This window comes from Acuticoccus sp. I52.16.1, from assembly GCF_022865125.1.
Lineage (GTDB): Bacteria > Pseudomonadota > Alphaproteobacteria > Rhizobiales > Amorphaceae > Acuticoccus.
In genome coordinates, this window is record NZ_CP094829.1 from 54,980 (window position 1) to 109,706 (window position 54,727).

Annotated in this window: 64 protein-coding genes and 2 pseudogenes (1 of these 66 only partly in view); 37 read left to right on the plus strand and 29 right to left on the minus strand. The window is 61.9% G+C overall.

Annotated elements, in window-relative coordinates; translation table 11 throughout:
* Positions 1–786 precede the first annotated feature (786 nt).
* The 21 genes from MRB58_RS23275 (at position 787) to MRB58_RS23370 (ending at position 15,551) form a co-directional block, all read left to right on the plus strand.
* Entirely contained in the window at positions 787–2,241 is a 1,455-nt protein-coding gene (locus MRB58_RS23275; RefSeq protein WP_244782196.1) for a TolC family protein, read from the plus strand.
* Complete coding sequence (locus tag MRB58_RS23280; RefSeq protein ID WP_244782197.1) at positions 2,238–3,629, plus strand: multicopper oxidase family protein; 1,392 nt, start codon at positions 2,238–2,240, stop codon at positions 3,627–3,629. Before MRB58_RS23275 ends, MRB58_RS23280 begins: the two co-directional genes overlap by 4 nt.
* Positions 3,630–3,652: 23 nt before the next feature.
* The gene (locus MRB58_RS23285) at positions 3,653–4,174 is read left to right on the plus strand and encodes a plastocyanin/azurin family copper-binding protein (protein WP_244782198.1); all 522 of its coding nucleotides are present in this window, start codon (positions 3,653–3,655) and stop codon (positions 4,172–4,174) included.
* Positions 4,175–4,200: 26 nt separating this feature from the next.
* A complete protein-coding gene (locus MRB58_RS23290; protein ID WP_244782199.1) occupies positions 4,201–4,482 on the plus strand; it encodes a copper-binding protein in 282 nt (93 codons plus the stop codon).
* Positions 4,483–4,570: 88 nt separating this feature from the next.
* Positions 4,571–5,605 (plus strand): hypothetical protein, encoded by a 1,035-nt coding sequence (locus tag MRB58_RS23295; protein ID WP_244782200.1) that lies wholly within the window; start codon positions 4,571–4,573, stop codon positions 5,603–5,605.
* Between the two features lie 40 nt (positions 5,606–5,645).
* Positions 5,646–6,077 (plus strand): hypothetical protein, encoded by a 432-nt coding sequence (locus MRB58_RS23300; RefSeq protein WP_244782201.1) that lies wholly within the window; start codon positions 5,646–5,648, stop codon positions 6,075–6,077.
* A 350-nt stretch (positions 6,078–6,427) separates the two neighbouring features.
* Positions 6,428–6,805 carry a transposase gene (locus MRB58_RS23305; protein ID WP_244782202.1) on the plus strand — a complete coding sequence of 126 codons (378 nt, stop codon included), beginning with the start codon at positions 6,428–6,430 and terminating at the stop codon, positions 6,803–6,805.
* On the plus strand, positions 6,802–7,149 hold the full coding sequence (gene tnpB, locus MRB58_RS23310) for an IS66 family insertion sequence element accessory protein TnpB (protein WP_244782203.1): 348 nt from the start codon (positions 6,802–6,804) through the stop codon (positions 7,147–7,149). Before MRB58_RS23305 ends, tnpB begins: the two co-directional genes overlap by 4 nt.
* 40 nt (positions 7,150–7,189) lie before the next feature.
* Positions 7,190–8,695: an IS66 family transposase gene (locus MRB58_RS23315; RefSeq protein WP_244782094.1), complete on the plus strand. Its 1,506-nt coding sequence runs from the start codon at positions 7,190–7,192 to the stop codon at positions 8,693–8,695.
* A gap of 184 nt (positions 8,696–8,879) precedes the next feature.
* Positions 8,880–9,224, plus strand: a complete 345-nt coding sequence (locus MRB58_RS23320) for a hypothetical protein (protein ID WP_244782095.1) — start codon at positions 8,880–8,882, stop codon at positions 9,222–9,224.
* 600 nt (positions 9,225–9,824) lie between these two features.
* Complete coding sequence (locus tag MRB58_RS23325) at positions 9,825–10,763, plus strand: sialidase family protein (protein ID WP_244782096.1); 939 nt, start codon at positions 9,825–9,827, stop codon at positions 10,761–10,763.
* A gap of 12 nt (positions 10,764–10,775) precedes the next feature.
* Positions 10,776–11,261 carry a DUF411 domain-containing protein gene (locus MRB58_RS23330; protein ID WP_244782097.1) on the plus strand — a complete coding sequence of 162 codons (486 nt, stop codon included), beginning with the start codon at positions 10,776–10,778 and terminating at the stop codon, positions 11,259–11,261.
* Positions 11,262–11,265: 4 nt separating this feature from the next.
* A complete protein-coding gene (locus tag MRB58_RS24870) occupies positions 11,266–11,397 on the plus strand; it encodes a hypothetical protein (protein ID WP_256461750.1) in 132 nt (43 codons plus the stop codon).
* Positions 11,394–11,888, plus strand: a complete 495-nt coding sequence (locus MRB58_RS23335; RefSeq protein WP_244782098.1) for a cytochrome c — start codon at positions 11,394–11,396, stop codon at positions 11,886–11,888. The genes MRB58_RS24870 and MRB58_RS23335 overlap by 4 nt, the downstream gene beginning before the upstream one ends.
* On the plus strand, positions 11,885–12,460 hold the full coding sequence (locus MRB58_RS23340) for a DsbE family thiol:disulfide interchange protein (protein ID WP_244782099.1): 576 nt from the start codon (positions 11,885–11,887) through the stop codon (positions 12,458–12,460). Before MRB58_RS23335 ends, MRB58_RS23340 begins: the two co-directional genes overlap by 4 nt.
* Positions 12,457–12,978, plus strand: coding sequence for a TlpA disulfide reductase family protein (locus MRB58_RS23345; RefSeq protein ID WP_244782100.1), 522 nt, complete (start codon positions 12,457–12,459; stop codon positions 12,976–12,978). Before MRB58_RS23340 ends, MRB58_RS23345 begins: the two co-directional genes overlap by 4 nt.
* Before the next feature lie 3 nt (positions 12,979–12,981).
* Positions 12,982–13,257, plus strand: coding sequence for a hypothetical protein (locus tag MRB58_RS23350; RefSeq protein WP_244782101.1), 276 nt, complete (start codon positions 12,982–12,984; stop codon positions 13,255–13,257).
* A 24-nt stretch (positions 13,258–13,281) separates the two neighbouring features.
* Positions 13,282–13,572, plus strand: a complete 291-nt coding sequence (locus tag MRB58_RS23355; RefSeq protein WP_244782102.1) for a hypothetical protein — start codon at positions 13,282–13,284, stop codon at positions 13,570–13,572.
* A 59-nt stretch (positions 13,573–13,631) separates the two neighbouring features.
* A complete protein-coding gene (locus MRB58_RS23360; protein WP_244782103.1) occupies positions 13,632–14,321 on the plus strand; it encodes an SCO family protein in 690 nt (229 codons plus the stop codon).
* Positions 14,291–14,821, plus strand: a complete 531-nt coding sequence (locus tag MRB58_RS23365; protein ID WP_371747311.1) for a hypothetical protein — start codon at positions 14,291–14,293, stop codon at positions 14,819–14,821. The genes MRB58_RS23360 and MRB58_RS23365 overlap by 31 nt, the downstream gene beginning before the upstream one ends.
* Positions 14,814–15,551 carry a cytochrome c biogenesis CcdA family protein gene (locus MRB58_RS23370; protein ID WP_244782104.1) on the plus strand — a complete coding sequence of 246 codons (738 nt, stop codon included), beginning with the start codon at positions 14,814–14,816 and terminating at the stop codon, positions 15,549–15,551. The genes MRB58_RS23365 and MRB58_RS23370 overlap by 8 nt, the downstream gene beginning before the upstream one ends.
* A 46-nt stretch (positions 15,552–15,597) precedes the next feature.
* On the opposite strand, the gene MRB58_RS23375 is transcribed toward MRB58_RS23370, so the two are convergent.
* A complete protein-coding gene (locus MRB58_RS23375) occupies positions 15,598–16,344 on the minus strand; it encodes a hypothetical protein (protein WP_371747312.1) in 747 nt (248 codons plus the stop codon).
* A 380-nt stretch (positions 16,345–16,724) separates the two neighbouring features.
* On the opposite strand from MRB58_RS23375, the gene MRB58_RS23380 reads away from it, so the two are divergent.
* The 5 genes and pseudogenes from MRB58_RS23380 to MRB58_RS23400 all read left to right on the plus strand — a co-directional run bounded on the left by MRB58_RS23380 (position 16,725) and on the right by MRB58_RS23400 (position 19,942).
* Positions 16,725–17,300 carry a hypothetical protein gene (locus MRB58_RS23380; RefSeq protein ID WP_244782105.1) on the plus strand — a complete coding sequence of 192 codons (576 nt, stop codon included), beginning with the start codon at positions 16,725–16,727 and terminating at the stop codon, positions 17,298–17,300.
* Entirely contained in the window at positions 17,300–17,608 is a 309-nt protein-coding gene (locus MRB58_RS23385; RefSeq protein WP_244782106.1) for a hypothetical protein, read from the plus strand. The genes MRB58_RS23380 and MRB58_RS23385 overlap by 1 nt, the downstream gene beginning before the upstream one ends.
* A gap of 521 nt (positions 17,609–18,129) precedes the next feature.
* Positions 18,130–19,038 (plus strand): ArdC family protein, encoded by a 909-nt coding sequence (locus tag MRB58_RS23390; protein WP_244782107.1) that lies wholly within the window; start codon positions 18,130–18,132, stop codon positions 19,036–19,038.
* Positions 19,039–19,314: 276 nt separating this feature from the next.
* A pseudogene (locus MRB58_RS23395) lies at positions 19,315–19,629 on the plus strand (type II toxin-antitoxin system RelE/ParE family toxin).
* On the plus strand, positions 19,613–19,942 hold the full coding sequence (locus MRB58_RS23400) for an addiction module antidote protein (RefSeq protein WP_244782108.1): 330 nt from the start codon (positions 19,613–19,615) through the stop codon (positions 19,940–19,942). Before MRB58_RS23395 ends, MRB58_RS23400 begins: the two are co-directional and overlap by 17 nt.
* 308 nt (positions 19,943–20,250) lie before the next feature.
* Here MRB58_RS23400 and MRB58_RS23405 read toward each other — a convergent pair whose 3' ends face one another.
* Both MRB58_RS23405 and MRB58_RS23410 read right to left on the minus strand, forming a co-directional pair.
* Positions 20,251–20,913 (minus strand): hypothetical protein, encoded by a 663-nt coding sequence (locus MRB58_RS23405; RefSeq protein ID WP_244782109.1) that lies wholly within the window; start codon positions 20,911–20,913, stop codon positions 20,251–20,253.
* Complete coding sequence (locus tag MRB58_RS23410; protein WP_244782110.1) at positions 20,913–21,617, minus strand: AAA family ATPase; 705 nt, start codon at positions 21,615–21,617, stop codon at positions 20,913–20,915. Before MRB58_RS23410 ends, MRB58_RS23405 begins: the two co-directional genes overlap by 1 nt.
* A 539-nt stretch (positions 21,618–22,156) precedes the next feature.
* Here MRB58_RS23410 and MRB58_RS23415 point away from each other — a divergent pair.
* The 3 genes from MRB58_RS23415 (at position 22,157) to virD4 (ending at position 26,489) form a co-directional block, all read left to right on the plus strand.
* A complete protein-coding gene (locus MRB58_RS23415; protein ID WP_244782111.1) occupies positions 22,157–22,633 on the plus strand; it encodes a DNA mobilization endonuclease VirD1/MobC family subunit in 477 nt (158 codons plus the stop codon).
* Positions 22,634–22,905: 272 nt separating this feature from the next.
* Positions 22,906–24,348 carry a relaxase/mobilization nuclease domain-containing protein gene (locus tag MRB58_RS23420; protein ID WP_244782112.1) on the plus strand — a complete coding sequence of 481 codons (1,443 nt, stop codon included), beginning with the start codon at positions 22,906–22,908 and terminating at the stop codon, positions 24,346–24,348.
* 11 nt (positions 24,349–24,359) lie between these two features.
* Positions 24,360–26,489: a type IV secretion system ATPase VirD4 gene (virD4, locus tag MRB58_RS23425; RefSeq protein ID WP_244782113.1), complete on the plus strand. Its 2,130-nt coding sequence runs from the start codon at positions 24,360–24,362 to the stop codon at positions 26,487–26,489.
* A 453-nt stretch (positions 26,490–26,942) separates the two neighbouring features.
* Here virD4 and MRB58_RS23430 read toward each other — a convergent pair whose 3' ends face one another.
* From MRB58_RS23430 to MRB58_RS23545, 24 genes and pseudogenes are all read right to left on the minus strand, one after another.
* Positions 26,943–27,452, minus strand: coding sequence for a hypothetical protein (locus tag MRB58_RS23430; RefSeq protein ID WP_244782114.1), 510 nt, complete (start codon positions 27,450–27,452; stop codon positions 26,943–26,945).
* A gap of 92 nt (positions 27,453–27,544) precedes the next feature.
* Positions 27,545–27,736 carry a hypothetical protein gene (locus MRB58_RS23435; RefSeq protein ID WP_244782115.1) on the minus strand — a complete coding sequence of 64 codons (192 nt, stop codon included), beginning with the start codon at positions 27,734–27,736 and terminating at the stop codon, positions 27,545–27,547.
* Complete coding sequence (locus MRB58_RS23440) at positions 27,736–27,936, minus strand: hypothetical protein (protein ID WP_244782116.1); 201 nt, start codon at positions 27,934–27,936, stop codon at positions 27,736–27,738. The genes MRB58_RS23435 and MRB58_RS23440 overlap by 1 nt, the downstream gene beginning before the upstream one ends.
* Before the next feature lie 446 nt (positions 27,937–28,382).
* Positions 28,383–28,799, minus strand: a complete 417-nt coding sequence (locus MRB58_RS23445) for a type II toxin-antitoxin system VapC family toxin (protein WP_244782117.1) — start codon at positions 28,797–28,799, stop codon at positions 28,383–28,385.
* Positions 28,796–29,080 (minus strand): hypothetical protein, encoded by a 285-nt coding sequence (locus tag MRB58_RS23450; RefSeq protein ID WP_244782118.1) that lies wholly within the window; start codon positions 29,078–29,080, stop codon positions 28,796–28,798. The genes MRB58_RS23445 and MRB58_RS23450 overlap by 4 nt, the downstream gene beginning before the upstream one ends.
* A 152-nt stretch (positions 29,081–29,232) precedes the next feature.
* Complete coding sequence (gene virB11, locus MRB58_RS23455) at positions 29,233–30,153, minus strand: P-type DNA transfer ATPase VirB11 (protein WP_244782119.1); 921 nt, start codon at positions 30,151–30,153, stop codon at positions 29,233–29,235.
* A gap of 83 nt (positions 30,154–30,236) precedes the next feature.
* Positions 30,237–31,553, minus strand: a complete 1,317-nt coding sequence (locus MRB58_RS23460; RefSeq protein WP_244782120.1) for a TrbI/VirB10 family protein — start codon at positions 31,551–31,553, stop codon at positions 30,237–30,239.
* Positions 31,550–32,317, minus strand: a complete 768-nt coding sequence (locus tag MRB58_RS23465; protein ID WP_244782121.1) for a TrbG/VirB9 family P-type conjugative transfer protein — start codon at positions 32,315–32,317, stop codon at positions 31,550–31,552. Before MRB58_RS23465 ends, MRB58_RS23460 begins: the two co-directional genes overlap by 4 nt.
* 2 nt (positions 32,318–32,319) lie before the next feature.
* Positions 32,320–32,994 (minus strand): virB8 family protein, encoded by a 675-nt coding sequence (locus MRB58_RS23470; RefSeq protein WP_244782122.1) that lies wholly within the window; start codon positions 32,992–32,994, stop codon positions 32,320–32,322.
* 101 nt (positions 32,995–33,095) lie between these two features.
* The gene (locus tag MRB58_RS23475; protein WP_244782123.1) at positions 33,096–34,286 is read right to left on the minus strand and encodes a type IV secretion system protein; all 1,191 of its coding nucleotides are present in this window, start codon (positions 34,284–34,286) and stop codon (positions 33,096–33,098) included.
* A gap of 28 nt (positions 34,287–34,314) precedes the next feature.
* Positions 34,315–34,740, minus strand: a complete 426-nt coding sequence (locus MRB58_RS23480; protein ID WP_244782124.1) for a hypothetical protein — start codon at positions 34,738–34,740, stop codon at positions 34,315–34,317.
* 5 nt (positions 34,741–34,745) lie between these two features.
* Entirely contained in the window at positions 34,746–35,447 is a 702-nt protein-coding gene (locus MRB58_RS23485) for a type IV secretion system protein (RefSeq protein ID WP_244782125.1), read from the minus strand.
* A 147-nt stretch (positions 35,448–35,594) separates the two neighbouring features.
* A complete protein-coding gene (locus MRB58_RS23490; protein ID WP_244782126.1) occupies positions 35,595–37,958 on the minus strand; it encodes a type IV secretion protein in 2,364 nt (787 codons plus the stop codon).
* The gene (locus MRB58_RS23495; protein ID WP_244782127.1) at positions 37,951–38,169 is read right to left on the minus strand and encodes a VirB3 family type IV secretion system protein; all 219 of its coding nucleotides are present in this window, start codon (positions 38,167–38,169) and stop codon (positions 37,951–37,953) included. The genes MRB58_RS23490 and MRB58_RS23495 overlap by 8 nt, the downstream gene beginning before the upstream one ends.
* A 53-nt stretch (positions 38,170–38,222) precedes the next feature.
* A complete protein-coding gene (locus MRB58_RS23500) occupies positions 38,223–38,513 on the minus strand; it encodes a TrbC/VirB2 family protein (protein ID WP_111352537.1) in 291 nt (96 codons plus the stop codon).
* A complete protein-coding gene (locus tag MRB58_RS23505; RefSeq protein WP_244782128.1) occupies positions 38,498–39,079 on the minus strand; it encodes a lytic transglycosylase domain-containing protein in 582 nt (193 codons plus the stop codon). The genes MRB58_RS23500 and MRB58_RS23505 overlap by 16 nt, the downstream gene beginning before the upstream one ends.
* 477 nt (positions 39,080–39,556) lie before the next feature.
* Complete coding sequence (locus tag MRB58_RS23510; protein ID WP_244782129.1) at positions 39,557–39,847, minus strand: hypothetical protein; 291 nt, start codon at positions 39,845–39,847, stop codon at positions 39,557–39,559.
* A gap of 286 nt (positions 39,848–40,133) precedes the next feature.
* Positions 40,134–40,349, minus strand: a pseudogene (locus MRB58_RS23515) (IS5/IS1182 family transposase); the annotation flags it as partial.
* 44 nt (positions 40,350–40,393) lie between these two features.
* Positions 40,394–41,059, minus strand: coding sequence for a heparan-alpha-glucosaminide N-acetyltransferase (locus MRB58_RS23520; protein WP_244782130.1), 666 nt, complete (start codon positions 41,057–41,059; stop codon positions 40,394–40,396).
* 160 nt (positions 41,060–41,219) lie between these two features.
* Positions 41,220–41,831, minus strand: coding sequence for a murein hydrolase activator EnvC (locus MRB58_RS23525; protein WP_244782131.1), 612 nt, complete (start codon positions 41,829–41,831; stop codon positions 41,220–41,222).
* A gap of 473 nt (positions 41,832–42,304) precedes the next feature.
* Positions 42,305–42,970, minus strand: coding sequence for a L,D-transpeptidase (locus tag MRB58_RS23530; protein WP_371747313.1), 666 nt, complete (start codon positions 42,968–42,970; stop codon positions 42,305–42,307).
* Between the two features lie 166 nt (positions 42,971–43,136).
* Positions 43,137–45,113, minus strand: a complete 1,977-nt coding sequence (locus MRB58_RS23535; RefSeq protein ID WP_244782132.1) for a M23 family metallopeptidase — start codon at positions 45,111–45,113, stop codon at positions 43,137–43,139.
* A complete protein-coding gene (locus tag MRB58_RS23540) occupies positions 45,113–45,475 on the minus strand; it encodes an STAS/SEC14 domain-containing protein (RefSeq protein WP_244782133.1) in 363 nt (120 codons plus the stop codon). Before MRB58_RS23540 ends, MRB58_RS23535 begins: the two co-directional genes overlap by 1 nt.
* A 207-nt stretch (positions 45,476–45,682) precedes the next feature.
* Complete coding sequence (locus MRB58_RS23545) at positions 45,683–46,111, minus strand: helix-turn-helix domain-containing protein (protein ID WP_244782134.1); 429 nt, start codon at positions 46,109–46,111, stop codon at positions 45,683–45,685.
* 147 nt (positions 46,112–46,258) lie between these two features.
* On the opposite strand from MRB58_RS23545, the gene MRB58_RS23550 reads away from it, so the two are divergent.
* Genes MRB58_RS23550 through lspA form a run of 6 tightly spaced genes read left to right on the plus strand, consistent with a single transcriptional unit; the run spans position 46,259 to position 49,606 of the window.
* Positions 46,259–46,879 carry an SCO family protein gene (locus tag MRB58_RS23550; RefSeq protein WP_244782135.1) on the plus strand — a complete coding sequence of 207 codons (621 nt, stop codon included), beginning with the start codon at positions 46,259–46,261 and terminating at the stop codon, positions 46,877–46,879.
* Entirely contained in the window at positions 46,876–47,301 is a 426-nt protein-coding gene (locus MRB58_RS23555; protein WP_244782136.1) for a disulfide bond formation protein B, read from the plus strand. The genes MRB58_RS23550 and MRB58_RS23555 overlap by 4 nt, the downstream gene beginning before the upstream one ends.
* On the plus strand, positions 47,298–47,960 hold the full coding sequence (locus MRB58_RS23560; protein ID WP_083551953.1) for a thioredoxin domain-containing protein: 663 nt from the start codon (positions 47,298–47,300) through the stop codon (positions 47,958–47,960). Before MRB58_RS23555 ends, MRB58_RS23560 begins: the two co-directional genes overlap by 4 nt.
* Positions 47,961–47,986: 26 nt before the next feature.
* Positions 47,987–48,454: a copper chaperone PCu(A)C gene (locus tag MRB58_RS23565; protein ID WP_371747321.1), complete on the plus strand. Its 468-nt coding sequence runs from the start codon at positions 47,987–47,989 to the stop codon at positions 48,452–48,454.
* Positions 48,454–49,077: an SCO family protein gene (locus MRB58_RS23570; RefSeq protein ID WP_244782137.1), complete on the plus strand. Its 624-nt coding sequence runs from the start codon at positions 48,454–48,456 to the stop codon at positions 49,075–49,077. Before MRB58_RS23565 ends, MRB58_RS23570 begins: the two co-directional genes overlap by 1 nt.
* A 25-nt stretch (positions 49,078–49,102) precedes the next feature.
* A complete protein-coding gene (lspA, locus tag MRB58_RS23575; RefSeq protein WP_244782138.1) occupies positions 49,103–49,606 on the plus strand; it encodes a signal peptidase II in 504 nt (167 codons plus the stop codon).
* 49 nt (positions 49,607–49,655) lie between these two features.
* On the opposite strand, the gene MRB58_RS23580 is transcribed toward lspA, so the two are convergent.
* Complete coding sequence (locus MRB58_RS23580; protein WP_083551956.1) at positions 49,656–50,912, minus strand: Nramp family divalent metal transporter; 1,257 nt, start codon at positions 50,910–50,912, stop codon at positions 49,656–49,658.
* Between the two features lie 219 nt (positions 50,913–51,131).
* Between MRB58_RS23580 and mntR the strand changes: the two genes are divergently transcribed.
* A complete protein-coding gene (mntR, locus tag MRB58_RS23585; RefSeq protein WP_083551957.1) occupies positions 51,132–51,569 on the plus strand; it encodes a manganese-binding transcriptional regulator MntR in 438 nt (145 codons plus the stop codon).
* Between the two features lie 174 nt (positions 51,570–51,743).
* Entirely contained in the window at positions 51,744–54,104 is a 2,361-nt protein-coding gene (locus MRB58_RS23590; protein ID WP_244782139.1) for a cation-translocating P-type ATPase, read from the plus strand.
* Positions 54,105–54,137: 33 nt separating this feature from the next.
* On the opposite strand, the gene MRB58_RS23595 is transcribed toward MRB58_RS23590, so the two are convergent.
* Positions 54,138–54,727: the 3' portion of a cytochrome c oxidase assembly protein gene (locus MRB58_RS23595; RefSeq protein ID WP_244782140.1), read on the minus strand. It continues 415 nt past the right edge of the window; only the last 590 of its 1,005 coding nucleotides appear in the window; its start codon lies off the right edge, out of view — the gene reads right to left on this strand; the stop codon is at positions 54,138–54,140.

Below are 54,727 nucleotides of genomic sequence, written 5' to 3' on the forward strand. Positions count from 1 at the left end.
AGCCGAGCTTCATCACTTTCCACAATCGATAATTGTGTGACTTTTTAGGCGCACGTGGAGCTGTGGCTTCGTAGCACACTTGTTGGTGCACAGGCCGAATGATATCAGGCCAAAGCGTATGTGGAGAAGGTTTTGGCTGTCGCTCGCTTCATATTTGTCGCGCTGATCGTGCTGGCCGTTGGAACGGCTGGTATTGGTCACACTGCGGCCTATGAAGGCGGGAGGACGGCCATCTCCGTAGATGGCTCCGACATTGATGCTCACAGCTCTCATTCAACCGAGGGAGGCGTCGCAAGCGACACCTCTGACGCAGGTGACTGCTCCGATGTGGGGCCCTGTGTCGGCTGCGCCACCCATTGCTCAGCAATGGCTGTTTTTGATCCATTGTCGATGACCACGAGCTTTCGTCCTGAGCGATTGTTAGTGATGCCACACGAACAATTGCTTGCGAGCGATACTGCGACGCTAGAACGTCCGCCTCGAACGATCTGACCGAGCTGCGTCCTTCTGTGGGCGCCGTCAGTCAATTGTCCGATCGCTCCATCTTGAATTGAATTCCATGAAACGCTTGCTCACGGGCGCGCTCGCCGCGTCAGTGGCTGGCTGCGCGGGTGCACCTTACACGGCTGCGCCCCCGCCGCCGGCTGCCGTGCCGACGCTTGCTTCGGTCTCGCTTCCTCAATCTTCCCCGACGGGCGGATATGTTCACCGCGTCCCGGTCGAACCGGATCCGCCGCGCTCTGTCACGCCCCCGGAAGAGGGGTTTGCACGGCCGAGGGTTGGGTCATGACCCGCTGGTCCCGTGCAGCGAGTGCTGTGACTCTCGCCGGGTTCCTTAGTGGCTGCGTTTCCGCGGCGGAGTTTCCCATCGATCGGGGATTTGCCGCCGTCAGCGCCGGCGCCGAGCCGGTCACGAAGTCCCGAAGTGTTTGGGCTACGAATGCGGTCCAGCAGGCACAGAACGAAGCCGAGGTGCACTCACTCGTGACAGACCGCACCATCGACGCCGATACGGCGGTGCGCGTCGCTCTTTTGAACAACCAGGATCTGCAGGCGGCTTATGCGGACCTTGGCCTCTCGGTAGCCGCGCTCTGGCAGGAGAGCTTGCCGGTCAATCCCCGTTTGTCGCTTGGGGTCAATACCACTACCGACATTCTGACCCAGGCCGTCGAAGGCGCCGTGATCGCCAATGTCCTGTCCTACGCCACACGCGGACGTCGTGTGGCCATCGCGGAAACACGCGTTCGCCAGGCGCAGCAACGCGCCATCGAAGCCACTTTGCGGCTCGCTCATGAGACCCGACGTGCTTACTACGAAGCGGCAGCGGCGTGGGGAGTTGTCATCGAGCTGAACCGTGCGCTTGTCGCGGCGGACGCCGCCGCAGAATTGGCGGCCGAGCTCGGTAAAACCGGCGCTTTCTCCAAAGTCGAGCAAGCACGTCAGCAGGCCTTCTACGCGGAACTCACCTCTGAGAAGGCCCGTGCAGTGATGGCAGCCCGACTTGCCAAGGAGGAGCTGACGCGTCGCCTTGGGCTTTGGGGTGCCCGGCTTTCCTACGAGGTTCCAAATGGCCTGCCGCCTCTGCCCCGTTCAGTCCCCGATCAATCCGCCATTGAACGGTTGGCGCTTCAAAACCGCGCCGACCTCAAGATCGCGAAGCTGGAGCTTGAAGCGCTGGCCCGCAGTTATGGCCTTACGAAAGCGACCCGGTTCGTCACCGACCTTGAGGTCGCCGCAGGGCTGGAGCTCGAGCGCGAAGAAGAGGTGGACGAAGGTGATACCACGGTTACGAATCGTCTGACGCCCCGGCTCGAAGCGGATTTCGCTATTCCAATCTTCGACACGGGAGAAGCACGCCTCAGAACGGCGGAGCTCAAAATCATGCGGGCGACAAACCTCCTTGCCGCCCGCGCCGTGGCCGTGCGCTCGGAGGCTCGAGCTGCACATACCGCGTACCGGGGTACCTACGACATCGCCAAGCACTACCGTGACGCTGTCGTTCCGCTGCGCAAGACCGTCGAGGACGAGGCCGTCCTGACCTACAACGGCATGATCACCAATACATTCGATCTGCTGGCCGATACCCGTGCGCGCATCGAGTCTGTGAGGGCTTCGCTCGAGGCACGGCGGGACTTCTTCCTCGCGGAGGTCGATGTCGCGGCGGCGATCTGGGGTGGTGGTGTTGCCGGTTCTGAACCCGCCGAAACCGAGGTTGCAGAAGCCGAAGGAGACGAAGAATGACCGATCGTTCGAGTGCCACCGGCATGTCAAGGCGCCAGATCCTGGGTGCAGGTGCTGCAGCCGGAGCTCTGGTATCCACCGCAGCATGGTCGCGCACGACCAACATGAGCTTGCCTGATGCGCCGCTGATGGAAAGTTCGGCCACGCAGACCCCGGTGAGACCGACTGCAGGACTGCCATACAATCCCGTCTGTACGCTGAACGGCTGGTCGCTTCCGTTCCGCATGAACGGCAACGTCAAGGAATTCCATCTCGTCGCCGAGCCGGTCGAGCGCGAGCTCTCCGACGGCACGATCGCGCATCTCTGGGGCTACAACGGCCAGTCGCCAGGACCGACTATCGAAGCGGTTGAAGGCGAGAGAGTCCGAATTTTCGTTACCAACCGGCTCCCGGAACACACGAGTGTCCACTGGCACGGCCTTATCCTGCCGTGTGGCATGGATGGTGTCACGGGATTGACCCAGCCCGGCATCCCGGCCGGCAAGACCTTCGTCTACGAGTTCGAACTGACGAAGTCAGGCACGCACATGTACCATCCGCACGGCGACGAGATGGTGCAGATGGCGATGGGCATGATGGGCTTCTTCGTCATCCATCCGAAAGACCCGGATTTCATGCGCGTCGACCGGGACTATGTGTTCCTGCTGTCGGCCTATGACATCGATCCGGGCAGTTACATGCCCCGCGTCATGGAGATGACCGACTTCAACCTGTGGGCCATCAACAGTCGCGTCTTTCCAGGCGTCGATCCGCTTGTGGCCGCGAAGGGGGACCGTGTCAGGGTCCGTGTGGGCAACCTGACGATGACCAACCATCCGATCCACATGCACGGATACCATTTCGAGGTGACGGGCACTGATGGCGGTTGGGTGCGGCCCGAGGCGCGCTGGCCGGAAGTGACGATCGACATCCCCGTGGGGGCGATGCGCGCCTATGAATTCGATGCGATCCACGAAGGCGACTGGGCACTGCACTGTCACAAGTCGCATCACACGATGAACGCGATGGGCCACGACGTCCCGACCTTCATCGGCGCTGACAAGACGAACGTCGCCAGAAAGATCCGCCTTATCCAGCCCGAATATATGCCGATGGGCACCAACGGCATGGCCGATATGGCCGAAATGGCGATGCCGATCCCGGACAACACCGAACCCATGATGGGGGGATGGGGCCCCTTTGGCTCGGTGGAGATGGGCGGCATGTTCACAGTGATGAAGGTTCGCGAAGGGCTCGCCGCGGACGACTATTCGGACCCCGGCTGGTTCGATCATCCCCCGGGTACCGTCGCTTACGAGTGGACGGGTTCACTGCCCGAGGTGGCCTCCATGGACGAGGCCGCCACGGTTCCGCCGCAACACGCCGAGCCCGTTCGGCGGGTTGACTGACCATCTCAACAGACGAGGACAAGATGAAGCTTTCTGCTGCTGCATGGCTCGCCGCCACGCTCATTATCACTCCGGCTACGGCATTCGCCGCTGGCAGTCACTCTGGTGGCCACGAGGATGGCCAATCCGCAAAGGCCGACGCTGATGATCATCACGGGGAGATGGCGATCGGCTCCCCCGGGAAAGCATCCGAGGTGGCTCGAACGATCCGCATCTCGATGAAGGAAACCGACAGCGGAGCGATGGTTTTCGAGCCAGCTTCCATCGACGTGAAGCGCGGCGAAACCATACGCTTTTCGATTACCAATGACGGGGTACTCGAGCATGAGTTCGTGATGGACGCTTCGCCGGAGATCGCCGAGCACAAAGATCTCATGCGGCGGTTTCCTGAGATGATGCACGACGATGAAAACGCAGTGCGTCTCGAGCCAGGCGATGATGGCGAAATTCTCTGGCGCTTTACCAATACTGGCAGCTTCGAATTCGCCTGCCTCATTCCCGGTCACTACGAGATGGGGATGCACGGTCCACTCACCGTCAATTAATCCCGCAACGTCTTAAGGACATCCTCATGAACAAACTTGCGCTCACTGCAGCATTGATCGGCAGCCTCGTCTTCACTCCAGTCGTTTTTGCGGCTCCGGTATCGAAGGGCGAGGTGACCAAAGTGGACACTCGTCGCAATCGCGTCACCGTCAAACACGGCCCGCTCGACAACCTCGAGATGCCGGCGATGACGATGGTCTTTGAGGTCTCTGACCCGGCGATGATGGATCGCTTAACCGTTGGTCGCGCCATTACATTCACCGCCGATCGCGTCGAAGGGAAGCTCACGATTGTTGAGATAGAGTAAACATCATCGGCGCCGCCAATTTGGCGGCGCCCTCTCTAAGCGTCGGTAGGCGTGCGTACGGCATTAGAATAGTAACGGAGTAAATTCTATGTCAGAGATTTCTGTGGACTCACGGCTATCTAAGGTTATATTGAAGAATAAGTATAGGTTCGAGCTTAAGCCTCTTCTTAAGGGCATGAATGCATTCACATTTTTCGCATACGTATTAAATATTACCTGGAGAATTCAGGCGCTCGCGTGTCTTTTTGGTTTATTCCTATTGATAATAACATATATTAATCTTGAACTAATAAAATTAACGATCAATTCGGTCATCGACTCCGGTCACTTCCCGATAATACTTCTTAAAAATGAAGTGTCACAATTAGAACTTCTAATAGTATCGCTGGCCGCATTAATGTTAGTTTATCTAATGCTTTCCGTAATTCGGTTCTTGGTAAATATTCTGCAGGGTATGATTTGTGAGCGAGTCCTGATTGCTTTGAGACGAAAAATCTACGCTTCACGGGCGCAAACAAACAGCAAAAAGAGTGGAAATGGGATTATCCCAGTCGTTTCACAGGAAATCGAGCCCCTCGGTGGATTTTCTGGTGAAATGATAATTCTGCCGCTAGTCCAGGTTGGAACATTCCTAACTGTGCTATTTTTTATTTTTTCGCAGAGTAATGTACTCGGTGTTGCAGTGGTTGCACTCATCCCTATCCAGGTTATTTGGTCGGCCTGGATGCAGAAGAAGCTAAACCGATTTTGGCGAGATCGTATTCGTTTGATGCGGATACTGGCCGTGAGAGCTACAAAATTATCGTCCGTTCCAACGGGCATGGAGCGTATATTTTCTAATATATACGCCAATAGGATAGCAATCTATAGGACAAAATACTTAATAAAATCGGCAAATTCATATTTAGTTGGAGTGTCATCTGTAGTAGTTATTGGGGTCGGTGGATATCTAGTGATGAGTGATGATTTGACAGTTGGAGTTATCGCCGTGACTCTCGGTGCTCATAAAGATTTGTCTGGAGCATTTCGTGAATTGTTACGTTATAGGCAGATGTGGTGTGACGTATCAGTCAGATACCTTGAACTGAAAAGGAGCGTAGGGGAAGTCTTCGCTGAAGCGTGATCTAACTGTTAGAGTGTATCAGGTACGTTGGGAGGCTCGGATGAGTGTAAGGTGGGGTCTGACTGTAGTCGCGGCATTATTCGTGGGAGGCGTTGCTCATGCCAACGGATCATTGCCCAATGCCGAGGTGGGCGACGGGATCAATATCACGAACGTAACTCTTGATCGCATCGTAGATGAGAATAAAATAAGAGCTTCATTTGTAGTAGAGAATTCTAGCTCGCAAGTTGTGAGGCTAAATAGTATAACGATAGGGGGTGGTGATGCGACCATTACAGTCGGTGGTGTTCCTCTAATTTCGTCTATGCCTGGCCTTTTGATGCGATATAATGATGAGCTTGACTTCTCGACGTCTCATTTGATGGCAACAGTTGAAGCGATTGATGTCGAGTTTGAAGAGCTGGATCATATTGTAGTCGAAATCGAAATTAATGGTGTTAAAAATCAGATAACAGTGCATCGCCGCCTCTGACTACGTGCTGTCGGTTGTCCGCATTCCGAATGCAAATCGGCAGAAGAGGGAAGTTTTGCGCTGACGGCGAGGCGTGACCTGCCACTGATCGTTCATCCAGCGACGACTTGAGTCTCGGCTGTTGATGCACCATTTTGACGCGGGTGAGCCATCGGAGCGTCGGTGCCGATTGCGGTGATGGTGGTCGCGAACCGTGCCGGAGTGGTGTAGCCCAATGCCGAGTGAGGCCTCTCGGTGGTGTAATGTAAGCGTACGGCGTGCTCGCCCTTGCGGTCGGGCTCGTGGTGGCGAGTCTGCTGACGCGTAGCGGGCGGTAAGTGTCCGCGTAGCAATAAGCGGACACGTCGGGAATGACCGGTCACATGACAGCGGTGCGGCGGCGCCGGCGGTACGAGGCCGCATTCAAGCGTAAGGTCGTGCGCGAGGCGAATGCGCCGGGAGCGTCGGTCGCCGCTGTGGCGCGGCGATACGGCCTCAACGCGAACATGGTGTTCATGTGGCGCCGGGATCCCCGTTTCGGGTCGCGCGCGGCGGAAGCCGTTTTTCTGCCGGTCGAGATCGGCACGAGCGGCACTGCGGCCCGCACCGATCAACCGCCCAGGGCGAGCGCTGTGCCGGACGGTGAGATCGTCATCAGGTTCGACTGCGGCGTCGAGGTGATGTGCCGCGGGGACGTTGACGAGGATGCTCTGGAGAGGGTGCTGCGGGCCGTGAGGCGTAGCGCATGATCCCGGTGCCCGCCTCGACACGGATCTGGCTCGCGGCGGGCGTGACGGACATGCGCAAAGGCTTCAACGGGCTCGCGATGCTGGCCGAGACGATCCTCAAGGAGGACCCGTTCAGCGGTCATCTGTTCGTATTCCGCGGCCGGCGCGGCGACCTGATCAAGGTGATCTGGTGGGACGGTCAGGGAGCGTGCCTGTTCTCCAAGCGGCTCGAGCGTGGGCACTTCGTGTGGCCGTCGCCCGCGGATGGACGCGTGGCGGTGACGAAGGCGCAGCTGGCAATGCTCCTGGAAGGCATCGACTGGCGCGCGCCGCAGCGCACCTGGCGCCCGCTGATCGCAGGATGAAGCCCGCCGGGTAAGGGAGCGAATCACGTAGGATTGGGCCATGCCGAGCACGCTGGCCGATCTTCCCGACGACGTCGACGCCCTGAAGGCGATCGTGGCGACGACGCGGGCGGAGCTCGCCTCGCGCGACCTCCTGATCGAGAAGCTCAAGCACCAGCTGAGCGGATTGAAGCGGCATCGCTTCGGCACGTCCGCCGAGGGGCTCGAGCAGCTCCAGATGACGCTGGAAGATATCGAGATCACGCACTCGGCCGAGGTCATTCCCGAGCCGTCGGCGAGCGAGCCAAAGGGCAAGCCCGTCCGCAAGCCGCTCCCCGGCCATCTGCCGCGCCGGAACGAGATCCTGTCGCCGGGCAAGGCGTGCGAGCGGTGCGGCGGCAGGCTGAAGCTGCTGGGCGAGGACGTCACCGAAGAGTTGGAGTACGTTCCCGGCCGCTTCGTCGTGAACCGGATCGTGCGGCCGCGCATGGCATGCGCGTGCTGCGAGGCGATCCTTCAGGCGCCGCTGCCGTCGCGCCCGATCGAGCGGGGCCGGCCGGGGCCCGGCCTCATCGCGCACGTCCTCACCGCCAAGTACGCCGATCACCTGCCGCTCTACCGCCAGAGTCAGATCTTCGAGCGCGACGGCCTCGATCTCACGCGATCTACGTTGGCCGGCTGGGTCGGTCAGGCAACGCGCCTTCTCGAGCCGCTTGCCGACGCGATCGGCCGGCACGTGCGCCAAGGCGCTGCGATCTTCGCCGACGACACGCCCGTGCGGGTTCTCTCGGCCGGTGCCGGCGGCAAGACGGCGACGGGCCGGGTGTGGGTCTACGCCCGTGATGAACGGCCTTGGGGCGGCGCAGCGCCGCCGGCGGCCTGGTACAGGTTCTCGCCGGACCGAAAAGGGATCCATCCCCGGACCCATCTCGCCGGGTTCAGCGGCTTCATGCACGCAGACGGCTATGCCGGGTTCAACGAGATCACGCGCACCGGCGCCGTGCGCGAGGTCGCCTGCCTCGCGCATATCCGGCGCAAGTTCGTCGACGTCGCCACCGCGCAGGGTTCGTCGGTGGCCGAAGAGACGCTGCGGCGCATTGCGGAGCTCTACGCGGTCGAAGAGAACATCCGAGGCAAGCCGCCCGACGAGCGAGCCAGGATCCGGCAGGTCGAGACGAGACCTCGCTTGGACGCCCTCGTTCTGTTCCTGACGATCACGCTGCAGCGGGTGTCCGGAAAATCCTCACTCGGGCAGGCTATCCGCTATGCGCTCACCCGGCTGCCGCGGCTCGAGCCGATCTTCGAAGACGGCAGGCTCGAGATCGACAACAACTCGGCCGAGCGGGCCATGCGCGGCATCGCCCTCGGCCGCAAGAATTATCTCTTCATGGGATCCGACGGAGGCGGCAACGCCGCAGCGATCGCCTACACTCTGATCGAGACCGCCAAGCTCAACGGCGTCGATCCGCAAGCCTGGCTCACCGACGTCCTCACGCGCATCGCCGACCATAAGATCACCAAGCTCGACGCGCTGATGCCCTGGCACTTCAACGCCTCAGCCCACTGACGGAAAAAGCAAGGTCGGGCACGCCGCACGCTTACGGTGTAATCGATGACCCACTCGGAGATGGCATTCCGGAACAACCTGAAACGGCAGTTCGTCGCTCGACCGGGATCGACGACAGTCATCCAGCATAACCCGGCCTCTAAGGGCCGTCGACAAACACGGCTCAAGCATTTACATAAGAGCCATGCAGAGCTTCGTCCGCATCCTCGTCGTCGCCTTGCTCGCCGTCTTTGCGGCGGGTTCGGTTGCGCATGTGGCGAGCACGACGACTATGGCCATCAAGATGGCCTTTGCCGACACCGGCGCCATCGATATGGCAGACTGCACTGGCTGCGACGCGGACGACGATGGTGACGATGGCGTGCTGGTCTGCAATCTGGTGTGTAGTGCCCCATTCGTTGCCGATTTGCGTACGGAATCGGCCGTCAACATGCTGGCCGTTGTTTCGATCGCCCAACCGACAGGGCTTTCCGACTTCGTCGGTCGAACCGGTCCTCCGGATCCTTACCCTCCCCGAACGCTCATCTGATTTGACGCCAGTCGGGCTCCGTCTCGGCTGAAGCGTCGTGCGGGATTACCGGTGCAGACTCACCGATGATCGCCTCGAGACCGCTTGCGCAGTCAATTCTGTGCAGTCCGGCGCTTTCGCAAATCAGCTGAGACGCAAACAGTGTTACCGACGCATCCACCGGCGCTGTCGCGCCGGACCACCGATGGGCTCTTCCTACGTCCTGCATTAGGACCGTTTCCGGGAGGATCGAACCTTCGGCGCGGCCTTCTGATCGTCTTCGGCCTGTATGTTGCGCTGCCAGCCGGCGCAGCACTCGCGGCCGGTGACGTTGAGCGCGGGTCGCAGGTATACCACTCCTGCGTCGCCTGCCACGCGCTAGAGCCTGGCCTTCATCTGACGGGTCTGAGCCTCGACCAAGTCTGGAACCGTACCGCCGGCCAGGCTGAAGGGTTTGGTCGCTACTCTGACCCCCTTCGCGACTCCGCCTTTCCATCCAGGCGATGTTGTCCTCGGCGCGGGCATGCAGCGCGATCGCTACTCTGTGATCTTTCCCAACGTGGCGGATCTTTAGCGCCTCGTCTTCGAAACCTGCAAGGTGCGTTGAAAATGAACTCATACATGAAAAAGAGTGCCGCCGGGCTTGCCACCGAGCTTTCGAGAAGGGGCTTCGTCATCGGCGCGGCTGTGGCGGGCGCCGGCCTCATCGTCCTGTCAGGCCTCCGTGCAAGTGCGGCGCCTGCGCCGATCCGTGCCCTTGTCTTCGATGGCGACGCTCTGATCGTCGCCGGCTCTAACCTCGGGCGCAGCGAGGATGGTGGCCAATCCTGGACGGCGTTGCTGGGTCCTGCGGCCATCCTTGCGCTCGCGACCCATCCCGAGCGGCCGGGGCGCCTTGTCGCCGGTCTCGCCTCCGGCGGCGTCGCTCTCTCCGAAGATGGCGGGCGCACATGGCAAGCCCGCTCCTCGGGGCTTCCGGAGGGCGCAATTGACGCCGTGACCGTCGCGGCCGGAAAACCCGACATGGTCTATGCCGCGGCGCGTGGCGACGGTCTCTGGAAGAGCGAGGATGCCGGCCAAAGCTGGAGCCTTGCCATGGATCGCCCTTGGCTCGCGGATGCCGAACGCGATCTTCTCGCGCTCGCCTCGGTCGACCTCGCCACCGGCATGGGCGGCATCTGGATCTATGCCGGCACCCCGGCCGGTCTGACGCGGGTCCCCGACTGCTTCTGCCGCTGGCAGGATGTGCAGCCTGGCAACGCCATGGACGCCTTGGTGTCCGGCGACGCGCCGCCTTCCGAGGCGCCGCTTCCGGCGGGCGAGCCGATCGTGGCGCTGGCCAGCGCCAACACGGCTCCCGAGACGCTCTATGCCGCCCTGCCATCGGGCGTCTGGACGTCCCGCGACGGTGGGGTGGTCTGGTCACGAGCGGCGGAGGGGTCCGCCTCCGCGGTCGTAATTCATCCGGCAGACGAGAAACACGTCGTCGCTGTACTCGACGACATCCTGAAACACAGCCGCGATGGCGGCACCAGCTGGGCTGCGCTCGCAGCCGCTTAAATGGAGCATCCCATGAAAAAAACTTTTGCAATCGCCTCGCTCGCGGGCCTTGCGCTCGCAGGAGCAGCCGCCTTCACGACCTTCTCGTCTGCCCAGAGCACGGATCAGCCGATCGCGGCTTCGGCGGAGCCTTCCAAAGAGATTACGATCTGGCGCGATCCTGGCTGCGGCTGCTGCGACGCCTACGCCGAATACCTGGAGGCGAACGGCTATCGCGTCACGCGCGTCGACGACCGGGACTTCGACCGGCGCTCGGTCGAGGCCGGTGTCCCTGCGCAGGGGCTTGGCTGCCATCTTGCGGAAATCGACGGCTACTACGTCAGCGGCCTCGTACCCGCGGAGATCATCGAGAGACTGGTGACCGAACGGCCGGACATTGACGGCATCACGCTGCCCGGAATGCCCGCGAACGCCCCAGGTATGGCGGCAGAGAAGACCGGGACCCTGAAGACCTACGCCTTCGGCGACGACGGGGTTGCCGTGTATTCCGATGAGTGAGTGTATGATGGGAATGATGGACGGCTCCATGATGGGTTTCATGATGGCCGGCGGCGGCCTTGTTCTGCTGCTTGTCCTCGCGGTTCTGGTACTCGGCCTCGTGGCGCTGGTGAAGTACGTTCGGGGGCCGCGATGAGACCGCGCCGAATCGTGTTCGCGGGCGCTGCACTTGCCGGGCTGGCTGGCGTGGCGGCGCTCGCGCAGCAACGGACCGGCGAAGCGGGAGAAGCACCGGCGGAAGGTCTGACCGTTCTCGGCGAGCCCATGACGGCGGAACAGATCGAGCTAGGACGGCACCTCTACGGGGCGAATTGCGCCTCCTGCCACGGCGCCGATCTCGAGGGCCAGGCCGACTGGAAGAGGCGTCTGCCTAATGGTCGGATGCCGGCGCCGCCGCACGACGAGACCGGGCACACTTGGCACCACTCAGACGAGGACCTGTTCACAGTCACAAAACGCGGCGTCGGCGCGATCGTGCCCGGCTACGAGAGCGACATGCCCGCCTTCGAGGGCATCCTGAGCGACACCGAGATCGCCGCCACGCTTGCCTACATCAAGAGCACATGGCCTGAGCATCAGCGCGAGTTCCAGGCGCGCATCACGGCGAAGGATGAGGGCGGGTCATGAGCGTGAGCGAAGAACGCACGCCATCGTGGCGCGGCAGGCTGGTTCTGCTTCTTCCTGCCGCAGTGTTCGGAGGCCTCGCCGTAGCGTTCTATTGGGGGCTCTGGAACAAGGATGACAGGCTGCCCTCGGCCCTGATTGGCAGGCCGATCCCCGAGTTCAACCTGCCGCCGATCGTGGGCCGTCAGATCGGCCTATCCTCCGCGGACCTGCAGGGCCAGGTGTCGATCGTGAATGTCTGGGCGTCCTGGTGCGTGCCGTGCCGGGTGGAGATGCCATTACTCGTCGAGCTTGCCGAGGATAGCTCGGTGCCGATCTACGGAATCAACTACAAGGACGACGCGGACGAAGCGCTGGCCTTCCTGGCCGAGCTTGGCGATCCCTACGCGCGGATCGGCGCGGACCGGTCGGGCCGTGTCGCCATCGACTGGGGCGTCTACGGACTCCCCGAAACCTTCGTCATCGATGCTGACGGGCGGATCGCCTACAAGCATGTCGGCCCCTTCGACCGGCGCTCGCTGGAGGAGGACATCCTTCCCGTCGTGCAACGGCTGCAGGCGGAGGCCGACACATGAGACGGCGCGATTTCCTGGTCGGAGCGCTCGCTCTGGCCGCCACTCCGGCTTTCGCCCGACCGGTCATGCCGCTCCATGACGCGCCGCGCGAGCTTCTCTCACCGCCCTTCATCGACGGCGATGGGCGCGAGCTGACGCTCGCCGACTTCCGCGGCCGCGTCGTCCTCCTGAATGTCTGGGCGACCTGGTGCGTGCCGTGCCGGGAGGAGATGCCGACGCTCGACAGGCTCCAGGCGCGGCTCGGCGGGGAGGAGTTCCACGTCCTTCCGCTCTCGATCGACCGCGGAGGGCTGGAGCCCGTGCGCCGTTTCTACGACGAGATCAACATTCGTCATCTCGGCATGTACCTCGCCAATGATCTGCGCGCGATGCAGGGGCTGGCGGTGGTCGGTCTTCCGACCACTCTCCTCATCGACCGCGAGGGGCGCGAAATCGCCCGCGTCGTCGGCCCGGCCGAGTGGGACAGCCCCGAGGCCGTGGCGCAATTCGAATCCATTATCGCAACGACGAGGACCTGACCAATGACCGAAACAGCTGACCTGACGCAGCCCGCGCGATCTACCGGACCGCAAATACCCTTCGGCCGGCGCGGCCTGCTGATCGCCGCTCTGGCGGTCATCGCGGCGGGGCTCGCCCTGAACTGGGGCTGGCTCACCGCTGTCGGCGCCGCTCCCTTGATCCTCAGCCTCGCGCCCTGCGCCGCCATGTGCGCTCTGGGACTTTGCATGCGAGGCGGCTCGAACTCTTGCGAAACCAAGAGCAATCCGGCCTTACAGCCGGATACCCAAAAGGACTGAAACAGAAACCGAAAGGAGATCACGATGAAGCTCACTTCAAAGCTCGGCATCTCGGCGGCCGCGCTGGCGGCGATCCTGACTACGGCTGCAATCGCGCAAGAAGCCGGTAGCCAGGCTCCCGGCCGGATGATGCAGGATCAGAACGCCATGCCCGGAAACATGATGGGCGGCGATCAGTCCGGCATGCAGGGCATGATGCCCATGATGCAGATGATGCAGCAAATGGGCCCGATGATGGAGCAGTGCACCGAGATGATGGCGGCCATGACGGAGCAGATGAAGTCCGCTCCGAATGGCCAGGACGACAAAGGCTAAAATGCGTCTTCGGCCTTCTGCCGGCGAGGAGGCCGGCAGAAGGCCCCACAAGGATCATCATGCGCTTTACGATACTCCCCGCCCTGCTGGTCGCGCTCTCCCTCGCCACGCCTGCAATGGCGCATCACCCCGGCGAAAACCTCGACGAGGTGATGGGCGACAAGGAGCAGTTCTTCCAGAAGATCGACGAGCCTGCGCCACCCTTCGAACTGGCGGACGCTGATGGAAATCCCGTTCGGCTTTCCGACTTCGCCGACAAGATCGTCGTGCTGAACTTCATCTTCGCCAGCTGCACCGATGTCTGCCCGCTGCATTCGGAGCTGATAGCGGACGTCCAGTCCAAGATCAACATCACGCCGATGAAGGACATGGTGCAATTCATCACCGTGACCACCGATCCTGCCGTCGACACGCCGGACGTGCTGCGAGGTTACGGCGAGGCGCACGGTCTTGATCTCGACAACTGGACGTTCCTCACCGCCCAGCCTGGCGACGCCGAGGGCGCGACGCGGGAGCTCGCCGAGACGTACAACGTCCGCTTCGATCCGCTCGACGGCGGGCAGCAGATGCACGGCGTCGTGACGTACGTGATCGATCGCCAAGGGCGGTTCGCCGCCAAGTTCCATGGGCTTCGCTTCGACCCGATGAACCTGGTTCTCTACATCAACGGGCTTACAAACGCTCCGGCCCGCTCCAACGGGGCCACGGAAGCCGGCTGGTGGAGCAGCATCAGGGACTTATTCCGGTGACCGGGCTGCGATCCGGAGCCGCATGCCCGGACGGAGCCGGCGCCTGGCTCGGGACGCTGCGGCGCTACATGATCTTCATCGCGGTTGCGAACCTCACCTGGGAGTTCGCGCACATGCCGCTCTATACCCTTTGGCGAACCGGCACGCCTTCCGAAATCGCCTTCGCCGCGCTCCACTGCACGGGAGGGGACGTTCTCATTGCGCTCAGCGCCGTGATGCTGGCGTTGTTTCTCGTTGGCAGTTCGGCCTGGCCCGCCGCGCACAACGGCCTAGTCGTCGGCCTGACAATCGTCTTCGGCCTCACCTACACGCTGTTCAGCGAGTGGCTCAACATCGTGGTGCGGGAATCCTGGGCATATAGCGACCTGATGCCGGTCATCCCGATCATCGATGCCGGGCTCAGCCCTGTTCTGCAATGGATCGTCATTCCGCTGGCCGGCTTCCGCTTCGCCAATGCACCTCAGGCGCGGCGTCAGACGCGGGCGACAGCCGATGCTTGAACTCTCGGGAGTTGGCCTGATTACGGCGTTCCTCGCCGGCGCGATCTCGTTCGTCTCCCCTTGCGTGCTGCCGCTGGTGCCCGGCTATGTGTCCTATGTGGCCGGGCAGTCCGCGGGCGCCATCGACGCGCAGCTCCATACCCGACGCCGGCAGGCCGTCGGCATGAGCCTTTTCTTCGTGCTGGGTTTCTCGACGGTCTTCATGATACTGGGAGCGAGCGCCACAGCGCTCGGCCAGGTGCTCCTGCGCTACCGCTACGAGCTGAACTTCGTGGGTGGCGGCATCGTCATCCTGTTCGGCCTGTTCATGATCGGCATGGCGCAGATCGCCGTCATGCAGCGCGACTTCCGGTTCCATCTTTCGATCCCGGGCGGGCGACCAGCCTCCGCCTATGTCCTGGGGCTCGCGTTCGGCTTCGGCTGGACGCCCTGCATCGGTCCGATCCTCGGCGCTATCCTGACCGCGAGTGCCACGTCCGCGACCGTCTCGGAGGGCGTGGCGCTGCTTGGCATCTACTCCTCAGGCCTCGGGGTGCCCTTCCTGCTCGCCGCCGCGTTCACCGACCGCCTGACCCGGCGTCTGCGCAGCATCGGCCGCGTCGGGCGGCGGCTGCACCAGGCCGCAGGCCTGGTCATGGTTGCCATGGGTATCGCCATGTTGACCGGAAGGCTAAGCGCACTCTCGTACTGGCTGCTCGACGCCTTCCCCGTGCTGGGGAAGATTGGATAGTCTGATCTGCACGATTTCGGTTCGCTGGTTGTGAAGCGGCTGGCGGTTAGACCTGAACAAGCAGCGCGGTCATATACATCACAGCCGCGCCCGATCCGGCCCCGGCAAGAGCGGCGCCAGACAGCCACGGGCGGCCCTCACGCTGCCCGTCGCGTACCAACAATCCGCCGACCTCGACGATGACCTGCAGGATGGCGCCGGCGCCCACCGCGAAGGCAAGCGCCGCCCAGTGGGGCGAAAAGGCATAGCTGCCGAGCCACACGCCGGCTACCGCAGGCAGCCCCGCCAGCGCGGCCAGAGCCGCGAACACCCAAAGACTCGGTCGGCGCCACACCATCGGCGCGACGATGCCGATACCTTCAGTCAGGTTATGCAGGGTGAAGCCAAGCACGAGGAATGAGCCGAGCGCCGCCGAGCCGGTTGCGAAGGCCGATCCGATCGCGAGCCCCTCGCCAAAATTGTGCAATCCAATACCGAGCGCGATCGCTGCGGCGAGCGCCACGCCCTCCAGCGAACCGCCGCGCCGTCCCACCGCCATGAGCGCTGCGAAGATCGTTGCTGCAACAAGCCAGACGAGGACGCCGCCGTGAAGCCCTGGCGCTGTCTCGCTCGAGAGCTCCAGCGCCTCCTGGAGCGTATCGACCAACAGGAACGCCAGCAGTCCGACGGTGAGCGCAAGCGCGAACTGGAACGCCCTGCCGCCGCCCGCTCGTAGTGCGGGGTAGAACAGCATGCCCAAGGCGACCGGGACGACCCCGACGAACACCCCGATCAAGCCCAGCTTTGCGATCATCCCGGTGCTCGTCGTCGGCGTCGCCGTCGAGCGCCGTTTGCACCTTCAACGCGGCCATGGTGTCGAGACGATCGAACCAATCCGCAAACGGACAGCTGCCGTCCTCGGCTTCGGACTGCAACACCTCCATCATGCATTAAGGTAACGTATAGGGTACCATTAGTCACGCTTGACAGACCGACGCGTCCCGCGATGCGCGCCACCCTTGCGAGGGCGTACCGGCTTCCCCGTTAGGCCCCTATCCAGCTACCCGTGTCGCCTTCTCACCCCGCCGAGCAGCGCCGCCCACATCGCATTTTCGTCAGATTTAAAATGTAGCCGATAGTTCAATTTTGCAGCAAATGCGAGGATGTGCTCGCGCTGCGACTACATGAGTCCGCATGATGAAACAATCCTCTCGCTGGCCCGTCATCGGATCCGCCGTGTTGGCGATCGGTGCAGCCACCCTCCCCGCCCCGACGGCCCAGGCCGCCAGCGCCTATGACATCGACTGCAAGCTCATCCTGTGTCTTGCGGGCGGCTTTCCGGCCGGGTGTGCCGACGCCTTTGAGCACATGATCGACCGCATCACGTCGGTCCCGCCGAAGTCGCCGATCGGGCTCTGTCTCATGAGCGACGGCACGCCGTACGACAACTACGACGTGGACTATGGCTGGCTTTCCGCGACCTCGCCCGAGGCGTTCTCCTGTCCCGAGGATAAGCAGCTCCATCACGAGGTGCGGAACGAGGATTACCGGACTGAAGTGCGCGCTTTCTGCTACACCTCCTCCATCAGTTACGGTGCGGGCGACGACGGGACGACCGTCTATTTCGGCAAGTCTGCGCCGGAGCGGCACACGTTGCGCACCCACATCGTCGTCGAGCCTGGGACCGACGCGGCCTATTCGCCGGGCTGGCAGCAGTGGAACACCGGCGTTCACTATGGCGGGGGCGTCGTCAACGTCATCACCTACTGATGAGGGCTGTCCTCGGCCGTCTCCTCGTCGCTGGAGGGACCATTCTGCTCGAGGCGGGCACGGCCTTCGGCCAGGCCTGCCTGCCGCCGGCCGAGCCCTACCCCTACGCCCCGCCGAGGAACGACCCGGAGCTGCGCGCCTTCATCAATGACGAGTACGCTGCGTACATGGAGGGCATCGAGGACTACATGCAGTGCCTGGACGATGAGGCGCGGCGCGCGCAGGACGAGGCCCGCGTGATCTTCGATCGTTGGATCAGCTATTTCGGTGATGAAGCGATCATTCGCGATCGCCGTCCGGCGCAGTGATCGGCGCCGCCCTCCGCTGATCGAGGGCTTCACTCAGACGAGCCGAATTGCGATGAGCCGTCCGGGCCAATCCCGCACGCGGGACCGGGCTCTACTCGGCCCGTAAACGGGCCTCCCCGAGCCTGAGCGGGGCGTTCTCCCTGCAGCCCAGATGCGCCGTGCGGCGTCTCTCCGAGCCGCCGCCCGACGCGGGCTGCATGGTCGCCCTCCCCCCTCAGTCTCGGCCCATTCGGGTCACGATCCCTTTGGCGCAGGGGGAACCGCCGGTTCCCCCACGCAAGCTCGCGCGCAGCTGGCGGGGGGTGTCCCCAACCACGATCACGGCCTGACGGCCGCGCTGCGTGGCCGGGTGATCCCCCTCCCCCCGCCCCCTTCGGGACGCTGCGCGCGAGCTTGCGTGGCACCCCCTCCTGCCCTCGCCGGGAGGCAGGGTTTCAGGAGAGGGCCGCTTCGCGGGCCTCTTCAGAAACCCCGCCCAATGATCGGTACCAGGACCGGACGGGCTGCGACGGAGGCCACACATGGCGAAGGCGAAGTTCGACGTTTACGAGCATGTCACCAGCGAAATCATCGCGCAGATCGAGGCCGGGACACCGCCCTGGCGCAAGCCGTGGACGGGCGGCCCTGGCGGTGCGTGCCTTCCCCGCCGCTTCAATGGTGACGAGTATCGCGGGATCAACGTCCTGATGTTGTGGGCGACGGCGGCGATGGCGGGCTTCTCGTCGGCGCGCTGGATGACCTACCGGCAGGCGGGCGAGCTCGGCGGGCAGGTTCGCAAGGGCGAGAAATCCGCGTGTGTGGTGAAGTACGGGACCATCGAGCGCGAGGGCGACAACGGCGAGGAAAAGCGCATCCCCTATTGCCGCGCCTACCGCGTCTTCAACGCCGACCAGATCGACGGGTTGCCCGAGGACTTCTACATCCGCCCCGACCCGGCGCGCGACCTTGGCACCGCGGCCGACCCCGAGCTTGACGCCTTCTTTGCGCGCACCGGCGCGACCATCGAGACGAGCGCCGACCCCCGCGCCTACTATGACGTGCAGGCCGACCGCATCCACATGCCGCCCGTCGCCACCTTCGACGACGCGCAGGGATTTTACGGCACCCTTGCGCACGAACTCACCCACTGGACCGGCGCGAGCGTCCGTCTTGATCGCTTCTCGCGGTTTTCCGACCGCAAGGCGTATGCCTTCGAGGAACTCGTGGCCGAGATCGGGGCGTGCATGCTGGGCGTTCAGATCGGCGTCACGCCGGCATTCGATCAGTCTGGCGCTTACGTCGAGGGATGGCTCAAGGCGTTGAAGGAGGACAAGCGCGCTATCTTCCGCGCCGCGTCCGAAGCGCAGAAGGCCGCCGACTTCATCTTGCAGCGTGCCCGCCGCGAGGAGGCCGCGAAGGCCGAAGAAATCGACGAGGCGCTTGCCGCCTGATCCGACCGCCGCAGCAGGCAGATCGAGCCGCCGCGCCACATGGTGCGGCGGCTTTTTCGTGCGCGCCCGGCCGATGGACGAGCGCCCAGCGCGGCGAGGACGACCAAGACGAGGCGGATAGCCCGAAATTGTGCGAGCCGGCGGAGAGCTGCGCCCTTCCCCGGCCCGCACCGGCGCTTCGCGCCGAAGGCCGCGTTGCGGCCCGATGTCGATTTTATTGTCTCCTGTAGGAGACAGAGCGTTTGCAATCCGTCTCCCATAGGAGACATTGTTGGGATGAGGATCGTTCCGCTTCCCGAGTTCGACAAATGGCTGCGGCGGCTCCGAGACATGCGTGCCCGTGCTGTCATTGCACGTCGGATCGGGCGGATGAAGGCCGGCAACTTCGGTGACGTCAAGCCGGTTGGCGGCGGTGTCAGTGAGCTTCGCATCGACTTCGGGCCAGGATACCGCGTGTGTTTTACCTAGCAAGGCCGAACGATCGTGGTTCTTTTGTTGGGTGGCGACAAGGACAGTCAGCAAGCCGATATCGCGAAAGCGAAAACTCTTGCATCGACGATTGGAGATGTGGGCGATGACGAACAAGATTGATGTGAGCACGCTGCCGGAGTTCGACGAGGCCGACTATCTCGACAGCCCCGAGGCGCGTGCGGCTTACCTGTCGGATGCCATGCAGGACGGTGATCCCGCGGAGTTTCGGCGGGCCCTCAGCCACGTGGCGCGGTCCCTCGGCATGGGGGAGATCGCCGCCGAGGCGAATGTCGGGCGGACAAGCCTCTACAAGTCGCTCGGCGAGCAAGGCGACCCGAAGTTCTCGACGGTGTTGCGCGTGATGGCGGCCATGGGCCTGGGGCTTTCGGCCCGGCCGCTCGATCCTGCCGAGATGGACCAGCGGCAGACTTGACCGGGCGGCGATCGCGCCCCCTGCCCTTCTGAGGTGATCCGGCTCGGCGCGCGCTTGCCCGCAAAGAAATAGGCCGGAGCGAAAGCTCCGGCCATCACCTTCACGGTCATCGCCGTCCCCGGCTGTACCGTGGCATCAGCCTATCAGGCCGACGCTGAGGTTCAAGTCGGCGGGCCGCGGACCTCTCTCCTCAATCATCTTCTAAAAATATCCTCGGGGGAGCGCGCAACGCGCGCCGGGGGCAGACAGCCCCCGCAGCCGTGGCCCGGCTTTGCCGGGCCGCGGCTCCTGCGGCGGATCCGATCCGTTCAGCCGGCCGCCAAGGAATGGCTGAGCGCTTGGCGGCAGATGGCGGCAGCGAGCTTGCCCGGCGGGAACAGCGCCATCGGATCGAGGATGGCCCGCGCCTTCTCGTAGACCTCAGGGCTGATGGCCCGGCTTATCTGGATACTCCCCTCCCCTCTCGGGTACTCGGGCAGCGCATTGCCGATGGCGCCGGCTTGGATCGCGGCGCTGTAGGCGGTCAGCGCCGGCGCCAACAGGAGCTGCAGGGCGGATTTATCGCCATAGACCGCGGCGGCCTGGTCGAACGTCGCGCTGTGACCCTGTGCCGGTATGGCGAGCCGTGCTTTGAGCAGGATCGTCTCGCCTTTGGGGGTAGCGGGTGCCGGTTCCGGGGCTGGCGCCGCGTCAGCTGGCGCAGGCGATTTGCTGGGGGCTGGTCGAGCTGGCGTCGGGCCGGCTGGTGCCGCGACTTTTGGCTTCGGCTTGGGGTCGGGCGCCGGTTTCGTGACTGGGGCGGCGGACGTCTGTGCGGGTGTCGGCGCCTCAGTGGCGGGAGGTTGCGCTTCGGCTTCTCTGGTCTGTGCTGAAGAGCCTTCGGTATCGCCGAAGAACCCACCTTTCGGGGAGCACTTGCGCCGGAATTCGTCGAAGGGCGGGGTACCCTTGCCGGGTCGGACAATGCCCATTAGTGATCCTCCTCGAGGGCAGCAAGCAATTCATCGGTAAAAGAGCGCATCTCGATCAGAGCCACTTCGGTGTGGCTAGCGGCGATGCGTTTGGACGGCGTTTCAGTCAGACGCTTGTGGTAGAGATGAAGAAGGCCAATCCCCTTGATCTCTGAGTAGATACGGCGCGCTGGGATCTTTGCATCGAAGGTCGGCATTTCCTTCAAGACGTCAAGGCTGCTCTCCTCCCCCTTGGAAAGCCGTCCCGTGGGAACGCGGTTGAGCGAGAGGCCGACGGGTCGATCGATCTTCATCGCCTTCATGAACTCGACGACGTAGCGCAGCGTCTCCAACGCTTCGTCGATCTCGATCACGGATAGCCCGGTCGGAATGACGATGAGGGAGGCGTTCATCAGGATCGCCTGGTTGAGATCGGATCCACCACCACGGGTGTCGATGAGGCCGATCTGGCATCCGTCTTTCTCGGCCGCTTCGTAGCTCTTCTCGAACTCGTCGAGATCGAGCGCGCGGTAGACCGTGCACTTGGTCTCGTCCCACGTGCCGATCTCGTTTCCATAGTCCCGCCAGGTGGCGAGGGGCTCGTTATCGTCCGCTTCGAAGCAGGCAACCTTCATCCCGCGCTCGGCCAGGATGGAGGCGACGGCCATCAACGTTGTGGATTTGCCGCTCCCGCCTTTGAAGGATGTGAACGCGATGAGTTTCATGCCGACTGCCTCGTCTTCCTGACGCTGTGGTGCTGCATCGCTGCGGAGATGCGTTCGCGTAGCGATGCCTTGATGTTGCGCGGTGCATCGCCGTAGGGGCATTGCTGTGTCGCGGTATCACGCCAATCCTGCAGGGGAGTTAATGTGCAGACATGCGGAGCTGTGGCGATGTGAGGAGAGATTGGTGTGTTTCTGCGTTGATGCGGAGACGCATTGCAGCGTAGATGTGAGAGGCCAATACGGCAATGCCGTAAACATGCGGATCGGTGAATATGCTATGCAGCGTTGCTGCTCTGTCGCTCTGGGGTGTTGCAGCGTTGATGCGCCGATGCAAAGGGGTAGTTCTGCAATGGCGCATGAGTTGTCGGACTTCACGGCCCTGATGGCTCAAGCGTGGTGCGATGGATAGGCCGGCCTTCACCCCGGGCGCGGTTGCGGCTTAAAAGACAATGGGTTGAGGTGAGGTACGAGGCAGGATATATGCGAAAGTAGAACTTTCGCGATTAAAGCCCACCTCACCCCGGCCCAATCCCCCCTTCATGACCGATCACTCCGAAGGCCAGACCTCTTGGCCGAACCGCCGCCTGTCAGGTGGCGCCTGGAAGAGCGATGCCCCGAGCACTACGCGCGAGCGTGCCGAGAAGACGATCTCAGTGAAGATGACGGAGGCCGAGCTCGTCGCATTCGACGCGGCGATCGCCCAAGTCGGCCTCAAACGGAACCGCGCGTTGCGTATCGCGGCGCGTCGCATCGGCGGCTTCTTGGAGGCCGATGCCGAGACGCTCGCCGTCCTCAAGGACCTCCAGGCCCAGATTGCCGGCATCGCACGGAACGTGAACCAGATCGCGAAGGCCGCTAATCGAACGCTCGAGCCGGACTATCGCGCCTTCATGGAAGAGCGCCGCGATCTCGGGAAGGCTCTGTCGCGGCTCGATTCAGAGTTGCGAACCATCACTGAGACCGCGACGCGGCGGACGGACGGCGAAGCGCGGCTGCGCCGGGCGTCGTCCTCGTGAGTCATCAAGTTCTGGAGCTCCTGGCTAAGGGAAGAGTGGCGCCGGCCTATGTGTCGGCCGTCGACGCCGTCATGGGCGAGGATTGGGGCGAGATCGATCTCGGACGCGGCGGGCGCGCGGCCATGCGGCAGTCCATCGTCGCGGCGCATCAGGAGGATATCGCTCCTGGCGGGGCGCCGATGCCGCCTTGCGTTCCAGGGCACAGCGCTCAGGCCGTCGTAAAGATGGTTCGCACCGGCGGAGCGCGGAACGTCGCCGGGCTGAAGGCGCAGATGAACTACCTGGCGCGTCAGGGTGGAGTCGAGTTGCAGCGCTCCGAGCGCTTCATGGGCATCGAGATCGACGAGGAGGAGGTCGCGAACATGGTCCGTGCCTGGGCCATGCCGACCGACGGCGAGGCGCGCGCGGACCGTACTTCACACTTCATCGTCAGCTTCCCGCAAGGAACCGACGAGGCCGCGGCCGAAAGAGCCGGCCGCGCGTGGGCCGAGGAGATGTTCGGCTCCGGGGCCTATGGCGGCGACAGCTTCGACTACTACACGGCCTTTCACACCGACCGGGACCACCCGCATATCCACGTCGTCGTGCACCGGCGTGGCCTCGACAACGGGACGTGGCTGAAGGTCTCCAAGCGCAGCACCTTCAATTACCAGGCGATGCGCGACCTCGCGGTGAAGGTCGGACAGGCCGAGGGGATCGACCTCGAGGCGACGCCGCGGTTTGCCCGAGGTGTTCACGACCGGACCGTTCCCGACGCCGAGTTCCGCCGCGCCGCAAGGGATGGCCGCACGCCGGTGGCGCCCGCTCATTCGGAGGTTTCGGCGATCCGAGCCGCGGCCGCGATCATCCACTACGCCCGGCGGTTCGCGGCCGAGGCGACGATGCTGGAGCGTGACTCGCCGGCGATGGCGGAGGCCCTGCGTCGTGTCTCTGCCACGATCGAACATGGAATGGCCTTATCCGAGCGGCAGGACCAGCACACGAGGATTAGCCGAGAGGAGATCGCCACGATGAGCCAGAAGCTCGACCAGGCGCGCATCGAGACGCAATCACGGTTCGACCGGATGGATGAGGGGATCGCCGATCTGCCGGGCGGTGTGGAGCGCGTGCGGCTGATGCGGCAGGTGGCGAGCCTCAAGGCCGAGGCGGCGCCCTACATGCAGGATGCCCAGTATCGTGACTTCCAGCGGCCTGCCGCGCCCGGGCGCTATCAGAGCCTCGCCGGCAGCGACGCGCAAAGTGCGGCGCTCAAGGGAGCAGCCGATGTCGAGGTGCGCCGGATCGCCGAGAGATACGGCCTCAACGGCGAGGCGACGGTGGAGCGCTATTCGGGCGGGCCACCGTCCAAGGCCCTCGCGGACCAGTATGGCGCGGCCGAGGCGCGTGAGCGCGAGCTGTCGCGAAGCCTGCGCGGCGACCGCGAGGAGACCCGCGAGCAGCGCGATCGCGCCTTGCAGCGCATGCACACGGAGATCGCTGCCGTCTATCAGACGGCCCGCGAGGAAGCCCGGAGCGGGCCGACCGTCGACGCTGGACCTGGGATCCGCACCACGTCACCGCCCGCGCGCGGCGCGGCGGTGGAGGCTGACAAGGCCCGCACCGACAGGGACACCGAGGCGCAGCGAGCCGAGACCGATCGGCAGGAGCGCGACGCACAGGAGCGAAGGAACGCCGCCCGCAGAGCGCGCGAGCGAGATGGAGGACGCGGGCTGTAGGGGCGGACGTCGTGGGGAAGACCGCACGCGACGTTCTCGTCCTCGCCCTGATCGGGCTCGGCGTCGGGCTCTTGCTGGGGGTGCTCGCTGCCGGTGGCTACACGACCTGGCGCACCGGCGGTGACATTGCCGATGTCGGCTTCGGAACGTTCTTCGAGCACGCCCCGTGGACCGTCGGCCGGTTCGGCGAGCCCTTCCGGACGGGTCTCATCATCCTCGCCGGCGTCGCGGCCTTCTTCGTCGTGGCGGTCCCAGCCATCGGCCACAAGCCCAAGCGCACGAGCCACGGCTCGGCCGAGTGGGCGAAGCCTCAGCAGCTGCGCAAGGCCGGGCTCACCGCCAGGCTCGAGGACTTGCGCGGGCCGATCTACGGCAAGCTGGCGCGCCCTCGATCCGCGGGCGAGTTCTTCACCTCGCACGATATTCCGCACAGCCTGATCGCGGCGCCGACCGGATCGGGCAAGGGTGTCGGCGTCGTGATCCCGACCCTCCTCACCTACAAGGGCTCGGTGTTCTGCCTCGACGTGAAGGGCGAGAATTTCGAGCTGACCGCGCGCCGGCGCCTCGCCATGGGCGACCAGGTTTTCAAGTTCAGCCCCTACGATCCGCACGGGCGGACGCATCGCTACAATCCGCTCGCCTACGTCGCCGATGTTCACCCGCGCCGCCGCTTCACCGAGTCACGCCGCCTGGCAGCCTCGCTGATCGTCGCGCGCGGCAACGGACAGGGTTTTCTCGAAGGCGCCCGGGAGATCTTTGCCGCGACGGCACTGCTCGCCATCGAGCGCGGCACACCTCGGATCGGAGCGATCTATGATGCGCTGGCCGAGCCCGGAGAGGCGTTCGAGGTCTTTCAACGCCTCGCGCGCGAGGTCGAGGCCGAGGAGGCGAAGAAGATCTTCAACCGCATGGCGGGCATGGAGTCGCGCATCCTGTCCTCCTACCTCTCCGTCCTCGCGGACGGCGGCCTTGGCCTTTGGGCCGACCCGGCCGTGCGGGACGCCACGGACGAGTCGGACTTCAACATCGACGACCTGCGCCGCGACCCGACGTCGATCTTCGTCATCGTCTCGCCGAATGACATCGTGCCGCTGGCACCGCTGGTCCGGCTGATGTTCCAGCAGACCATCGCCCTTCTGCAGCGTGCCGAGCCCGGCCCGGACGAGCCCTATCCGGTGCTGTTCCTTCTCGACGAGTTTGCATCGCTCGGCCGCATGGAGGTCCTGCAGCAAGCCGTCACGACGCTGCGCGGCTACGGCGGGCGCATCATGATCGTGGTGCAGACCCTCGCCAGCATCCGCGACAATGCCCTCTACGGCCGAGAGGGTGCCGCGGTCTTCCTGGCGAACTGCCGCTTGCAGCTCTTCATGTCGCCCGCCGACAACGACACACCGGAGTACGTGTCGAGCGCCATCGGCGATTTCACGCGCGTTGCGAAATCGAAGTCGTGGCGGTCGAACGAGTTCATGTCTTCGTTTTCGGAGCGTGAGGAGGGCACGCGCCTGATCCGCGCCGCCGAGTTGCGCCAGCTGGGCACCGACAAGGTGGTTGCCCTGGTGCAGAACATGAAGCCGGTCATCGCGCAGCGTGTGACCTACTACGAGGACAAGGAGCTTCTGCCCTTGTTCGAGGGGCAGACGGGCCGCTTGCCGGAACCGCCCTCGCTCTACCCGGAAGACACCAACCCGTTCCTCGCAAAACGTCTGACTGCCGATGCGGAGCAGGAGGGTGAGATGCCGACGATCGATGCAGCCGAAACGAACGGGGAAAAGCCGATCGAGAGTGAGATCAAAGTGCCGGACGAGGCCGGGTCGGCCGATAGCGTTCGGACCGAAACCGAAGACTCGGCATCGGCATCCAACGCCGTGGAGCAAGTCGAGGAGGGGGAAGCGGAGGCTCTTGAAGTGCTGAACGAGATTCAGCAGCGACAAGCCCTGATCCTCGCTAGAATCCCGGAAGCGAGAGGGCGTTGGCGTCATGGCGAACTTGACGTCGCAGGACGTGAGCCCGACGTCCGCCCCCACCCCCATCTCGAGATCGAAGACGCGGACCTGCCCCGACAACGCCGTTTGCGGGCTGCGGGAAGCGACGACATCCGAGCGGCCCAGGCGAGAATTCGCGCGCAATCCGGTCAGGGTTGAATAATGGTTTGTCGCTTGCGCGTTCTTAATCAGACTGCAGGCCTGACCCAGAGCCGCCGTTCACTCGCCGCTGAACCGACCAGAAAGCGGACATCGGTCGTCAGCTGTCCGACTTCGCTCAAAACTCGCCGGGGGATCGAGGTTTCGAGAGATCGGATTTCGCGAGACGCGATTTAGGCGGGGTACCCTCAACCGAGTAAGGCGGCAGAGATCAGCGGCACGGCAGGCCGGAATCGCGACGCTGATCGGCAACCACATCTCTCGGGCGACCGGCACTGCGGCGGCGGCTAAAAAATGGGACGCTCGATGGCGGCGGCATGGCAAACCAGCTTGCTCGACGAGGTCGAATGGATCCTGCCTGAAGGACGGACTTACTTTTTGCCCGGTTTGGGCGGCGGCTTTGGGCTGACCGATCCACTGTTTGGCGTCGGTCGCCTTGGCGGCGGCGCCGGGCTAACTAGGCCCTTCTCGCTCGGTATTGGGTTGCTCGACTTCTTCGTTGACATCGTAGTCGCCTCCTACCACTCGAGCATGCTGTATAGGACCGCCGACGCCAATCAAGAACAGCAATAGCGCCGCGATATTTAGCCCTTTTGTCACATTTTTGAAGACATTACCGCTTGGAAGTTCATCCGCTTCCCCACGGATTTCGGCATCAACTTCATCTATAGCTTTGTTGAGGTCCGCGGAAGCGGATAGATATGAAGCGATACTGATAAATATCGCGATGCCAAATGCCGCCCAAGCGCCTAGAAGCCAACCGGATATCTGCGGATTCTGACCGCCGAATTTGTCAGAAAACGCGATCGAAAGAGCTAAAGCTCCACCGGAAACCGTAAGTATTGATTTGTCAAACGTGCGGTACTGTTCAGATTGAAAATTGACGAGAACAACGCGATGATCAATTAGCGTCTTGAGATGCTCGTCGCTATTGTCTGCTAATGTTCGTTTATGATTGGGCATATCTGCGTTAACCGGCGACCCCTAGGGTCCGTTTTGGACGCCTGCTCTGTGAGGGAGGAGGGCCGGAGGAGACTCCGCGGCCCTCCCATTCATTACTTCTTGCCGGCACCATTCTTGGTCGGGTCAACAAGCTTGTAGCTCTGGCCGGACTGAGGCGTCGGCGGAAGGGGCTCCCCCTTCACAACGGTGCGTTCCTTTCCGGTGCTACCGCCCCGAACGCCCTTGATCTCATACTGCCCAGAGCGCGGAGCTTTCTGTCCGGGGCGCAGATTCTTCCCAGACATTAAAAGCCCCCCAACTCGGCGGGAGGAACGTTGCGGTAGCGGAGGCCGCGGATGACCTCTGAAACACGACCTTGATTGATGCCGCCCAAGCGCGCTGCAATCTCGGCTTGCGTCAATTCGGTGTGCGCCCACAGGGCCTTGATCCGCGCCGCGATCTCCTCCGAGAGTGGCGGGCTTGATGACGAGCGTCGCGTGGACATGCTCTTTCTCCTGGCAGCGAGGACACTCTAAATCTCAGCCAAGATCACGTCGGGGAACGTAGATCACCGGCTGATCTTGCGCTGCTGGCGTCCGCTGCCGAGACAGCCCATAACAACGCAAAAAGGCGCGCCACACAATCGTGACGCACCTCTGCCATATTGCCACCAACGGTCAAATTCAACCGCCAGCAATCTACGTTCCCCATCTACACACATATCCCGAGGTTGCCAGATTGGCAAACAGAAAAATTGGCAGCGCCGATCTTATCAACGGTGCGGTCATCTCAAGAACAGTCGTTCTCGCGAGGCCTAATGTCCACTTCGACGGATCCTGCCTCGCGCAGCCTGCGTCCGGAATTGGCACTTCATCCCGCGGCAAAAGAGAGCCCTACGACGATGCGATCCTTGGATGAGGCATCTCGCGTGTGACTGGAGCCCTGGAACCGCTATTCGGTTCCGAACGGGTTCAGCACGTTTACACCCAATCCGGCGACGTCCGCGGCGTTGCGGGTTACCAGGGTAAGGCCGTTAGTCTTGGCAGTCGCGGCCAGAAGCCCATCGACGACGGCAACTGGACGGATCGCGTTCATCCGGCCCCATTCCTCGGCAACCGCGCTATCGACCGGCAGCACGCGGTCGCTGAAGCCCGCGACCACATCGCCGAGCCAAGACTCAAGCGCTGCGGCCTTGCGAGGATCGGTGCGGCGCGCGAGCTCCACGCCCTTGCGGATCTCGCCCAGCACGAGTGCGCTGAGCCACAGAGCGTCCTCGGCAACACCTGCCCACCATACTGCGACGGCGGGGTCGCAGCGCCCCCCTTTGCGAACCTCGGAAATGATATTCGTGTCGATCAGAAAACTCACAAGGACACGTCGCGGCCGAGGTCCCGCTGGCGTTCAAGGTCAATATCGTCGAGCGGCGCGGCGGTGAGCAGTGCCTTGAGGCCGCCGGTGCGCCGACCAACGATCTTCTCGCGCAGGATTGCACGCGTCTCAGCCTCGCGCTCCGGGTCGCCGAGCGCGGCAGCGATCTCGCGGACTAAGGAGGCGTCGTCCTTGCGCACCTGGACTTCCAGACGCACGAACCCTTGACGCTCACGACGCTTGCGCCACCGCGTAACGGCAGATTGTTCGGTGGACGACATACCCGCGCTCCATTTCCGGTAACACTACCGGAAATGTGGGCGGCCGACAATCGGATTCAAGGTCTGTCCTCTATCCGAGCGGGCCCGATGAGGGCCGTCATGTCCGTTGATTGAATGACGGCGAGGCTCCTACCGTGTCCGGAATTGGCCCTTCAGGCTGGCAGAGGGGCAGCTTTCAAGGAGGGTCGATAGACCTCCAGCACGCCACGCTGTCCGCCCCGTCGGCCGACCTGGATGATGAGATCGATCGTCTTCCGCGCATAGTCCAGCACATCCCGGCGGGTCTGGTTCATCCCGGCCCGCATCACCATCATGGCGAGGCGTTCGAGCGCGAGCGCAGGACTGTCGGCGTGGATGGTGCTGATCGATCCCGGATGACCGGTGTTGATCGCTTCCAGGAAATTGAACGCCTCCTCACCGCGGATCTCGCCCAGGATCAAGCGGTCCGGGCGCATGCGCAGTGCGCTTTCGAGGAGCCGCGCCGGCGAGCGTTCGGATCCGGTGCGCCGGTCCGCGATCAGGGGCACCGTATTCGGATGCGGCAGGTGCAGCTCCGGCGCGTCCTCGATCGTCACCATCCGCTCGGCATGACCGCTCAGGGAGAGCATTGCGCGGGCGAGTGTCGTCTTTCCTGACGACGTGCCGCCCGACACCAGAATGTTGAGCCGATCGTCGATCGCCTTTTGCAGCAGCTCCTGCAGCCGGCCGTCGTCCGCCAGCGCCGCCAGCTCTGCGAGGTTGGCCTGGCGCTCGCCCTCGACGTCGACTTGGCGACCTTCGAGGAAGGCGACGTCCGTCACCGGCAGCACCCGGGAGATGTACTTGCGGATCGAGACGGACACGCCGTCCTCGATCGCCGGCGGCACGATAACCTGCACGCGCATCGACTGGCCGAACACCTTTACGCGGCCCGAGACGATGGGATGATGCGGTCCAAGCTGGTTCTTCGACTCGCCGGCGAGGTGTGAGCCGAGCATCTTCAGCCGCGCGGCCGGAATAGCCCCATCCCAAAGCTGCATATGCGACTGCGAGGCGTATTCCACCCAAATGCGCCCGTCGGGGTTCACCACCACCTCGTTGACCTCGTCGGAAGTCAGCGGAGTGCGCAGGGGGAGGAGGCCCTGCTCGGCGTGGCTGGCTGGCGCTGTCACGGCTGTCAGAACACGAGGTCGCGGTTGACCATGACTGAGATCGCGGTGCCCTGATCGATATAGATCACCGGGCCGAGCGTGAGGTACTCCGCCATCACGCCCTGGGTCGTGTCTTCCAGATCGCTCGACAGATCCTCCGCGGCATCGCGTGACGTGTCGCTCGTCCCTTCTCTCAGGATGAACTGCGGGCCGAGCGTGATGAGGGAGATCAGCGCCGCCGAGCCGAAGCGCTGGCGGAAGCGCGTATCGACCTGGCCGGACTGGCCCGACATGCCAAGCTGGTCGGCACCATAGCCGCCGAGCTCGACACTCACGCCGGCCGGCGTCACGGCCCGGTTCCAGGCGATTTGCGCCCGGTTCTGCGCAATGGAGACGTCGGAATTGTAGCTCCCGATCAGCCGGGACCCGCGCGGTAGCAGGACGTTCTCGCCGTCGTAGGAGTAGACGTCGTGTGAGACGACAGCGCGGATGATGCCCGGCAGCTCCGTAGAGACTGCCGTCTCGAGCACCGCGGCGAGCGATGTCCCCTGGACGATGGTTCGCCCCGGGTTGGCGATCGTCGTTGCCCGCACCGTATCGTAGCTCTGCGTCGAGGCGATGCGCATGAAGTCTTCATTGCTCGAACGCTCACGATCGCCGCTCTGGACGGAGGAGGCGGCGGCGACAGCACCGCCGCCATCGAGCACCAGCGCGTCCGACTGCACCTGCTCATGCGCGATCGCCTCACGGCGCATTCGCTCTTCCTCAAGCCGCGCCCGTGCGGCGGCCTCCTCCTCGCTCAGCTTGTCGGCCGCTGCCGCCTCGCGCGCGGCCTGCAGGCGCTTCTCGTACTCGGCCTCCTGCACCTGACGCTCACGGTCGAACTGGTCACGCAGCGCTTCGGCTTGCTCATCGAGCAACGCGCGGATCTTGTCGACCTGATCGCCGCTTTGCGTGCGCATCTCCTCCAGCTGCCGTTCAAGCGCCGCGATCTGCGATCGATAAGCACTGTCGTCGATCGCCGGGCTCGTCGGGGCAGGGCGCATCGGCGGCTCCACATCGACGATTGACGTCTCCACATCGTCAGGCAGGGTGATTTCCGTCGAGATGCCGCCATCCATGCGGGAGGTTTCCTGCATCGTCTCGCTGGTGGAGGCGCCACCACCCAATAGCGAGCGCACCTGGTCGGGCGCGAGGACGACAACTGAGAGCGCGGCGAAGGCGCCCCCCATCACAATGCCGATGAGAACCCGCGAGCGCTTGCCCTTCGGTTTGGTCTCCAAGGCGCGGCGGCGCTCCTCGACGAGGCGATCGCGGTCTACGGTCCTGTCGTCCGTCATCATCGGTCTCCACCGCGCGCGTTGCCTCGCCCGAATGCGCCGCCGCTTCGGCGAGCGACGGAGCCGTGGGCGACGGAGATCGTCTCGTCGCCCAGGCGGAGCGTCCAACGTTCCGACGTGCGCGAGACGACGAACCCGTCCTGGGTCTGCGAGACGTTGACGATGGCCTCCTGTCCGCGCGCGTTCGCAGCAAAGATCGCGGGCCGCGGAGCGTCCGGCGCGAAACGGAAATAGGTGCTGCGACCGTCGTCATAGACCTGCACCGGGACGATGCTGCGCGCCGTGCCGGCGTAGAAATAGTTGAAGTCCTTAGGCCGCGCTGCGCGCTCTTGCTGCACTCGTCGCTGCGCGGCTTCCTCGCCCGGATAGCGAAAATCGATGCGATAGCTCAGGTTCGGGTCACCCGCTCGGCCACGCTTGGCGCGCAGCTCGAACGTGTAGACGCGCCGGTCCGTGTAGACCGTCATGTTGGTGTAGGCGTTGTCGATCAGCGGCTTCACCGAAAGCACGTCGCCGCGCGACAGCCGCACGATCTGCCAAGAGGCACTGTCGCCGACCTGCACGGACTCCACGTTCTCGCCGGGGGCGAATTGCAGCGACGTGATGAATTTCATGTACACGTCGAGCCGGTACACTTGGTGCTCGCTGTAGGTGTAGTGACGGATGCGCGGGTCGGCCGAGTAGGGAAGCGGCTTCACTTCGGCCTGTGCCGCTGCCACCGAAGCGACGAGCGCCAGGGTTCCGAGGGTCATCCGACGGATTGCCATGGTCAGTTCTCCCGGGCGCGAAGGGTCTCGGCATCGACGCGATAGTTCGTGACGGTGAACCCCAGCGGGTTCTGCCAGACCTGTTCGAGATTGCGTTCGACGCGCGGCCGAAACTCGAAGCCGACCGTCGCGACGAAATTGCGCTCGATCGGATTGTCGCCGAGTCGTTCTAGGCGTCGTGTGAAGCGGACCTGTGCCGTCGTGTCACCCAGCATCGAGATCGAGGCGACCTTGACGGTGATCAGCGTGTCGGTGCCGTAGATGTTGGGCGGATAGTTCTCAGCCGCGGAGTTCCAGAGCGCGCGCAGCGACGAGCTCGCTTGCCCGACCGAGGTGTTGGCCACCATGGGAATGCGCGCGGCGTTGTCCGCCACGTCATAAGTCTCGCGATCGGTCACGTAGCGGACGATCTCCGCCTCGCGGACGGCCTCTTGCTCCGACAGGGAGCCGGGCCGGGTGGTGACGATCTGCTCGCTCTCGCCGGTGGACCTGTCCACCATCACCACGTAGGGGCGGATCTCCTTCATCGGCAGCGCGATGCACAGCGCCACCACGGACGTGAGCGCGACCGCGATGCTCCCGGCCGCGATGAAGCCCAGGACATTGCGCTGACGACGGAGGCCGAAAAACACTTCGTCCGCAAATCCGGTTGCGATCTCGTTGCTGCTCTTTGCCACTCGGACAGATTCCTTTCGCGACGCGATCGGGGGCGCGTCGAAATTCCTGCGGTGTCGTGCGGGAAGCCCCTAGGCAGGACGGCGGGGTAGGGGAGCGGCCATTAGCCTTCGCCCGGACGCCTTGTGCCCTGCGGAGAGCGCATCAAAGCCTGGATTGCGGCGGTCCGATTTTGCCTTGCGGCCTCGCGATCGTTCCGGTTCTCGCGGGCACTCTGGATCATCGCCGCCTGCCCTGCCTCACGGCGCTCGCCGAGCGACGTGCGCTGGCCGCGCTCCTGGTTGCGAAGGCCGATCATCTCGCGGTTGCGGTGCATAGCGGCCGAGGTTTGCTGGGCATCCTGGAGGGCGGCGCTGATCCGGGAGCCGGCTCCGCCACCAGCGCTACGCGCCGCTCCGATGGCCGATGCAGTCTGCAGAACCCGCGGCGTCGCCATCTGCGTGACGCTCTTCACGCCGCCGCCGCCGGCAACCGCACCCTGCCGGACCATCGCCACGCCGTTGGCCGTCGCGACGAACGTGCCGGCAAGGCCGTTCACAAGCGTCGGCACCTGGATCATCAGGAAGATCGCCGCCGCGCCGACGATGAGGAAGCCAGCCGCTTCTTGCAGCTCATAGGCGCCTTCGGCTTCGGAAATCATATCCTGCCCAATGCCGACGATTGCTCCCATGACCCCGGCGAGGACGAGAGGGATGAGGGCAAAGCCGAGCGTGAAGCGCACCCAGCTCTCAAAGAGATTGCCGGTCGCCTTGAACATCAGCGTTGGGATGAAGATCGGCGCGAGGCTGATCGCCATGGCGAGGCCAACCTTGGCGATGGCCGAAACAATGATGGCGACGCACGCCATCAGGGCACCAACCACCCACACCAGCACTGAGGTCAGAGAGATCGAGAAGTAGCCGCTTTCCTCATCGGCTCGTTCCGAGAATTCGAACAGGCCTGTAATCATGTCGTCGAGAGCGACATTGAGGTTGGGCGCATCGACAGCCCCCAACAGCTCCGCGCCTATGGCGCCCGGGGTATTCGTTACGATGTCGTAGATCGGCTGGAATTGCGCCCATGTCGTCGCGACCGTCAGGACAATGATGTAGCGCACCATCCATCGTGTGTATTCGGTCACCCGAATTGGCACCCACTGGACCAAGGTGTTGAACGCAATGAAGGCAAGACCGACGAGGCCCATGGCCTGCATCAGACCGGAAACGGCGCCACCAAAATCAGCAAAAACGCTTTCCGCGTACCCTTCAATGGCACTGTCGACTTTGTCGAGGGTCTCGACAACAAATGTCGCCATCGTCCTCTACCTCTCGAAATCACCGCCTTTAGCGGACCCATCCCTTGGGGATCGCGCCAACCTCCCGGCAGTAGTCGAGAGCAGCCTTGTACCCGTCGTCCTCCTCCTGCAGCGCGAGGTAGTAAGGTCGAACCTCCTTCCGCGGCATTCCCCACAATTCATCGGGGACCATCGCCTCAATCGCGTCCCAATCCCGTCGGCCCCGCAGGCAGCCAATTTCGTGAGGTTGACCCTTCGCGAACGCTTCGCATTGCTGGCGGACATGCGCGGCGTCCCAGCGCACCTGATACTCTTTCAGAACGCGCTCCATCGCTCGGTTGGGTGAGCGTGCCGAGAACTGATCCCTATCGACACTTCCGCCAGTGCACCCCCAATTGGCCGGTTCCGACGAGACGGGCCCCGCGAGGATCGCCATCGATACGGGCAGGGCGATGGCAAATGGGATCGACTTCATGAATTTTACTCCTCGGTGCCGTACATGAACCGGCGGCCTGCCGTGCGGTCGCGAGCAGCCGAGATGGCATCAGTGCCGACCGTGGCCGCCATCGCGGCTTGCAGGCGCAGGTTTTCGTTCAGGAGGACGGCGACTTCGGCCATCATCCGCGTGTTGTAATCGAGGCTCGCCTTGAGGTCGGCGTTGGCATCGATGCCGTCGATCAGCGTGTTGATGCGCTCCATCGAGGCGTTGGCGCGCTGGTAAGTGTCTTCGGCCGTCGCCACCGTCGCCATGCCGGATCCGGCTTGCGTGGCAAGTGCGCGGTCCTGCGCCAGATCGGAGCCGAAATAGGCCGAGAGATCCTCGAGGTCGAACGTGTCTTTCAGCTCGCCGATCCGGTCGCTCAGGACCGACGTGTTGCCGCCGGCGATCGAGCCACCGCCAATCACCCCGTCCATAATCGAAGTCAGGCTGTCCGCCGCCTGGCGCGCCGACTGATCCGTCACCGAATTGAGGATGCTGCTGATCCCCTTGTCGCCGGTGATGCTTTCGAGCTGATCCTGCAGGCTCGTGAGCTGCTCGAGCTGCGCCTCGTAGTCCTGCCGCATCTGTTCGAGCTGCTGCACGAATTGCGCGACGGCTGTGCCGTCGAACACCGGCACGCCCTGCGCATGGGCGGCCGGGCCCCCCATCAAAGCCACCGAGACCGTCGCCAGGATAGTCATCCGTTTCATTCGACCACGACACCCCTCTGGTTGATCGGTGCCCACTCGCAAGCCTTGTTCTTGCAGGGCCATTTCTCTGCGGTGTAGCTCGCGCATCCGGCCGTCGAGGCCGCCAGCAAGAGCACGAGGAGGATCCTCCCGGACATCTCAAAGCTCCTTCCAGAAGGCTGGGTTCTCTCGCCAGCCAGGCGGCGAACGCTCGTCGCCCGGACCCGACACCAAGCCCGTCAGGAGCGACCCGAGGGCACCGAGATCCATGTCGACGAAGACGCTGCTGTCGCCGGAGCGGATCGAGGCGTAGCGGTGGCCGGACCCCGACGACATGAGGAATTCCTGTTCCCCATCCGTGAGGCCCAGCGGTGCGAGCTCCGCTGCCGTGTTGCGGGAATTCGGAAACAGGATCGTCGTGGCGATGCTTTCGAGGATCGAGCTCCCCGCGCGACTTTCGGCGATGTGCGACACGCGCTGCGTCAGCATGACGACCGCGACGTTCTTCTTGCGCATCGTCAGCATCCAGTCTTTCAACCGGCTCTGGAAATACGCGTCGTCGAGGAGCTTCCACGCCTCGTCGAGCACGACGAGAGTCGGCCGGCCGTCCTCGATTGTCCGCTCGATGCGCCGGAACACGTAGCTCAGCCAAGCCGTGCGCACGTTCGGGATGTCGAGCACTTCGGTCAGGTCGAAGCCGGTCACGTCACTGGCGAAGTGCAACGGATCCGCGTCGGTGCCGCCGAACAGCCCGGCGTGCTGGCCACCCTCGTCCCATTGCGCCATGCGCGTGTAGAGGTCCTGCTCGTCGTCGACGCCGCGGAGCTGGGATCGGAAATGGCTGATCGTCTGCAAGGCCGGATCGGAGTCGGCGTTGCTCGCGGTCATTTGGGCCAGCGCTTCGGCCTGCATCGGCGAGAGGCCGGCCCCGTCCTGCGACAGCAGCGCCCCAAGCCAATCGGTCAGCCAGGCCGTGCCCCGGGCATCGCCTTCCGCTCGGAATGGATTGAAGCCCGTCTGCTCCCCCATGCGCACCGCCGAGTAGCTTCCCCCAAGCGCGCGGAGGGCCATCTCGAGCCCTCGGTCCTTGTCGAACGCAATGATGCGCGGGCGCGGCTCGATCCGCTGCGCCTGGGCCATCAGGAAGGCGATCGCGGCCGTCTTGCCCGAGCCGGTGCGCCCGACGATCAGCGTGTGACCCACAGTGCGCTCGCCGGGTCGGCCAGCCAGATGGAAGCTGAAGCGATGCGGCTCGTGGCCGAGCGTGCGGAATGTCGTGATCGGTGCGCCCCAAGGCGTCCGGTCTGGCTTCAGCCCTTCGCCGTTCGCGTGGAGGGCGGCGAAGTCCGCGAAGTTCGCCGACGAGATCATGGCCGCGCGAGCGCGGTAGCTGTGGTTTCCTGGATGCTGCGCGAAGAAGGCACTGCGCGCGCCGATATCCTCGCGGACCACGACGCCGCCGGTGCGTTGACCGGCGCTGCGGACACGTGACGCGCTCTCATCGAGCTCGGCCTCAGTGCGGGCAAAGACGGTGATGGAGGCTTGATGCAGGCCGAAACTGATCCGGCCGGATGCCAGATCGTCGGCCGCATCCACAAGCTGCGCCTCCAGCGAGCGCGCCGCGTCGTCGGCGGCCCGCATCTGCCGCGCCGTCCGCTGGACGCGCGCCAGCGCCTCGAATTGCTCGATCGGGGTGAAGGAGTGCGTGATGACCGTGTCGTGCGGCAGATCGAGCCCGTCGAAGACACCCGCATGCGTTTCGGTCGGATATTTCTTGTAGGTGAAGACCGCACCGAAGCGGGTTTCGTCGGCGTCATTGCCGAAGACGACGAATGTGTCGTCCCGGAAATCGACCCGCGAGGCCGTCATCAAATCGGCCAGGGGCCGGAATTCAGCCCCTGGCGCAAGCGGCCGGTAGATGCCCGAGACGCAGGCCTGCAGCATGCCGAGCCATTCGCCCTCGGCAAGGGAGAGGCGGCGTGGCGAGGCGGCCGAGAGGGCTCCCATCATGTGCCCAACCACCTCGTTGAGCCGGGCGATACGGCGCTCGCGCATGGCCGCAAGGTCGCGTTTGCCGCCGCCGGAGATCCGCGCCCACAGACTGGTGAGCGTCATCGGTCGCACCACGACCGTGACCATGATCCGCCGCGAGCGCAGCCCCATGGTCTCGAGGTCGCCTTGCCACGCACGATCCACCGCCGCGGCGAAACCGTCGCCATCGATCGGTGGCATCGCGACACTCGCCGGGTTGGAGAGTCGATGGACATAGAACGCGACGTCCGGTCCTGCCTGAGCGATGACGCCGCCCAGCGCCTCGGCGAGATCGGCGACTGCGGCCAGCTCGGCCGTCAGCGCCTCGATCCCGTCCACCATGAATGCGGCCATGATGTCGCCATCGCGGAGTATCACGACGTCGTCGCCGATCGGGACGACGTAGGGCAGGTGCCGGGCGAGCATGTGCTCACCCGAGACGCCTTTGGGCTCCACGGCCTTGCGGCCATGCCCCCTTTGCACGTCAAGCACGGTAGATGATCCCTTCACCCTTGAACCAGCTCGGCGGAAGGGGCGTGCGGATCATCGTGATGAACACGACGTCCGCGATCCGGGGGTCATAGTTCGCCAGCAGCCGGAGGCCGATGTAGCTCACGACGCCGGTGACCACGAAGTAGGTGAACGAGAGCGTCGCGATGAAGCCCCCGAACGTGACACCGAAGAGGATGATCACGTAGCTCATAGGGAGGCCCGCGATGCTCACGGGCCTCGTCAGCGCCTGAAAGCACGGGTGGCTCATGAGTATCCGGAGAGGAGCGTCGCGGCGCCAAAGAGGATGGCGAGGCCGATGAGAACCGAACCGGCGAACATCCAGTTCATGCGGCCCGTCGCGAAGGCGAGGCCGACACCCGCGAGGGCGACGAGGCCGATGGCACGACCGAGCGTCCCCGTCAGCGCCTCGCCGAGTGTGGTGAAGAAGTTCGTGACCGGCGAGAGATCCTGCGCCATCGCCGCGCTCGTACCCGCCACGGTGAGCACCGTCGCGAGGCCGGCGATGTGACGGGCCTTCTTCAGTTGAATTCCCATACGCCGCTCCTTTGCATTTGAGGGCTGGTGGACACCTCACGCACCGCAGCCCCGCTCACAGGAACTCGACGCTCAGGCTCTGATGTCGCCGGCGCGTACCCGGCGGCGGCAGTGATGGTGGCGATGTATGCCCGCGTTTCGCGAAAGGGCGGTACACCGCCATGCTCGATCACGCGACGCGGGCCGGCGTTGTAGGCGGCGAGGGCCAGTCGAACGTCGCCGAAGCGGGCGAGCTGCGCCGTGAAGTACCGCGCGGCTCCATCCAAATTCTCGGCGGGATCGAAGGGATCGGAGACACCGAGGAGGTTCGCGGTCTCCGGCATGAGCTGCCCGAGACCTTGCGCGCCTTTCGGCGAAGTCGCCTGCGGATCGAACCCGCTTTCCTGATCGATCAGCGCCACGAAGAAGTCCACGAACTCCGTGGCAGTGAGACCGGCGGTTCGCGGTCCCGGCCCTTCTGCGTGACGAAGGCCGATCGTGTACGCCATTGCGCGCAACTGGTTGCGGTCGGTCCATATAGGAACCGTCATCCGAGAGTCCTGCCGCGGATCGCCGGCAAGGGTCACAGCCCCATTCGATCCGAACTCCATGACCATCGCAATCGACAGAGTCGCGTCGACGCAAAGCAGCATCGGTAGAAGGAGTAGGGATCGCATCAGGCGAAGAGGTCGAGGACTCTTCCCCGGCGAAGATCGAGTACCAGCATGGGTGGGCGTGCGTATGGCCGTGCCATGGCGGTAAAAGGTGCGGTCCTGAATCCCGCGGCAGTAAGGATATAGGTCAGGCCACGGCCGGTACGGGTGCATCAATCTTAGATTGCGAAAATGACGATCAGGATCACCGCCGAGCCAAGAAACTCGACTCATTGCGACCGCTCCCAGATGAGCGGGTGCTTATGACCCATGTCGGATCTATAAATACACCTTTTGAAGGAAAAATATTCAAAAAGAAAATCGCGTATTAACGATATTAATTCGAGCTGCTTATGTAATTGTCGATAGACAAACTTATTTGTCTTCTTCGATTTCTTCAATAGAACGGTCTTAGTCGATCTTTTCAGTAGGAAGCCACGGTATGAAAACGCCGTCTTCGTTTGGAAACATACTTTGGTGATACGATAAAACAGCGTTGGCAGAGCGAATGCGTTTCGGCTCGCCATTCCTTGAGATGAAAACCTGAGATTCGGTTCCGTCGGAGCGAACGCCGAACACCAGCCAGTGGGTCTTACCGCTCTCATCTCTGATGGGATGATATCGAAGTGTCCCACCGGCATCCAAGAACGGTCGCACAACATTGCCGAGCAGCACCTTTCCCTCTGTGTCTGGCTTCCTCATGTGACCCTCCAATCTCAAAGAGAGGTCAGCATAAAGATCCACATGCCGCGTTTCCACGACGGCTCACTCAGGTTCATTCGCGATGATTACACATCACATTTGCATCATAACGTCAATATGAATCAAATTTCAAAAATGAGTCCATTTTATGTTTAGTGTATCTTGTGCCCAGAGAATGGCCGCGGGCGTGTCGGTCGGACGCTAGATTTCACATGCAGCTGCTGGGGCGCTTATGGATGGGGATGATGGAGTCTCCAGTAGCTGGAGGATCAACCCCCTATCTGTCGTCGATCGAGATGTGGTTCTTGTACCCGAACAATGGGATCGCGATGTCGGCGTGGCGCGTGCCGTCGTTGCGCTCGCGCGTCTTGCCGAAGACCAGCGTCCAGCGCGCGTCGCGGTCCTTCTGGCGCAGCTTCGCCGGATGGCCCTGCCACACCTCCGGGATGCGGTCGGCCTTGATGTCGGCCTTCTCGCCGTCGCTGTTGCGCTGCTTGGGCGCGGCGAATCCGCGATTGGGAGTCTGAAGTTCCTTCAGTCAATCAATCACAACTCAAGTATCCGGGCCAACTCAATCGCACCAAGAATCACTGGTTGGTGAGCTAAGTAGATTGCCAGACTGTGACGGCCGGCTTGACACAGTCTCCGGACGAAATGCGCCTTTCGAAACTTCCGAAAGGTTCGCTCTAACGCGTGAACCGCACCTTGCTTGGCCGCGCTCATCCCGAGAAGTGTTACCCCGAACCATGGGAATACGGGCACAAAGTCTAGGCTGGGTGGCGCGGAAGACGAGAAGCCAATCCAAGCGAGCCATGGGGCATTGAAGGCGTCGAAGGAACTCATAATGCCGGCGAGGATCACGAAAATTCCCAGCTGCGCGAGACTCGCGGAATCGAGGCCGAGAAGTAAAGCGCCAAGGAGACTCGCGACAACAATCGCGTGGAGAATCCCGAAGTAGACAAAGGCGTCCGGAACGAAAAGAAATGTCGCTCCCGTGACAGTGAGCGCGGCAACTGCGATTGCGAAAACCCGTTTGGCGAATCCTCGTATTCGAAAGCCTCTGCGGTGAGCGAGCACTAACCCGACACCTACCAGCGCCATAAAAGTCGCCGCCAGAGTGCGTCCGAATGCGATCCAGGCAGGATGGGTCGCCAAACCCGTAGGGACAGAACCGTAAAGATCGAGATCCCAAACCAAGTGGAACAGAACCACTCCCGTAATGGCGCATCCCCTAACCGCGTCGACTACAATTAGTCGGCTCGTTGCGGAGGCTTTGCGTCCGTCCAAAAGGTTGCTGGAGAATGCAGCGCACATCCTGCGCCGAAAATCGGTCAAACCGAGCAAGAGACCTGATCCGCATCCGTCATACGGACTATCCATCAGTAATTCTTGGGAGCGGATCAACAGGCTTTGCGTTATTTCGTAGTTCAAAGTGCAATTGGGGTGAAGTTATTTTTCCCGTCTGACCAACGGTTGCTATGGTATCTCCTCTATTTACCGTATCTCCGCGGCGGACTTTGATTTTGTCATTGTGAGCATAGACAGAAACCCAACCGTTATTGTGTTTAATAAGCACCAAATTGCCAAAGTCCTTAATGCCATTACCTGCGTAGATTACAGTTCCGGCGGATGCCGCAAGCACCGGAGTGCCGGCCGGGGCCGCTAGATAAATTCCACTGTTAACTTCTCCGTTCGACTGAATGCCAAATCCTGATACAATTTTTCCTCTAATAGGCCAAAAGAATCGAATTGGGGTTGATTTATCTTCTGATGACAATCGAGACGATGGTTGCACAGAAGCAGAATCATAAATATCTTTTGAATCGATAGATTCTTCAATTGAGTATTCTGATTGAGCGTTACCATCAGGATTTTCATTTTTATATTGACGATCAATCAAATGCGCCTCAGATGAAAGTTTATTTTGATTTGTGGAGTCTTGTAATTTTTGAGACGAGTCGACATTATTTGCTGTGTTAGGCATTGGGAGCGCCCTTTGTCGATCGGCGTGACTTGGGTCTCCACCTCCATCGTCAGCGTCATAGCTCTTCAACGGGCTGGCAATTGTTGAACTTGGTCGGGGGCTTGTAGTTGGCGCGACGGAATCGTCCGACGCGGCCGTCGTGTTGAGGGGTGCGGAGCCCGAGCGTCCCTTTGGACTGCTGTCGACGACACTGGCCTGCGTGGATGGGTTGGGGGTCGTGGAGGTCGCGAAAATGGGGGAATTGTATCCTCTGTTGGAGCTTGAGCATCCAGCGACGGGCAACGTGAGTAATATCGCGGAGACGACAAAGCACCCGGGATACCTATATTTCAATCTCACAATTTTACTCCTGCGAGATTAGGGTGGATATATCATAGGCCATGAATAATATTCGGATGATCTGCAAATAGTACAGTTTTAGTGATTATAAATACAAATATCTTACAGATTAATATTTCGCGTATCTTCCTCCGTCAGGCGGCCGGCGGATCGTCGGGCGGAAGCACTACGACCCGCGTGCCCACGGGCACTCGGTCATAAAGGTCGATGACATCCTGATTGATAAGACGCACACAGCCTGACGATACCGCGCGGCCTATCGAATAGGCCTCTTGCGTGCCGTGCAGACGATAGAGCGTGTCTTGCCCGTTCTGATAGAGGTAGAGTGCCCGCGCGCCGAGCGGATTGCTGAGGCTTGGCTCCATGCCTTCCCGGTACGGCTCCAGGTCGGGGTCGCGGGCGATCATCTCCGCTGGAGGTGTCCAGGTGGGCCATTCCTGTTTTCGGCGGATGATCGCGGTTCCGGACCACGAGAAGCCAGCACGCCCGACACCTATTCCGTATCTCAGCGCCCGACCGTCTTCGCGAACGAGGTAAAGATAGCGCGATGCGGTGTCGACGACGATCGTTCCCGGTCGTTCGCCGGTCGGATCGAGAACCTCACGTCGATAGAATTCGGGTTCGATCTTCGAAAGGTCGACTGCGGGGATCGGAAAGCGCTCCTCGGGCCGCGGCCCATACATTGCCGTCACCTGTGGGGATATCGTGGGGGTGACGGGAACTTCCGGTACCGCTTGACATCCAGCGGCGGCGAAAGCGCCAAAGCCAGCGACGACAGTGCGGCGGGAGATTTCGATCATAGGTGACACTCGCTAGCTCTCGGCTTGGCCGCGCCGTCTCCTCGCGACCGCGTGGCATGAAATTGCTTTTGATGTGCAGTACGTGAGTGCTCTCTCCGGAGCGAGATCGCTTGGTCGGTCCTGGCTTTTTTCGTACTCGGCGCGGATCCGTGGGGCATCTTGGGACTCACGTCATCGAACGATGCGCATCACCGTGCGCGGTCTCGTCCAGCGCATCTATGCGCTTGCGTTCCTCCTCGAATGCGCGGAGTGCATCGCCGGACAATTCACGCTCGTGGGGGACGCGCTGTCTCAGCGGGTCGACGCGTCGGCCGTTGACCGACAACTCGTAATGCAAGTGATTGCCGGTCGAGAGCCCTGACGTCCCGACGTATCCGATCACATCGCCTTGGCGAACGGAGCTGCCGGCCTTGATGTCGGCGGCGATTTTCGACATGTGCGCGTAAAGTGCTTCGTAGCCGTTTTCGAGCCTCAGCTGAACGGCGCGGCCGAACCCTCCCTGCCAACCTGCCCGAGATACCGTCGCATTCCCGGCGGCATAAATCGGTGTGCCGCGCGAGGCGGCCCAGTCCACTCCGGTGTGCATCTTGCTGGTTTTCAGGATCGGATGGCGGCGCATTCCGAAGCCGGATCGGAATGCACCTCCAGCCATCGGCTTGCGCAGGAGCAGACGTGACACGCTACGGCCGCGCTTGTCATAGAGCTCGACCTTGCGGCTCTCAGGATCCTGAAAGCGATAAGCGCGATACTCGACACCATTGAGTGTAAGCGCGGCGAACAAGATTTCCTCTCCTGCCGCGTCATTAGTGGATCGATCCTCCCCGTCTTGCTGGGAGAAAATTACTTCAATCCGGTCGTGCGCGCCGACGGGCCGGGTCAGATCGGCCTCGAATGCGAACGCACGGATCAGCTCACCGATCAGACGTTCAGGGACTCCCTTCGTCAAAGCTGCTTGATATAGACCCTCATAGACGGTCGGGCTGCCGCGTCCGCCCGGATCCGGCAGTTTGGTTTCGGCGATGGGCGGCGGTGCCGTCCTGGTAAGCCGCGCGACAGTGAGATCTCCGGCATCGGTCCGGGCGAAACTCAGGAGCGGTTCTCCGTCACGATAGGCGGTGAAGCGTTCGATCTGTCTACCGGATGAACCCGCCTTCGCGAGACCAAAGTTTATCTCTACGATATCGCCGGCCTCGAGCGTGCCGCCATTGAGGCCGACACTCATAACCTCGCGGGACCGCTCCGCCTCAGCGGGCGCGACTCCACTGCCTATGAGAATGTCTCGAATCGTATCGTTCGGCTGAACTAGATCGACGAGCGTATTCAGGGAGCGAGCCGACACATCCGCCGACTTAACAAGGTAGGTAATATTGGCGTCCAAGACTGTCACGTTGGATGGCACGTACAGTGTTTCAGTAAAGCTCTCGAGCGGAACGTCTGATGACGTCATCTCTTGAGCGTATTTGCTATTAACGGAGCCTTCTAGGTGTGAATCCGAGTACGAATTAGTAACATGAGACAGATCATACTCCATTGAGCTAATATCTTGTTCATTATCAAAATCGTAATCTTGAGGGAACGGCGTTATTTCGACAGAAAAATCCGAATTTAGTTCGCCGGAATATATTTGACTCGACGTTTTGAGGGGCTCTGGAAGCGATCTGATCGTATTTGCGAGATTGTACGGAGGAATCGTTCCTTTTAGTGATTCGCGAGATTGAAGAAAGGGTTGAGATACAAAGCGGTAGGGCCTGGTTTCAACAATCTGCTTCTCACTTTCTTGTTTGACGACCGCTACAGCCATCGTCGTCTCGTGCGCCTCGTCGATAGCCTCGGGTTCCTCCCGCGCCGCAATGTCACCTTTGGCTGATGGCGCACCGAAGTTCGATTTCCGCGGCGCTGTTTGTGCAACGATCGTATCGAGAATGACCGGCTGCTGCGCCTTATAAAGCGTTGCCCAAAGGGCCCCGGCCACCAAAACTGTCGATGTTACACTCATTGCGAGGAAGGCGAGTTGCCACCGTGTAGGATCGGAAGAACGCAGGAATCTCCGTCGATCGAATTGCGCATCGATGGAGATTGGAGGGAGATCCCCCAAATCGTCGAGCCTTTCGCGCCTGCCCGTTTCAAACCGCTTTCGTCCCATCAGGCGCGCCGCGCCCAGTCGACAGCTTGCTCCGCTTCGCCGGCATCAAACCAACGCATCTCGGCACGGGTCAGAAAACTCGCAACCGCAACTCCCAACTCCATCCACTTCTGATCACCCACGATGGCGATTCGGTTGAAATCATTCCAATGAATGATGTCTATCCGAACATATTCGGAAAATGTTTCTGGATCTGAGTACCCAGTAAATCTGGAAAGATCTACTACAAGACCTGGTTGATGCGCGGAAGCAAGTGACTCCTGAAGGAGGATATGAATTCCATAGAGATCGTCATCTGTGAGACTTCCCTCGCAAGCGATCCCGACGATATCAGGATATTCCTTCAAGGACTCAGTGAACATGAAGGTGGTCCTCGACACGGAGACAACAAGCGGAGCTTAGGGGCTCTAGCCACTAGAGCTTCAAGAGGGTGGGAGTGACAATTGCGCTTTGATAGCCCGCAAACCCCGCCGTATCCTCGTTGGCGATTGCGTAACGATTACGTGAGGTGGGGATGGCCTTGTCCCTCTGGGCCGCCTGACTTGGCGGGAGCAACGCCAAGCTGGCGCTTAAGCGCCTATCCCTTCATGGTCGGTCAAGCATTCCGAGTGGTCGCGCAGAACCTCCAGAACCCGACATCCGGCAGTGCTGCCACCCCCACACTCTTGTACCATCCGGGCAAGCTCTGTCCGAAGCGCCTCGAGGCGGGCGATCCGCTTCTCGACCTGCCTTAGCTGTCGGCGAGCGATAATGTCCGCCTCCGCGCACGGCCTGCTGGGCTGATCCGACAAATCGAGCAGCTCACGAATCGCCTCCAGAGAGAAACCCAGCTGACGCGCATGTCGAATGAATGCAAGCCGATCCTGCTCGTTATCTCCGTACCGGCGTTGCCCGCCTTCTGTGCGATCTGGCTCCGGCATCAGGCCGATTTGCTCATAGTAGCGGATGGTCTGGACCTTTGTTCCGGTCTTCCGTCCTAGGGCACCTATTGTCAGCATGGGGGGTCCTCCAAGGCTATCTTACCCGCGAAGCTCCGCACCGAGGCATCGAGATTGCCGTGGCGTGACAATCGGTCTTCGTTGGGCAACAGGGCTTGAACCTACAGTGGCTAGAGGATGTAGCGGTTCGGATAGCTGAAGCCAAAGGTGAACGATCCGTTGAGTTTGAGTGCAGTCCGAATAATCCTGTGGGTGCTGGCGGGCGTCGGATTGATCGCGTTTGCCCTGCTATCTGTGTGGGCCACCCGTCGCGGTGACCCCAGAGAGGTACAACCCGATCCACCCTTTTATGCGGATTTCTCGCTCACCGATCAGCGGGGCAATTTGCGTACTGACGAGGATTTCGCTGGTCGCTGGATGCTGGTGTTCTTTGGCTTCGCAAATTGTCCTGACATTTGCCCCACGACCCTTGTTGAGGTCTCGCTGATCCTAAAGGAACTCGGAGGCGACGCTGATAAAGTTCAGCCCCTTTTCATATCGGTTGACCCTGAGCGAGATACTATCGATGAGCTTGCTAATTATCTGCCTAGTTTCGATGAAAGAATAGTAGGCCTGACGGGAACCGTAGAGCAAATTGATAAAACGGCAAAATCATTCAGAGTTTACTACGAGAAGATAGAAGAGCCATCAACGCCGGCAGGCTACACGATGGCGCACTCGTCGCAGCTGTTCCTCTTCGATCGCAGTGGGGGTTTCGTCACCTCTTACTCCTACGGAACGCCGGCGGAAGAGGTCGCCCTCGATTTGGAAAAACGGATGAGACAATGACACCGCATCTACTCAAGGAGGGGGCGCTAGCCGCTGCATGGCTCATGGCTTTGTTCGCGTCCCTCGCGGTCCTCTTTGTCGGCGAGGTGATGGGACAACAGCCCTGCGTCCTGTGCTGGTTTCAGCGCGCCTTCATGTTTCCGCTCGCCATTGTTCTTGGGCTCGGTCTATGGACTCGGGATCGGACGGTCGGTCGCTACGGTGTCCTTCTCGCGCTCATGGGCGGTGCGATCGCACTTTGGCATGTCGGACTGTATTTCGGCTTCCTTCCGGAAAAGATCCAGCCTTGTGAAGCCACCGGACCTTCGTGCACCGATGCCGATCAGCTCGTTCTCGGCCTGCCCATTCCGGCCCTGTCCCTTTTGGCGTTCGCTTTGATTGGCGCTTTGTCCGCCATCTCCTTGAGGGAAGCTTCCGCATGATTCGGAAACTATTGATCCTTTCTGTCCTCGTTCTCGCAGGTGCCACTTTTACCGGCGCCACCTGGTACAACATGCGTCCCGAGCCTGTTTCCAAACTGACCAGCGTGCCGCCGAAGTTGGCTGAAGGGCTTATCCGGTCCCACTCTCCGAGTCTCGGTCCACAAGATGCCCCTGTCACTATCGTCGAGTTCTTTGATCCAGCTTGTGAAGCCTGTCGCGCGTTCTATCCAATCGTGAAGGACATCATGACGAAAGAGGGGGGCAGCGTTCGGCTGGTTCTCCGCTATACGCCGTTCCACCGCGGGGCGTCGGAGGAGGCAATCCGCGTTCTCGAAGCTGCGCGGATGCAAAATGCCTTTGAGCCTGTCCTTGAAGCGATCCTCCGAGAGCAGCCGAGATGGGCAACCCATGGGGCAGAAGCCACAGACGAACTCCTTCAGATCGCAGCAGCCGCCGGTCTGAATGTCGAAGAGGCCCGCTCTCAGATGCTGTTCCCAGGCACAACCGGGATCATCAACCAAGATCGTGCTGATGTTGAGGCGATGGGGGTCAAGGGAACTCCAACCTTCTTCGTGAACGGAATCCGTCTCGATCCTTTCGGAGAGGACGAGCTTCGAGCGTTGGTGGCAAAGGAAATTAAAGCATCAGGCGGCTCGTAGTGATGTTCAAACTATCCAAAGTAGAAATACTCCGAGGCATGCGGACAGCTGGATTCGCCGCAATCGCGCTGTTTCTCGCCCTGTCCGGCACGGCATTCGCAGCATCGGACGATGTGATCGTCGAAGACGCCTGGTCGCGCGCCTCGATTGGAACCAGCCGGCCAGGCGTCGCCTATATGACGATCCGCAATGCCGGCGAGACGCCCGTCACCCTGATCGGGCTGACCTCGTCAATTGCGATGAAAGCAGAGGTGCACCGCACCGCAACGAACGAGCAGGGCATCAGCTCCATGGAGCCCGCCGGTGACCTAACTATTGCACCTGGCACGATTTTGACACTTGCTCCGGGCGGCCTCCACGCGATGCTTATGAATTTGCAGGCGCCTATAAACAAAGGCGATCGCTTTAAACTAACGCTGCAATTTGCCGAGGGCGGCGAGGTAACGGTCGAAGTCCTGGCTCGTGGCATAGCAGCGCGAGGTCCTCGCGATTAATGCGGCGCCGGCACATCCTTAGGTATGGCTCTGCGACTGTTGCCTTGACGGCCCTGACGCTGTTCGCTGGATGGTGGCAGGTGGACGGACCGGCCACTCCTTCATCTCCTGGACCATTTCCGCTCCCTCTTGCTGAAATGGCCTTCAAACTTGTCGATCACGAGGGCCAGAGCGTAGGTCCCCAATCGCTCGTCGGGCGGCCGACAATGGTGTTTTTTGGCTTCACCTATTGTCCAGACGTCTGCCCAACGACGTTGTCGGATATCACATCGTGGCTTGATGCGCTGGGTGAGGTGGCGGCGCAGTTAAACGTGATCTTTATCACCGTCGATCCGGCGCGCGATACCGTCGAAGTGCTGTCTCAGTATATAAGTTACTTTCACGCGCAGATCCGAGGTTGGACGGGATCCGCGGCTGAAATTTCTCGTGCCGCAAGGGACTTTCGCGTTTCATACGAAAAGGTTTCCAGGGGTGGCGACGCCTATACCATGAACCATACAGCGAGTGTTTTCTTGTTTGATGCCGGTGGACGCTACATCAGCAATATAGATTATCATGAGTCGAGGGAGTTTGCCGTGCCAAAAATATTACGCGCAATAGACACCCAAAGCGATGCGAGTTGACGCGCCACGGACGCGCGAAGTACGCATGCCTCTCCATATTAAATCAAAAAAGTACAAAGTAACGTCTCTGCAGAGCGGATTTTTAGTCGCCATTATTGTGTTATTTATTGATCAGGGCAGCAAGTTATTGGTGACCGCCCAAGCCGAAATTCTCCGAGGAGGCATACCCATCTTTCCAGGATTGAATTTCGTTTTCATACAAAATGCGGGGGTAAGTTTTGGGTTATTTGGATTTGCCCCACCTCTCGTCTTGATAATTTTTGGAATATTAATTTGCTGCATTCTTGTCATAATTATATACAAAAACAATGACTTGCACCATAACATATCTTGCGGAATGATTATTGGTGGTGCGCTAGGAAATATTATTGATCGAATTCGCCACGGCCGGGTCACGGATTTTATTGATGTATACGTAGGACAATTTCATTGGCCTTCGTTTAATATGGCCGACGTCACCATCGTGACAGGAGCCATAATTCTCTCTTTTGGAAAAATTTTCTTTAAACGCAAAGAGGCCACGCGATAATTTAGTCCGCCGCATTGCATTTGGTGTGCTCGATTTAGTCTTGCCAATATCAGTCCCTGAACAGGGGGATCGGAACGCCGAAGGTGTCGGCGAGCAGAACGAAATTTAGCCCCAGCACCATGGTTGCACCGGCATAAGCGAGCATGCGGGTCATCGGCCCCGCCGCATATGGCCCCATGAGATCGCGACGTGATGTGAAGACGATCAGCGCAACCATGGGCACCGGCAAGGCAATCGACAGCACCACCTGTGACAGCACCAGCGCTTCGGTCGCGTTGTAGCCCAGCGCGACCACGCCAAAGGCGGGTACCATGGTCACGAGGCGGCGCAGCCAGATCGGCACTCGTACATGCAGGAACCCCTGCATGATAAGCTGCCCCGCCATTGTCCCGACCACCGAGCTCGATATCCCCGAGGTGACCAGCGAGACCAGAAACACCGACGCCGCCGCGGCACCCAACAGCGGGGTCAGTGTCCGGTAGGCCGTTTCGATCTCGGCGACATCGCTGTGGCCCTGGTGAAAGGCGCTCGCCGCCATCATCACCATCGCCATGTTCACCATGCCAGCGATGGCCAGCGCGATCATCACCTCGATATTGGAATAGCGGAGCACCTTGCCGCGATCCTCTTCATTGCGGATCAGGGCGCGGGTCTGGGTCAGACCGGAATGCAAATAGATCGCGTGCGGCATCACCGTTGCGCCGATGATCCCCACCGCGATGGTTAGGGCGGCGGCGTCAGGCAGGGTCGGCGTCACCAGACCAGCCGCCGCAGCACTCCAGTCGACCGGCGCGATCGAGAGTTGGATGAGGTAACAGAGCCCGATGATGGCGACCATCGTCCCGATGATCAGCTCCATCGGCCGGAAGCCGTGCCGCTCGAAGATCAGAATGCCATAGGTGACGATGGCGGTTGCGACCATACCCCAGATCAGTGGTAGGCTGAAGATCAGCGACAGGCCGATCGCCCCCCCGAGGAACTCGGCGAGATCAGTCGCCATGGCCGCGACTTCACTGACGCACCACATGACCCAGACAACGGGCTTGGGAAACTGGTCGCGCGACATCTCAGCAAGGTTCTTGCCCGTCACGATGCCGAGCCGGGCCGACAGCGCCTGAAACAGCATCGCGATGAGATTGGCGAGCAGCACCACCCACAGGAGCTGGTAGCCGTAGCCCGATCCCGCCTGAATGTTCGTCGCATAGTTGCCGGGGTCCATGTAGGCGATGGAAGCGATCACGGCCGGACCCGCAAAAAGAAGCTTGCCCGAAAGACCGCGGCGTTGGCCGGATAGAACGGCGGACATTCCCGAGCGAGTGCGTTCTGTGCTGATCAACGCGGCACTCCGAGTTTTGCGACATACTATTTATAGCCTATGCTATACTTCCTGCAATAGGCTATTTTCGCCAACCGGATTCGCATGCGTCGGGAATGAAATTAAGCCTCGGCTATCTTATGGATTTCCTACTCGGTATGGTACCGCTGCGATTGAATCTCTGCCGGACCTAGATCTGGAAGTGCAGCTATGGACGAAGCGAACACTGAGGCACTGGAAGCACCTCCTTCGGAGGAGGCCAGCCGTTTTGCCCGTGCGCGTGCGGCCCAGGCCAAAGCCGTCCTAGAGGATTACGTTGAGATGATCGGGGATCTCATTGCGACTCATGGAGAGGCGAGGGTCGCCGATATCGCGGAACGCATGGGAGTGGCGCAACCGACAGCCACCAAGGCGGTGACCCGACTCAAGCGAGAAGGATTTGCCACCTCGAAGCCCTATCGAGGCGTATTCCTCACACCGAAAGGGTCAGAGTTGGCTGACTATGTGCGCACTCGACATCGCACCGTGGTGGCCCTACTCATCGCCGTAGGCGTGCCGAGGGACATTGCCGAAGCCGATGCCGAAGGGATCGAGCACCACGTTTCCGGTCGGACCCTGGCGGCATTCGAGGCATTCGTTGCACGATAAGCTGCCGACGAAACTCATCCCAGTGGCTAAGTCTCCCAGAGGCATTAGTGACTTGCCAAGCATGAACTGCCGAGACGCCGCGCGCCGGCGGTTTCTCACGGTGGGCTCTTGAAGCTCAAGTCGCTGTAGGAATTACCTTGTGGGCTCAACCAATCAGCCAGCTAGGACCTGCAGATGTCCGATTGCACCCATCGCCATGATCATGGTCACGTCCATGATCACCCGCATCGTGATCAGAAAGAGGTCGGCTGTTGTGGCGACGGAACCACGTGCAGTGTCCCGATAGCATCCTCTTCGTCGACAGGCGCGGGTCGAAGCTTTCGCGTCAGCGGCCTCGATTGCGCCGAGGAAGTCGCCATCCTGAACAAGGCGGTTGGCCCCGAGGTCGGCGGCACCGACCATCTGGCCTTCGACGTGCTGAACGGCCGGATGATCATCCTGGAAGGAGCACGGTCGGTTCCGGACGATCGTATCGTTGAAATCGTTGCCGAAACCGGGATGAGCGCCGAGCTTTGGGACGACGACAGCGCTGCCGCGGACCAAGTGGCTCATCTCGGTCGTCAACGGCAGTTCACGTTGCTGAGTGGCGTATTCTGGAGCGCTGGCTTGCTCTGGCACATATTGGAGACTGGCCTCTCGGGGGCGCTCAGTCTCTTTGCCGGACATGGGGAAGAGCCGATGCCGGTCCCCGAGGCCGGACTATTCGCGCTCGCAATCCTGTTCGGTGTCTGGCTCGTCGCCCCGAAAGCCTGGTCGTCGGCGCGGCGGCTTTCTCCCGACATGAACCTCCTCATGGTCGTCGCGATCGCCGGCGCTATCGGGCTCGGCGAATTCTTCGAGGCGGCGACGGTCGCCTTCTTCTTCTGCCTGTCCCTCTACCTGGAGAGTTGGAGCGTGGGACGGGCGCGCCGTGCAGTCGCGGCCCTCCTCGATTTAGCCCCGCCGACCGTACGGGTGATCCGGCCCGACGGCAGCGAGGCAACGGTTCCCGCAGAGGACGTGCATATCGGAGACCAGTTCGTGGTGCGCGGCGGCGACCGCATTCCGCTCGACGGCGAGGTGACGGCGGGCGCCGGTGCGGTCGATCAGTCACCGATCACCGGCGAGAGCGCTCTCATTCCCAAGGAGCCGGGCGACGAGGTCTACGCCGGCACCATCAATGGCGAGGGAAGCCTCACGGTACGCGCGACCAAAGCGGCATCGGACACGATGCTGTCCAAGATCATCCGCATGGTCGGTGACGCCCAGGCGCGCCGCGCGCCGGTGGAGCAGTGGGTGGCGAAGTTCGCGCGCGTCTACACGCCGGCGGTGATGGCTCTCGCGGTCCTTTTGGCGGTCCTGCCCCCGCTACTCTTCGGCGAGGCATGGGTGACCTGGTTCTACAACGCGCTGGTGCTTCTAGTGATCGCCTGTCCCTGCGCGCTAGTAATCTCGACACCCGTCTCGATCGTCGCAGCCCTTGCGTCCGCGGCGCGCGCGGGTGTGCTGGTCAAGGGTGGCGCTTATGTCGAGGCGCCGGGGCGGACGACGGCCATCGCGATGGACAAGACCGGCACCATCACCATGGGCGAACCCGAGGTGACCGCCGTCCACCCCCTACGGGAACGGAGCGAACGGGACCTCCTGTCGCGAGCGGCCGCCCTCGAGGCGCGTTCCTCGCATCCGCTTGCGCGCGCCATCCTCGCTCGCTCGGAGCGTGATGGCATCCCCGCGATTGTCGCCGAGGACACCCGCACCATCCCAGGCCGGGGCTTGGAGGGGCGCTTCGACGGACAAGCGATCTGGCTCGGATCCGATCGATTTGCGTCCGAACGAGGGTTCGCCGACGCGATCCCAGCAGGCCTCAAGTCCGAAATCGAAGAGAAAGGAAACACGCTCGTCGTGGTCGGTGACGAGATGGGCGTCATCGGTGTCCTCGAGCTACGCGATCGCATCCGGCCGGATGCGGGGGCGATCATCGCCAGGCTCCGTGCACAGGGTGTCGGCACGATCGCGATGCTCACCGGCGACAACGCCAATACCGCGCACGCGGTCGCGGCCGAGGTGGGCATCGATCCGGCCTGCGTCTGGGCCGAGCTGTTGCCCGAGGACAAGGTGATCGCCGTGGAGGAACTGGTCGCCACCCATAACGTGGTCGCTATGATCGGGGACGGCGTCAACGACGCGCCGGCAATGGCACGCGCACACTACGGTATCGCAATGGGTGTTGTCGGCTCAGATGCGGCGATCGAGGTCGCCGACATTGCGCTGATGACCGACGATGTCAGCAAAATTCCATGGCTGATCGACCATTCGCGCCACACGATGCGCATTATTCGCGAGAATATCGGTATTTCGCTTGCGACCAAGGCCGCCTTCGTCGGCTTGACGGCGTTCGGTATTGCATCGATGTGGGGTGCGATTGCCGCAGATGTGGGGGTCTCGCTGTTGGTCGTCGCCAACTCGTTGAGGCTTCTGAACCCCCGCAAGGCCGTGACGTCAATAGAGCGGTCGTCCCCCTCGAAAGCGACCTCGCCCGCCGTGCCCGGGAAGTGACCGACCTGACATGCTTCAACCGGCACCCGAATGCTACATCAGCGTTACGACGCAGATCGCGGTGATCAAGACGACTGCGAACATCGAGAAGGCGGCCAAGCCAAGCGTCTGACCCATTCGGCGATTGGGTTGCTCCACCTTCATCCAGAGCTCTTCGGCCGTCTCCGGAAATTCGAGCGCGGCACTGTTTGACCCGCCGCGCAACGAGTAGCGCATTGCCCAACGCCGTTCTTCAGCGCGATTCCAACCCATGAATGCGATCATGATCGCCGCGAGCATAATGAGAGAAGACGGAACCCATATGATGTAACCACCGAGCGTCTCATCAGTCATCGCAGACCAACCATAAAGGCGGCCTGTAACATCGTAGGCGGGATAAATGACGACTTCCTTTAATGTCGTCAGCGAACCCAGCAATATGTTCGAGATGATGGCGCAGAACAACAACAGGATCCGTCCGGCCTGTGGCGGACCTTCTGGAGCGTCGCGCCGATCGAGCACCACGGCGAAGAAATTCAGTCCAGCGAGGATCATCCCAACGTGCGCCAGGATGAGGAACAGTGGCTTGTCGAGCGCGGCATTGTGCACGGCAGGCAGCTGCCAAATGTAGAGCGCCGCGACCA

Excerpts from the sequence above, each read along its gene's own strand:
- MRB58_RS23540 (WP_244782133.1), bottom strand. The coding sequence starts at position 45,475 with ATGTTCACTGAGTCCTTGAAGGAATATCCTGATATCGTCGGGATCGCT.
- MRB58_RS23440 (WP_244782116.1), bottom strand. The coding sequence starts at position 27,936 with ATGTCCACGCGACGCTCGTCATCAAGCCCGCCACTCTCGGAGGAGATC.
- MRB58_RS23300 (WP_244782201.1), top strand. The coding sequence starts at position 5,646 with ATGAGTGTAAGGTGGGGTCTGACTGTAGTCGCGGCATTATTCGTGGGA.
- MRB58_RS23500 (WP_111352537.1), bottom strand. The coding sequence starts at position 38,513 with ATGGGAATTCAACTGAAGAAGGCCCGTCACATCGCCGGCCTCGCGACG.
- MRB58_RS23385 (WP_244782106.1), top strand. The coding sequence starts at position 17,300 with ATGAGGGCTGTCCTCGGCCGTCTCCTCGTCGCTGGAGGGACCATTCTG.
- MRB58_RS23420 (WP_244782112.1), top strand. The coding sequence starts at position 22,906 with ATGAACTACCTGGCGCGTCAGGGTGGAGTCGAGTTGCAGCGCTCCGAG.
- MRB58_RS23495 (WP_244782127.1), bottom strand. The coding sequence starts at position 38,169 with ATGAGCTACGTGATCATCCTCTTCGGTGTCACGTTCGGGGGCTTCATC.
- MRB58_RS23325 (WP_244782096.1), top strand. The coding sequence starts at position 9,825 with ATGAAAAAGAGTGCCGCCGGGCTTGCCACCGAGCTTTCGAGAAGGGGC.
- MRB58_RS24870 (WP_256461750.1), top strand. The coding sequence starts at position 11,266 with ATGATGGGAATGATGGACGGCTCCATGATGGGTTTCATGATGGCCGGC.
- tnpB (WP_244782203.1), top strand. The coding sequence starts at position 6,802 with ATGATCCCGGTGCCCGCCTCGACACGGATCTGGCTCGCGGCGGGCGTG.
- MRB58_RS23510 (WP_244782129.1), bottom strand. The coding sequence starts at position 39,847 with ATGAGGAAGCCAGACACAGAGGGAAAGGTGCTGCTCGGCAATGTTGTG.
- MRB58_RS23305 (WP_244782202.1), top strand. The coding sequence starts at position 6,428 with ATGACCGGTCACATGACAGCGGTGCGGCGGCGCCGGCGGTACGAGGCC.
- MRB58_RS23290 (WP_244782199.1), top strand. The coding sequence starts at position 4,201 with ATGAACAAACTTGCGCTCACTGCAGCATTGATCGGCAGCCTCGTCTTC.
- MRB58_RS23340 (WP_244782099.1), top strand. The coding sequence starts at position 11,885 with ATGAGCGTGAGCGAAGAACGCACGCCATCGTGGCGCGGCAGGCTGGTT.
- MRB58_RS23415 (WP_244782111.1), top strand. The coding sequence starts at position 22,157 with ATGACCGATCACTCCGAAGGCCAGACCTCTTGGCCGAACCGCCGCCTG.
- MRB58_RS23435 (WP_244782115.1), bottom strand. The coding sequence starts at position 27,736 with ATGTCTGGGAAGAATCTGCGCCCCGGACAGAAAGCTCCGCGCTCTGGG.
- MRB58_RS23380 (WP_244782105.1), top strand. The coding sequence starts at position 16,725 with ATGATGAAACAATCCTCTCGCTGGCCCGTCATCGGATCCGCCGTGTTG.
- MRB58_RS23295 (WP_244782200.1), top strand. The coding sequence starts at position 4,571 with ATGTCAGAGATTTCTGTGGACTCACGGCTATCTAAGGTTATATTGAAG.
- MRB58_RS23465 (WP_244782121.1), bottom strand. The coding sequence starts at position 32,317 with ATGGCAATCCGTCGGATGACCCTCGGAACCCTGGCGCTCGTCGCTTCG.
- MRB58_RS23405 (WP_244782109.1), bottom strand. The coding sequence starts at position 20,913 with ATGGGCATTGTCCGACCCGGCAAGGGTACCCCGCCCTTCGACGAATTC.
- MRB58_RS23450 (WP_244782118.1), bottom strand. The coding sequence starts at position 29,080 with ATGTCGTCCACCGAACAATCTGCCGTTACGCGGTGGCGCAAGCGTCGT.
- MRB58_RS23530 (WP_371747313.1), bottom strand. The coding sequence starts at position 42,970 with ATGATCGAAATCTCCCGCCGCACTGTCGTCGCTGGCTTTGGCGCTTTC.
- MRB58_RS23330 (WP_244782097.1), top strand. The coding sequence starts at position 10,776 with ATGAAAAAAACTTTTGCAATCGCCTCGCTCGCGGGCCTTGCGCTCGCA.
- mntR (WP_083551957.1), top strand. The coding sequence starts at position 51,132 with ATGGACGAAGCGAACACTGAGGCACTGGAAGCACCTCCTTCGGAGGAG.
- MRB58_RS23360 (WP_244782103.1), top strand. The coding sequence starts at position 13,632 with ATGCGCTTTACGATACTCCCCGCCCTGCTGGTCGCGCTCTCCCTCGCC.
- MRB58_RS23285 (WP_244782198.1), top strand. The coding sequence starts at position 3,653 with ATGAAGCTTTCTGCTGCTGCATGGCTCGCCGCCACGCTCATTATCACT.
- MRB58_RS23525 (WP_244782131.1), bottom strand. The coding sequence starts at position 41,831 with ATGCCTAACACAGCAAATAATGTCGACTCGTCTCAAAAATTACAAGAC.
- MRB58_RS23545 (WP_244782134.1), bottom strand. The coding sequence starts at position 46,111 with ATGCTGACAATAGGTGCCCTAGGACGGAAGACCGGAACAAAGGTCCAG.
- MRB58_RS23555 (WP_244782136.1), top strand. The coding sequence starts at position 46,876 with ATGACACCGCATCTACTCAAGGAGGGGGCGCTAGCCGCTGCATGGCTC.
- MRB58_RS23590 (WP_244782139.1), top strand. The coding sequence starts at position 51,744 with ATGTCCGATTGCACCCATCGCCATGATCATGGTCACGTCCATGATCAC.
- MRB58_RS23410 (WP_244782110.1), bottom strand. The coding sequence starts at position 21,617 with ATGAAACTCATCGCGTTCACATCCTTCAAAGGCGGGAGCGGCAAATCC.
- MRB58_RS23485 (WP_244782125.1), bottom strand. The coding sequence starts at position 35,447 with ATGACTATCCTGGCGACGGTCTCGGTGGCTTTGATGGGGGGCCCGGCC.
- MRB58_RS23570 (WP_244782137.1), top strand. The coding sequence starts at position 48,454 with ATGCGGCGCCGGCACATCCTTAGGTATGGCTCTGCGACTGTTGCCTTG.
- MRB58_RS23350 (WP_244782101.1), top strand. The coding sequence starts at position 12,982 with ATGACCGAAACAGCTGACCTGACGCAGCCCGCGCGATCTACCGGACCG.
- MRB58_RS23355 (WP_244782102.1), top strand. The coding sequence starts at position 13,282 with ATGAAGCTCACTTCAAAGCTCGGCATCTCGGCGGCCGCGCTGGCGGCG.
- MRB58_RS23335 (WP_244782098.1), top strand. The coding sequence starts at position 11,394 with ATGAGACCGCGCCGAATCGTGTTCGCGGGCGCTGCACTTGCCGGGCTG.
- MRB58_RS23400 (WP_244782108.1), top strand. The coding sequence starts at position 19,613 with ATGACGAACAAGATTGATGTGAGCACGCTGCCGGAGTTCGACGAGGCC.
- MRB58_RS23390 (WP_244782107.1), top strand. The coding sequence starts at position 18,130 with ATGGCGAAGGCGAAGTTCGACGTTTACGAGCATGTCACCAGCGAAATC.
- MRB58_RS23480 (WP_244782124.1), bottom strand. The coding sequence starts at position 34,740 with ATGAAGTCGATCCCATTTGCCATCGCCCTGCCCGTATCGATGGCGATC.
- MRB58_RS23430 (WP_244782114.1), bottom strand. The coding sequence starts at position 27,452 with ATGCCCAATCATAAACGAACATTAGCAGACAATAGCGACGAGCATCTC.
- MRB58_RS23375 (WP_371747312.1), bottom strand. The coding sequence starts at position 16,344 with ATGATCGCAAAGCTGGGCTTGATCGGGGTGTTCGTCGGGGTCGTCCCG.
- MRB58_RS23280 (WP_244782197.1), top strand. The coding sequence starts at position 2,238 with ATGACCGATCGTTCGAGTGCCACCGGCATGTCAAGGCGCCAGATCCTG.
- MRB58_RS23560 (WP_083551953.1), top strand. The coding sequence starts at position 47,298 with ATGATTCGGAAACTATTGATCCTTTCTGTCCTCGTTCTCGCAGGTGCC.
- MRB58_RS23275 (WP_244782196.1), top strand. The coding sequence starts at position 787 with ATGACCCGCTGGTCCCGTGCAGCGAGTGCTGTGACTCTCGCCGGGTTC.
- MRB58_RS23345 (WP_244782100.1), top strand. The coding sequence starts at position 12,457 with ATGAGACGGCGCGATTTCCTGGTCGGAGCGCTCGCTCTGGCCGCCACT.
- MRB58_RS23460 (WP_244782120.1), bottom strand. The coding sequence starts at position 31,553 with ATGATGACGGACGACAGGACCGTAGACCGCGATCGCCTCGTCGAGGAG.
- MRB58_RS23370 (WP_244782104.1), top strand. The coding sequence starts at position 14,814 with ATGCTTGAACTCTCGGGAGTTGGCCTGATTACGGCGTTCCTCGCCGGC.
- lspA (WP_244782138.1), top strand. The coding sequence starts at position 49,103 with ATGCCTCTCCATATTAAATCAAAAAAGTACAAAGTAACGTCTCTGCAG.
- MRB58_RS23320 (WP_244782095.1), top strand. The coding sequence starts at position 8,880 with ATGCAGAGCTTCGTCCGCATCCTCGTCGTCGCCTTGCTCGCCGTCTTT.
- MRB58_RS23475 (WP_244782123.1), bottom strand. The coding sequence starts at position 34,286 with ATGGCGACATTTGTTGTCGAGACCCTCGACAAAGTCGACAGTGCCATT.
- MRB58_RS23535 (WP_244782132.1), bottom strand. The coding sequence starts at position 45,113 with ATGGGACGAAAGCGGTTTGAAACGGGCAGGCGCGAAAGGCTCGACGAT.
- MRB58_RS23315 (WP_244782094.1), top strand. The coding sequence starts at position 7,190 with ATGCCGAGCACGCTGGCCGATCTTCCCGACGACGTCGACGCCCTGAAG.
- MRB58_RS23580 (WP_083551956.1), bottom strand. The coding sequence starts at position 50,912 with ATGTCCGCCGTTCTATCCGGCCAACGCCGCGGTCTTTCGGGCAAGCTT.